This window comes from Limosilactobacillus pontis (assembly GCF_002940945.1).
Lineage (GTDB): Bacteria > Bacillota > Bacilli > Lactobacillales > Lactobacillaceae > Limosilactobacillus > Limosilactobacillus pontis_A.
In genome coordinates, this window is sequence record NZ_PNFV01000005.1 from 1 (window position 1) to 57,671 (window position 57,671).

The window sequence follows — 57,671 nt, forward strand, 5'->3', positions numbered from 1 at the left end:
CTAGAATGACTTAATTCGTTTAATATCGATAGCTTTTCTTCTGTACTATATTTTGAATTCCTATCCACAAAAAATGCCCTCCAAGTATATAAGATGAATTTTCTATTTCATCTGTATACTTAGAGGGCATTATAGCCTACTGCCGAGCTTTGGAGTCATTTTATCTGGATAATAGCTATATTTTATACTTAGATTCTAGGCAGCTTCGTGGGTAACCTTGGAGCGGGCAATCACCTTACGAACGACCAAGTAGCCGAGCAGGATAACAGCAATGGCGATCACCGCACCGATCAGCCGCTTGCTGTCGCCACGGAAGATGGCATCCCCACCAAAGGCGTAGATAAAAGACGTCGGTGCCATCCCAACTGCCACCATCGTCAGGAAACGGCCCCGACTGAGGTTGAGGCGGGCGCCGGCGTAGTTGACCAGGGCACTGGGAATCACCGGAATCATGTAGCCGATTGTCAACCCAATCAGGGGGTGCTTCTGGTGAAGAAGGTAAGTTAGGATCTTAGACTTTTTGGTTCGCTTGGAAATGTCAACCTTGCGAATCAGGCTCATCACCGCACAGTTGCCGAGGATGTTACCAAGCCAGTTGATCAGGAAACCAACCCAGGGCCCGTAACAAAGCCCCGCAAAGATACAAATGACCGAGTTAGACATTCCGGGGATGGCGTTGAAAATCGCAATCAGGAGCAACAGTAATAGCATCGTGGCCAAACCATGGCTACGGATTAAGTGGAGGAGAATGACCTGGTTGTGCGGGGTCAGGTCGAAGAGCAGGTTGATCTCCGGCCGGTAGTCGCGGTAGATCCCGTAGATAACGATCAGGGCGACGATAAAGGCCGCAATGATCAGGACCGTTTTATTAAGGTGTTTTTTCATTGATCAGTCACCTTCCTTTGGTAGTTGAAAACCAGCCGCGGCAAACAGCTGGCAGAGGGTTTGACGCAATAGGGGATCGTGGGCATAGAGGTAGGTACCATAGACGCCACGTTTGAAGAGAACGTTAAGCGAGTTCATGATCATCCGTTTCTCCAACGCGGTGATCTCCTTAGGGTCGGTCAAGTCAGCTCGCTTCTTGAAGGCCTCGGTATCGGTGTAGCGGTCCAAGTTGATCTGGAGACGGTTGGTACCGGGCACCTGACTGATCGGCGGACCAAGGATAATCCCGGTATAATTGAGGTCAAAGCCCTGGCAGGTATAGATCGATCCGACCTCGTCGATCGTCTGCGGCAGCTCTGCCCAGGGAGTTACCGTGTAGTTGTATTGGTCCCAAGGCATCTTGAAGCGGCCCTCCTGGATATAGTGTTTACCACCATCTAAAGTCGACGGGTAGCCCGAAGTTGAGAGAATCCGGGAGAGGCCAACCGCACGATTGCGACGGACGATAGCCTGCCGCATCTGTTCAGCATCATCATAGATCCGGAAGTCATAGTGGTCACGGGCGCTCCTTGGCAGTGGGGCCAGCTGGTAATCGTTAGTGAAAGTGTTGAACCAGTCAACCAGTTCCGGACTGGCATTCATCCGAAACATCTTGGTGAGGTGATACTCCTTGTGCGGGTACTGGTCGGTAATTCGGTGCAAGCGCTCAGGCGTCCAAAGACTCTTCATCCGTAGAACCTGGTACTGGTCGAAGACAATCACCACCACCTTAGCCCGTTTAATGATTTCGACAAGCTGGTTGTCGTGGTAGAAATTATTATAGTGGTCCGGTTTGGATAAGAGGAGGTGTGCCTCGTCGATGATGGCGACATCAATTTTCTCCTGCTTCTTGTCGAGCTGGTTAATCAGGGATGTTGGTCGGGCGAAGTCTTTCTTATATAGTTCCGGCAGGCGTCCTGCGATCTCCCGGTAAACCTTGAGAATCTCCGGGTGGTTAACCAAAAAGTAGTTGTTGGTCTGGTAAAACGGCGAGGATGGATCCTTGCGCGCGGCCTTCTGCAGGCGGTCAAAGAGCTGGGAGAGGACGACACTCTTCCCGGTTCCGGCGTCCCCGACGATAGTATAGGTAGCCGGGGAATCATGTTGCAGATGGTCGGCAGTAAAATGCAGGATGTCTTCGACCAGGTTCTCCTGCTCGCTCGTCAACCGCTTGAAGGGTGAGAGCTTATCGATTGCCGCATTGCTTGTTTTTATCATTGTTTTCTTCGATCCTTTGCGCATAGTCGTCTTAATGTTAGCCTAGAAAACCACCCGTCGTCAATTTGATTACTAATGATTTTCTGATAAGTTCGCAAAGTAGTGTTAAAATAATTATATGATAACGGATTTTAAGTTATGGATATACTATGTCTAAAGGAGTGGGTATTAGATGAATCTGCATCCTGATTACCTGTTAAACGATGTGAATGAACCTAGTGATATCAAGCAGATGTCGCTAAGTGAATTGAAAGAATTGGCCAAGGAAATGCGTCAGCTGGTCCTCGAACGTGACGCTGCAATCGGTGGCCACGTTGGTCCCAACCTCGGGGTCATGGAGCTGACCATCGCCTACCACTATGTCTTTAATTCACCACACGATAAGGTGGTTTGGGATGTTTCCCACCAGTCTTACGCGCATAAGATGCTGACGGGGCGTAAGCTGGGCTTTTTAGATCCCGACCACTATGAAGACGTCACCGGCTACACCTCGCCCGAGGAGAGTGTCCACGATTTCTTCGAGATTGGTCACACCTCGACTTCAATTTCGCTGGCAGTTGGTTTGGCTCAGGCACGGGACATGCTACGACCGGAGAAGCATAATAATGTCGTGGCCGTCATCGGTGATGGCTCGCTCAGTGGCGGGCTGGCTTTTGAGGGTCTCAATAACGCCGCCAAGCTGCATTCCAATTTGATCATCGTGGTCAACGATAACCAGATGGCCATTGACAAGGATCAGGGCGGCCTCTACAAGGGCCTCAAGGAGCTGCGTGACACCGACGGCAAGTCACCGAATAATATCTTTAAGTTCATGGGGCTGGATTACCGCTACGTCGCTGATGGTAATGACCTGCAGACGATGATCGACGTCTTCCGCGACGTCAAAGACATCGACCACCCGATTGTCCTTCACGTCAATACCCAAAAGGGGAAGGGCTATGCTCCTGCCGAGGAACACAAGATGGAATACCACTGGCGTGATCCGTTTGACCTTAAGACTGGTGCTGACAAACAGCCAGTAGAGAATGGCTACAACGCCGCTGTAATGGCGGAGCTGGACCGCCAGGTTAATGCTGGGGCTCCGGTAGTTGCTATCAACGCCGCTATTCCGGGAGTCTTTGGTCTGAAGGACTTCCAGGCCAAGCATCCAGATCGTTACTTTGACGTTGGCATTGCCGAACAGGACTCGATCACGACGGCAGTGGCCATGGCCTCAGCCGGGGCTCGGCCGGTTGTCTTCCAGAATAGTACTTTCTTGCAGCGGGCCTATGACCAGCTGATTCACGACATGGCCTTGAACGATTCACCGGTGGTCATGATCGTACGTGGTGGAACAATCGCCAGCGGCTCAGCTACCCACCAAGGATCCTTTGATATCTCGATGATCAGCGACCTGCCAAACATCGAATACCTGGCGCCAACTAATGTCGAGGAAATGATCTCAATGCTGCGGTGGGCAATCAAACAGACCGATCAGCCGGTTGTTATCCGCCAGCCGGAAAAGGCATTGCTCCACGGTCACCCGAGTCAGGATGATTACAGTACTATTAACTACGACGTGGCCCACCATGGCAGTGAGGTTGCCATCATGGCCGTTGGTGATTTCTGGCAGCTTGGCGAAGAGGTCTGCGAGCAACTGAAAAAGAAGCTTAACATCGACGCTACCCTAATCAATCCGAAGTCGGTCACGGGAATTGACCAACATATTCTCCATCATTTAGCCGAAAACCATGACGTTGTTGTCACATTGGAAGACGGCAACCTAAGTGGGGGCTTTGGTGAGACGATCGCCCGCTACTACGGGCCGACCGACATGAAGGTCCTTAACTTCGGATCTCCACGAGAGTTTGCTGACAACGTACCACTTGAGGTCATGGAAGAGTGGTACCACCTCACGCCAAAGCAGATCGTCGATGACATCGAAAAGGTTATTCATTCACTGTAAGCATTAAAAATACTGATTGACGGTTTCACCCGCCAATCAGTATTTTTTGTTATCAGATTAATTTCACGCATTTTTCACTACTGGCCGTATATATCTAGTGAAGGCCAAAATAAAGGAGTATGAAAAATGCATAAAGAATTATCACGCCGTATCTACCGCTCGTCACTGATTGGGCTAGCTTCGACCTCAATTCTGCTAACCCTGGCGGCCGGTAATGCCATGGCTGACACCAACAACAGTCAGCCAACCACACTGCTCGCCACCCTCATAGGGAGAAATGAACCACTCGCCACTAGGGAAGTAGTTCGGACCATTACCTACGTAAACCCATTGACTAAGGAAAAGCACAGCATTCGCCAGGTGGCTACCTATCAGTTTGACCGCAACGGTAAGGTCGTCAAGAGCACCAACCCGATCTGGTCGGCCTATTTTGCGCCGTACTTTGATGGCTATGCCCCGCTCTGGGTGGAGATCGGTGCCAAGGCAACCGGCCCTGATTCAGCCGACGAGAAGGAGGAGATCACATACCGCAAGGTCGCGGGATCCGGGGAAGTCTTGGCAGTTCATATTTTCTTTACTGGGATCGATGGAAAGCCGTTATTGGACCTGACTCGGACCATTCAGAATCCAAATGAGGAACCGGTGACCGACTTTGCACTTCCGGCACCACCGGATGGGTGGGAGTACGCTGACCTTGAACACCTGCCAAAAACCATCAAGGTTGCTCCAGGTGCGAGTGGCCGGTATACCTTCATGATTCGTCCCGTAAAAACCCTGGATCACCATGAGGAACATCGTCAGGAGAATAAGGTGCTGTGGCGAAAAATTATTCTTCACCTTCCAACCGGTGACCAGACCATCATGCAGCAGGCCACAGCGACTCGCGAGGTTACTGTAAAGGATGGCAAGGCCACCAATGGTGAATGGCAAATCAGTCCATTTGCCGAGCTGCGACTACCCCCAATGACTGGCTATCAGACCTCCATCGACCGGATTGCCGCCCGGCAGCTGACGGCTGACCAGCTCGACCAGGCACCACTCACTGTCGAGGTAAACTACCAAAAGATGGGCGGCCCCGCCACAAAGGATGAAACGACCCAAACTGCTTCTCAGCCAGCCGTCGACACGGGCAGTCAAACAGATCAACCGATGGTGAGCGATGGGGGCACTCAGACAAATACACCAGCTGGTAGCGAGGACCCGCAAACTGATCAGTCGGTGACGAACGATCAAGGTACGCAGACGGATGAAACTACCGCCAAAGATGCGGGAACCCAGACCGACCCTAACAATCCACCAAGTAAGGACACTGGTGCCCAGACAGATCAACCAACAGGTACAGATGAGGGAACGCAAACCAATCAGCCGACAAATACAGATGCAGGTAGTCAAACTACTGATCCCCTAACCACTGATACCGGGAGTGGGGAGGATACCGTCGACATCACCGATCACGATACTCAGACTGACAGCCCAGCAACAACTGATACGGGTAGTGGGGACAATGTCGCCGATAGTCGAGATCAGAGTTCCCAGACGGATCAATCAACAAATACAAGTGAAGGGACGCAAACCGATCAGTCGGTAAGCACAGATGCAGGCAGCCAAACTGTCGATCACCCAACAATCGATACTGGAGTTGGAAATGATACCGTCGACAATATTGACCACGGTACCCAAACGGATAAGTTAACAGCTATCGATGAGGAAACACAAACCAATCAACCGACAAGTATAGACGCAGACAGTCAAACTGCCGATTACCCATCAGTTGATACTGGGGTTGGAAATGATATGGTTGACGATAACGACCAAGGCACCCAAACGGATCAATCAACGGGTATCAATGAGGGAACGCAAACCGATCAACCAGCAACTACAGACGCAGTTAGTCAGACCACTGATCACGGTACCCAAACAGATGGATCAACTACCGCAAAGACCCGGGCTGACAATGACGCAATTGATCTCATCAACCACGATACCCAGACGGCAATTGAACAGGGCACCAAAGAACACGTCGGTCAAGACGAGGAAACCAGACCGGACCAGCTAACAACTGATCCCCAACCAGTTACCGATCAGATTGCACCAGCACCACAACTAACTGCCTTATCAGGCAAAGACAGCAGTAACCAGCCGGCGGCAGTTGACCCGATAGCATTCCACAATGAATTGGATCGCTTGCAGCGACCGTTGCGGGAACTAGCGGCCGACCCCCAGCAAAAGACGGCAGCCACCCTGCCACAGACGGGAAACCAGGCGGCAGGAACCAAGGCAGCCGTGGTGGCAGCCCTAACCACCTTGACTGCGGCGGGGGCGGCCATGTTCACCCTGCGAAAGCGCCGCTAAAGAAAAATTTAAACTTTTCCTTGCATTCTTAATTTTCTAATAGTATTCTAATAGCAACGAAAGAAAAGGGAATTGGAGGAAAATAACATGCGATTACAGTTTAAAGCGATTATTCATCAACTAACCTCCACCTCAACCACAACAACAAGAACCGTGGTTGAGCACCTTTAATATACGTAAACAAGATATGCTTCGAAGCTATCCAAAGCGACTCAACCACTAAACTGATTTTGGTTTCACTGGTTGCTGGTCGCATTGGGTAGCTTTTTTGGTATCAAGAAATGGGGTTATGAAGATGGATAATCAAAAGAAAGTTAAGTTAAATCGGACGATGACGCCTGGACAGATGGAAATGATTGCCATTGGCGGAACCATCGGGAGTGGGCTCTTCATGGGGGCTACTTCTACTATCAAGTGGACCGGACCGTCGGTGTTATTGGCCTATGCCTTCGTCGGCTTAGTCCTATACGGTGTCATGCGGGCTCTGGGAGAGCTGATTTACATCAGCCCCGGAACAGGTTCATTTGCGGATTATGGATCTAAGTACATTCATCCCCTGGCCGGCTATCTGACCAAGTGGAGCAATGTCTTTCAGTTCATCATCGTCGGGATTTCGGACATCATCGCAATGAGCGAGTATCTGAACTATTGGTGGCCGAACCTGCCGGACTGGATTTCGGGTCTGGTCATGATCACGATCCTGACCCTGGCCAATCTGGCCTCGGCCAAGGCCTATGGCCGATTGGAGTTTTGGTTTGCGATGATTAAGGTTGTTACGATCATCGCCATGATTATCCTGGGACTGCTGGTGATTGTTCTTGGTCTGGGCAACAACTGGCATCCAGTGGGGATCTCAAACCTCTGGACGCATGGTGGCTTCTTCACTGGCGGCTTCATGGGCTTCATGTTCTCCCTATCGGTGATCGCCGGTTCCTACCAAGGGATCGAACTTCTTGGAATCACGGCAGGGGAGGCTGCATCACCAAGGCATGCTATTGTCAAGTCGGTGAAATCCGTTATCTGGCGGATCCTGATCTTCTACATCGGCGCCATCTTTGTGATCGTTTCGATCTACCCATGGGACGAACTCAAGGCCGTTGGTTCACCATTCGTTGAAACCTTTACCAAGGTCGGCATCACCGGGGCGGCCGGGATCATTAATTTCGTCGTCCTGACGGCGGCTCTGTCCGGGGCCAACTCCGGAATCTACAGTGCCAGCCGGATGCTCTTCAAGCTCTCCGTCGATGGGGAGGTGCCAAAGGTCTTCAGTAAGCTCTCCAAGCGGGTGGTTCCAAACGTTGCCATTCTGACAATTGCCTTCTGGATTTTCCTGGGATTTGCAGTCAACATGCTGCTGTCGATGTTCAGCGCCAGCGCCGAGAACATCTTCGTAATTGTCTACAGTTCTAGTGTTCTGCCAGGGATGGTACCGTGGTTCATCATCCTGCTATCCGAGCTGAATTTCCGCAGGAACAACCCAGACCAGCTGGTCAACCACCCGTTCAAGATGCCATTCTACCCGGCATACAACTACTTCAGCCTGATTGCCTTGACGGTCATCCTGATCTTCATGTTCTTCAACCCTGACACCCGGGTTTCAGTTTCTGTTGGTGTGATCTTCCTGGTCATCATGAGTTTGATTTACAAGTTTCACACTGTACCCAAGCTAGAAAAGTAACCGTAAAAGCAGGCAATTTCGCCTGCTTTTTTATTTTTTCTGACCATTTGTTCCCCTAAATATTGTACAATGGAAGAAAAGATTTCAAAGAGGGACAATTCTATGTACCGCATAAAGAAAAAAATTTGGCACATTGTCTTCGGGATTGTGGCCCTGCTCGTTGTCGGTGGCGTAATCCAAAAGCCGACCGAGGGGGATGCCTCCCTGGGACAGGGAATCCAACGTTTCATGACGTGGGGAAAGAACAATTCGGCCCGGTCCGGTCACTACGGCCACCAGCAGCAGGAACCGCCAACCGAGCAGCAGGCAGCGGTGGTTCTGACCCCAGCCGTGCGGCAGCAGTTGGGCAACAGTATTGTCTGGAATGGTCACGGGGCCTTCATCATCAATCACAACCAGGCCGACCTGAACACCAACATTAGCAGCGCACCCTACGCGGTCAACCAGTTGGACAGTCAGGGACGAGCTTGGCGGGGGGACGCCTGGCTGAATAAGACAACCCGTCAGTACCAGAACCGGGCCGCAACCGGAAACGGGGCAACCGACTGGAAACCCGCTGGCTTCTTGCAGGCCCATAACCTGACCGGGGGTTATAACCACGCCTATGACCGTGGCCACCTGCTCGGTTACGCGTTGGTCGGCGGGATCCGGGGCTTCGATGCCTCTGAGTCCAACCCCAAGAACATCGCCACCCAGACCGCTTGGGCTAACGAGGCACGAAGCAGTACTTCGACCGGACAGAATTACTACGAGGGGATCGTTCGCAAGGCCCTTGACCAGGGCAAGCAGGTTCGTTATCGGGTCACCGATATTTATAGCGGTGATAGTATTGTACCGGCCGGCGCCCACATTCAGGCCCAGTCTAAGGACGGTAGTGTGAACTTTAACGTATTCGTGCCAAACGTGCAGAAAAACATCGATATAAACTACGCTAATGGGGCAGTTAAACAACGGTGATGTAAGTGCTGATGTGACGGCATTTATACCGCCTTTTTATTTGGGGCGAAATCACAGCTATTACGTGCGACTGTGATGTAACTCGTGACCTGTACACAAAAAATGTCATCTCCTTAATTATAATAAGCGAGGTTGACACTATATCTCTTAACTATTAAATTAATAAGTAAAATAGTTAAATTTTTGAGAGAAGGTTTATTGTGATTAAACAAGACGAAAACAAGCAACGTTTATTTACTATGTTAGCCAATATGAATAAGGGGCTCTCAAGCGATAAAAGACTAGAAATACTGTATTTGCTTATGCAGGCACCCAAAACTGTCGAAATGATTGCTCAAGAAATTAATGCAAGTACGGCAAATACCTCACGACATCTGCAGGTACTTAGGCAGAGCCACTTTGTTAAAACCACCAAGAGGGGAAATCATATCATATATAGTTTGGCGGATAATGACATTGCAACTCTAATTAATCTATTAATTCATATTGGTGAGAATAATTTAGCAGAGTTTAGAAGCCTTCAAGAACAAGCAAACAATGATCATAACGTTGAAATGATTTCCCTGGTTCAGGCTAAAAAGCATGCTGGTAATTACTTGATTTTAGACGTTAGACCCCAAGACGAATATAGTTTTGGTCACGTCGATGGTGCTATGAATATTCCATATAATATTTTGAATAAAAATCTATCTAAGCTCCCTAAAGATAGACCAATTATTGTTTACTGCCGCGGGAAAATGTGTGGTATAACCAACCAGGCAACACAGTTTCTAAACCAAAACGGCTTTAATGCAGTAAGTCTCAATAATACATGGCAGGAATGGAAAGAATAAGAGAGCATTTATGATTTTGTCCTCATGCCCCCGCTAAGCATAAATGGCCTCCAGCGTTCAACGCTGGAGGCCATTTGTGTACTGCACTGTTTGTACTTAATCAAGGTAACAGTAATTATATTAGGGTGTTTTTAGTTGACTTTACCGCAAAACTACATTACTATTTAATCAATTAATTAAATAGTAATGTAGTTTTAAAGGAGGTGATCACGTAATTAACTAAAGGATTTTGCTAATAATACAAAATCTAGTTAATAAGGAGGGCTTTAGGATGGAAAAAAGAAAATTACCAAATTTATCACATTTGACTCCCAAACAATATGCTGTAACACAAAAAGCCGCTACTGAACGGCCCTTTTCAGGTAAATATGATAATTTTTATGAAAAGGGCATATACGTAGATGTTGTTTCTGGTGAACCGCTCTTCTCTAGCGAAGACAAGTATGACGCTGGCTGTGGTTAGCCGTCCTTTACGAAACCAATTAAACAATTATCATATCGAACTGACCATACTTGGATTATGGAACGGACTGAAGTACGAAGCCCAGAAGCGGATTCCCATCTAGGTCATGTCTTTAACGATGGTCCCGTTGCCCAGGGCGGTTTAAGATTTTGTATCAATTCTGCTGCATTGAGTTTTATTTCCTATGATCAATTAGAAAAGAAAGGTTATGGCGAATATAAAACTCTTTTTAAATAGAGGTGACAGATGTATGAGCGCAAAAGTATCTACTGCTATTTTTGCAGGCGGTTGTTTCTGGTGCATGGTTAAACCCTTTGATACTCTTCCAGGAATTAAAAGTGTTATTAGTGGTTATACCGGTGGCCATATTAAAAATCCAACCTATGAACAGGTTTGTTCTGGAACGACGGGCCATACAGAAGCAGTTGAAATAACCTATGATCCATCGGAAATGCCTTATCACGAACTACTGAAATATTATTGGCAGGTTACAGATCCTACCGATGCGATGGGGCAATTTCAAGATCGTGGCGATCAGTACCGACCAGTAATTTACTACAATTCACCAGAGCAAAAAGCGGAAGCAGAACGTTCAAAAAAAGAATTGGCATCAAGTGGACGGTTTACAGACCCAATCGTAACAACGATTGAACCCGCACAACCATTCTATCCGGCTGAAGAATATCACCAAGATTTTTATAAAAAGAATCCTTTCCGCTATATGATTGAAGAAATCGGCGGAAGAGCTGAATTTATAAAAAAACATTGGAAATAGCTTGAATTCATAATGGAGGAATTGATCATGACTGACTTAACTACAAAATTATTTTTAGATGTAAAGAAGTTTGAAACATACCAAAATCTATTAAAGAAGAATGTTCATCTTCAATCACAAAGCATTATCTCCTCACCTGATTTTCCAAATAAACATATCTACAATAAGCTGTTAAGAACTCTTGATAAAAATAGCAACGAGGTTACCAGTGCCGACTTGCTAAATAAGTACAATTTCCGAATGAGTGAAATTCAAGATGGTATCAAGGCTCTCTTGTCAGCAAATCTCATTTCAAAAGAAGACCTTTCTAATACCGAATGCAAAATTATCCTTACTAAGGAAGGAATAGCAGCAGCTAACCAACTAGCCAAACGAAGTGAGAAAATTGCCGAGGAAGCTTATGGTATTCTTAGCCAAGAAGAACAGCAGCAACTGGATAACTTGATTTTAAAGCTTACTGAAGATTACAAGCACCGTTCAGTTAACTACAGTGCTCTGGCTGACTTAAATAACTAGTATTCTTGTAAATAACTGCCTAATATCTCACACTGTCACTATAACTGATCGATGTTAGTTAATTTTGCTAAAGAGTCCAACGTTTTGCTGGGCTCTTTTTTGAGGTGAGACACCTAATCCGGCCCCTTCGAAAGGAGAAATCGTTACATTAAGTAACTTGCAAAATCCGGTAAAATCAACGAAAATAGGCTATAAGTATACTAGAATTTTTGTAAAGGATAACGTTTATGGTTAATGATCCAAGCTTAAATAAGATTCATATTGTATTCAACGGCCAGGAGACACCGCCAATGAAGGTTAGTCAGCTATTTGATGCCCACCGGTTCAACCAGCTGACGGCGATCACGAGCGGCGTTACCGCTGACTTCTTCAACCAGTACCTTAGTAATTTCATCAAGGTGGAGATCGCCCTGCGGACACCCGTGGTCAGTGATGCTAAGACAGCCGACGAGGTGATTACCAAGGAGGCCCTGGCCAATGCCTTGCTTGCCGTCGCCAACAAGCGGCCGGCCAAGCTCTTTGAAGGCCTGACCAGCAGCAACCAGGCCAACGTACTTAACGGCCTATTTACGGTTGAACTGTCGCCCGTTCAGGCCTTGCACTCGCGCTTCTACCTGCTGAGCAACCATGAAACCCACGATACCCGAGTCATTCTCGGTAGTTTCGATCTGACTGCTGATGCCTTTGACAAGGACCGTAACCAGTTCGAGGAGGTACTCGTTTTTGATAATGATATTCGCCTCTTCCAGAACCTCAGTGAACACTTCAAGAAGGACATTAAGCCAATCCTGCGGCCATACTTTACCGATAACCTGCTGAAGGCAGCCCAGACCCAATTGGATGAGGGGGCCAAGGACCAGAGTGATAGTCAGGTGGTGATCCTGGATAACGACACCACCGATCAGATTGCGGCGGCCGACATGACCGATATCATCAGCCACGATGTTCAAAAGCAGATGGATGCTAAGGTCATCCCGACAACGACTACCAATGCCATGCGTGAGGTAACGACGAATCGATCCCAGACCAAGGAGGCAATTGCCCGCGACGTCAAGCAGCATGACACTATCTACAACCTACAGAAGACCGCCGTTTCACCCCGGGCAGCCAAGCCGAAGATCAAGAGCCGTGAGAAGATCTACCAGCAGGTTCAACAGGCCTTGATCAGCGGGATGACGCCTCAGCAGCGCCAGGCCGAAAAGAAATACACGACCTTCCTTTACGATCGACCAATGGAGCGGAACCTGGTCCGCAACAACAGTGGTCTCTACGTACCAAACGACGCCGGAACGCACCCGATCCCGTTTGGCAAACTCGCAACGACTAGTCAAATCCGCGACAGTCTGCGGAGCATCGACGCGGTGATGAAGGGTTACCAGAAGTTCGTCGTCGACTACACCGACGATTACGGCAAGCGTTTCTACGAGGCGATCCTTTACAGCTTTACCGCGCCATTCCTATGGGAGATTCGGCAGAAGGCCAGCTTGAACCCCGAAGACGGTAATGACGTGCCGAACTTCCTGGTATTGGGGGCAACGGCCGGCTCCGGGAAGTCGACCCTCCTGCGGATCATCAACCAATTGACTTGGAACACTGACCGGTCCTTGATTGACTTTGGAACGATCTACCCGACCGAAACCGCCCAGAAGAAGGCGAAGACGGTCGAGGCGATCGAGCATTACATGAAGCAGGGGAGTTCTTATCCGATCCTGCTTGATGAGATCGAACCTTACTTCTTCCAGCAAGACCAGTACAGTCGGCACCTGGTCGTCGACACGATGAACGAGCTGGTCAATGATCCGCACGCTATTGCTCCGCTGATCGGGACGACCAACTACGATTCCGGCTTTACCATGCTGCGGGAGACCGCTCGGCGGACTTACTACCTGCAGATTGACAAGGTCATCGATGCACAGCTTAAGGGTGAAGCCAATAAGTACATCTACAACGTTCGTCAAACATTGAATAACACCTTATTCAAGGACTTTGTAATGCGGATGGCCAACCTGCTGGAAGACGATGAGACGCCGTGGCGTGACTTCAATACCACCAATGGCCGGCTCGATTTTCTGTCCAACACTCGAAAGATCTTCCGCGATTACTACCAGATGGCCGGGATCGAGATACCACCGTACTTTGCTGACCAAATCTGCGACGACTTTCAGGAGAGCTCCCGGAATAGTTGGGCCAAGCTCTACATCACCCAAATGGATGACTTCAAATACCGTCAGGCTGACAACAGCCTGCTCTTTGATATTTCAAAGCTTAACACCTTCAACGGCTTTACTGCCGACAGCATTGAAAAATACCGTAACGCCCTGCCGATTGAACTCTGTGTCGACGGGATCAATGGTAAGCGGGGGAAGTTTGTTGAGATCAAGGCTCCGGACTTCTTCAAGTGGATCGGGGAGCGTAACCCATACGCCACACCAGAATCGACACACAGTGAATCGTCCCATTCGATCGACAATTCCAAGCTGCCACCTTCGGCAATCACCACTGAAAAGCCGAAGAAAAAGGGCTTCTGGGCTCGACTATTCGGCTAGTACTAAAAACTCCCTAATATCAGCGTAGTACACGAAGGGTCTCCAGTGTTCAGAATAATCCGAACGCTGGAGGCCCTTTCGTGCTTATATGGGGGTGAAACCAAACTAGCAAGCTAATCCTTACGCCCTTTTAATATGTTTTTCCGTAGATCAGCAGGTCATGAAACTTGCCATTCAGGTTAGCAACCTGGTGGAGTCGCCCCCAATGAGTAAAGCCGGCGGTAGCAAAGAGGTGCTGGCTAGCCTGGTTACCCTGATAGATATAAGCAACGATAGTCCTGATCGGTAACCGGGCCTGAACTTGCTGGTCAACCAGACTCAGGAAGCGGCGGCCAATCCCCTGGCCCTGAGCAGGTCGACCGACATAGATAGAAATCTCGGCAGTAAAACGGTAGGCGGGGTGCGGATAGAAGGGCTCTAAACCGCACCATGCCACTACTCGCTTGTCTTGTTCAGCTACCCAGAGCGGAAAGTCGTCGTTGAAAGCGGCCAACCACTCCCGTCGGCTGGCCGGAGTGACTAGTTCGACCTCGTCGTTAATTGGCAGGTCGACCGACTCGTTGAAGATCGCCACGATAGCATGAAGGTCATCAGGTCGGGCCCGACGAAAGTTAATAGCCATTTTTACCACTCCTCAAAAAATTTCTTCAGTCAATCTAAACAAAATGCGCGATAATGAAAGTAGTAGTAACTTGATGGGTTGGGGATGATTGTTTGCAACGGTTAAAGAAAATCGCTAAGGTATTAGGATTTAGCCTGGGGGGACTTTGTCTTCTTCTCCTGCTTACCCAGGCGTTTCTGCTCCGGGGAACGCGGGGAAAGTCGATCAACCAGGCAAACGGGCCAAGGACGATCCGTTACTCGGAGATCCCAACCATTCTGATCCCGGGCTGGGGCGGCAATACCGTCACTTATAACCACATGATTAACCATTATCAGGACAAAAGTATCGCCCAAAAGGTGATGACCGTCTGGGTTTCACCCCGCAACCATATCCGGGTGAGCGGGAACTGGCATGGGCAGAAGAACGCCTTAATTCAAGTTCTCTTTGACTGGAACTATGATGCCTCCTTCCATCCCCAGGTCAGCCAGCTGCGTCATGTTCTCATCTATCTTAACCAACACTACGGGATTAAGCAAACTAACATCATCGCCCACTCGTGGGGCGGGACCGAATTCATGCACGCCTACATGGGGTCTAAGCGTCTTCAACGGTATCTGCGGCTCAACAAGCTGATTTTCCTCGGCGTGCCGGTAGAAGAGAGCTTGAGTGATCGTCTGCCATATCACTACCTGCTCATTCACCACTCCAAGGATAAGAACTTCCACCAGCTCCGCGTTCAGATGAAGGATTGGCAGCTGAACTACCCGATTACCATCTACAACCTGATGGGGTCCAAGGAGGGAAGCAGGCTAACTGATGGTGAAGTACCACATATCCAGTCTGAGATGCTGAAGGCCCTCATCCAGTCCCAGTCGATGATCAAGTACCACCAGAAAATCTATGCCAACACGACCCACAGCCAGCTGCACAGCCGACCGATGATCCTGAAGGAGATTGAACAGATCCTGTGGGGAAAGGAGAACTAATGATGAAAAAAGAACATGGCCAGGTTACTGGCATCATCTGGCGGGGCCCCGCGGACCTCGCCGCCTATCAGCAACTTCGCGCTTACGCCGAACAACGCCAGCTGACAGTTTCGGCAGCGGCTAAAGAACTGGTCATTAAGGCCCTGAATAATGCAAAATCCTAATGCTCATCGATTAAAATTAATTATTTTACATTGGAAATCATTCTTACTAAAATATAGTTATCAGCAATCAATGAAAGAGGGACGTATTTAATGAAAGAGATTATCGACCAGTACTTTGATGGTGAACGGCCGCTATTCGGCGAACATGACGCCAGGATTATCCGGACCACCTTTGGCAAGGGAGAATCACCACTGAAGAACGCCCGTGACCTTGAGCTGAACAAGGTAATCTTCCAGTGGAAGTACCCGCTCTGGTATGACCAGCACGTCAAAGTCGACGATTCCATCTGGGAGACAATGTCACGATCGGGAATCTGGTATACCAAGGACATCGAGATCAACAACAGTGCTATTCAAGCGCCCAAGCAGTTCCGCCGTTGTGATGATATCCGGCTCAATAACGTCCACTTTGGGGATGCTGAGGAGACGATGTGGTCCTGTCGCAACATCAAGATGAACAACGTCCAGGTCAACGGTGACTACTTCGGGATGAATAGCGAAAATATCTACGCCGATCATCTCAACATCATCGGCAACTATGCCTTCGATGGGGCCAAGAACGTCGAGGTCCATAACTCGACAATGGTCACCAAGGACAACTTCTGGAACTGTGAGAACGTGGTGGTCTATGACTCCTTCCTGAATGGGGAATATCTGGCCTGGAACACCAACCATATTACCCTGATCAACTGTACAATTGAGAGTGATCAGGGGCTCTGCTATACCAAGAATCTAACGATGAAGAACTGTCGGCTCCTGCATACTGACCTGGCCTTCGAGTACTGTGAAAACATCGATGCTGAGATCAACTCTGACATCGAAAGCATCAAGAACCCAATCAGCGGGCAGATCAAGGCCCACCACATCGATGAGATTATCATGGACCCACACGAGGTTGATCCTCATAAGACGACCATCATCACTGATGACGACTCTGCACAGCACATTAAGCAGCACTAGGGAGGATAACTAATAATGCAATATGACTTTGATACAATCCTAGACCGAAAACACACCAACTCAGAAAAATGGGCGGTGCATGACGGTGAGTTGCCGATGACAATTGCCGATATGGACTTCAAGACAGCTCCGGAGATCATGGACGCAATGAAGAAGAAGATCGACCAGGGGGCTTTTGGCTATGAGTACCCGACACCGGAGTACTTCCAAGCCGTGGCTGCCTGGTACGCTACGGAACATCATGCTGCAGTAGAAACGGACTGGATGCGTTTTGCCACCGGGGTCATCCCAGCCATCACAGCAAGTGTCCATCATTTCAGCCATGAGGGGGACAATGTCCTGCTGATGGAACCGGTCTACAATACTTTTTACAACTCTATTATCAATAGCGGCCGGCACGTGATTGCCAGCCAGCAGCTTTATGACCATGACCAGCATACCTACCACGTTGACTGGTATGACCTGGAAGACAAGCTGGCCAACCCGCTGACCACGCTGATGATCCTCTGCAATCCGCATAACCCGACTGGCTACGTCTGGACGAAGGATGAGCTGACTCACATCCTGTCCATAGCCAAGCGGCACGGGGTAATCGTCATCAGTGACGAGATTCATGGTGACCTGGTGCTGGACGGTCCAGACTACACGCCAGCCTTCTCACTGCCAACGGAAATTACCACCAACCTGATCGCCCTGGTTTCGACCAGCAAGACCTTCAACCTTGCAGCCCTTCACTCTGCCACTGGAATCGTGCCAAACCCGATCTTGCGCGAACGTTTCGACCGGGCCATTAACAAGTATGAAGTGGCAGAACCGAACCTGCTGGCCATCCCAGGGGCGATTGCGGCCTACCGGCACGGTGGCGACTGGCTCCATCAGCTGAAGAAGTATGTCCTTGCCAACCGGCACTATATTGCTGACTTTATCCGACAGAACCTGCCGGAGCTACACCTGGTCCCGGGAACGGCAACCTACTTAATCTGGATCGACACGAGTGCCATCAGTGATGATAGTAAGCAATTAGCCCAGTTTATTCGAAAGGATACCGGTCTGATCATCAACCCAGGGACTTACTATCATGGCAACGGAGCCGGCTTTATTCGGATCAATACTGCCTACCCCCGCAAGCAGATTACGGATGCCATGCAGCGTTTGCAAAAGGCCATCAATGATTTCACAAAGTAGATAATAAAAGGCAACCTACTAAAAAGGTTGCCTTTTATTATCAGAGCCTAGTTTACATAATATCTTTAGTGAGGAATTGCTTACAGCAGTCAACAATCCGTTCAGCGGCGTGCCCATCCCCATATGGATTCTGGGCCGCGGCCATCCGTTGATATTGCTGATCATCGGTTAACAGGGCCTGCATTGCCTGACGAACTTGTTCACGATCAGTTCCCACCAGCTTAAGGGTACCGGCCGTAACCCCCTCGGGGCGTTCCGTTGTATCGCGCAGGACCAAAACCGGCTTATTCAGGGACGGGGCCTCCTCCTGAACGCCCCCGGAGTCGGTCATGATAAAGTGGCTGCGCGCCGCCAGATTATGGAAGTCAACTACATCCAGCGGGGCAATCAAGTGAACATTGGCAATCCCGGCAAAGGCCTGGTGGGCTTGTTCTTGAACACGGGGACTCAGGTGGACGGGGTAGACAATATCCAGGCGCGGGTCAGCCAATGCAACGTCACGGACAGCCTGGAAGACGTTATTCATCGGTGTTCCCTGGTTCTCACGGCGGTGCATGGTCAGCAGGATAATTCGGTGGTCATCGGGAATCTGGCTGAGAACATCATGGTGGTAATCATGATTGACGGTGTACTGAAGGGCATCAATCGCCGTGTTTCCCGTCACAATAATCCGGTCAGCTGGGTGGTGTTCTTTAAGGAGGTTCTGCTTGCTGAGATCAGTCGGGGCAAAGTAAAGACTGGCCAGGTCATCCGTTAACTGACGGTTGGCTTCCTCGGGAAAAGGCGAGGCCATGTCCCAGGTCCGCAAGCCAGCCTCAACGTGCCCGACCGGGACGTGGTGGTAGAAACTGGCGAGGCTCGCCGCCATCGTGGTAGTGGTATCACCGTGGACCAGGACCATATCGGGTTGTTCCTGATCCAGGATCGGGGCCAATCCGAGGAGAACGCGGCTGGTGATCTGGTCTAAGCTCTGGTTTTTCTTCATGATCGCCAGGTCGTAATCAGGGTGGATCTGAAAGAAATCCAGCACCTGCTTAAGCATTTCACGGTGCTGGCCGGTGACAACAACGATGGGCTTGGTCTGTTCATCGGCCACCAACTGCTTGACAACCGGTGCCATCTTGATGGCCTCGGGACGAGTCCCGAAGATAGTCATTATCTTCTGCATTTAATTCATTCCTTTCATCGCGGCAATGGTCGTCAGGGTGGCGTCATAGTAGTTGTTCTTAGGCAAGGGCTTACTGAAGATGAACTTCTGACTGTCGAACAGATTGTCATAGCCATTATTACGATTGAGACTTACCGCATAAAAAATCGGTGCACTGAAGCTACTAGATTGATGATGGTTCAGTTGCTTACCAGCCAGGGTGTAGCCCGCAGTGACATAATAACGGTGGCTGAAGAACTTCATCATCCGGTTAAGGGTTTTCTGTGCTTGGGGATCCTTGCTAGCCGCCAGCATCATCGGAACCCGGCAGGCGTTGTATGAGTAGTTGCCATCATTTTTGCCGGCCACTGTCCAGGGTTTGACCGGCTTGGCACCGGTGGCGGTGACCCAGGCAAAGTCGGGCACGAGACCGGTGCGGTGCTGTTGGCTAAGGTCAGCCAGGTGGGCTAGCATCCCTTTCTTGACGGTTTGCCAGCGCTGGTCATGGCTGAGTTGATAAAACTGGTCAAAGAAGGTTGGGGCAACATCTGAGGTCCGCATCAGGCGATAATACTTGGATTTGCTAGTGGCCCAGTCACCGACCGTCAGGGCCCTGGTCTGGGGATTATACTCGTAGGCTAAAATGTCGTTGGTCAGGTGTCGTTCCAGCTTTCGATAATAGACGGCCCGCTGTGGCCAAACCGTGGCTGCCTGATCGAGGGCCCTAGCAATGAAAAGGTCCCCATCGGTCGCACTGTTAGCATCACTGACCCAGCGGCCATCTTTCTGGTACTGCCGCCACTTCATCAGGTAGGTAGCCGTTTGTTGGTGGGGACCAACGTAATCCCGGTGGGCCAGGTAGTAATTCAACAGTTGGTCAAAGTCGCGGGACTTCGCCCAACCACGTTGTCCAGCTAGGGCGGTAATGTAGAGGCCATAGCCCTGCCCCTCGGAAAGGGCGACTGGGCTGTTTCGCTGGTTGCTGGTGTTAACGAAAGCCCGCTGGGAGGACTGCTTGATGATGTAGGCCGATCGCCAGTGCTGGTAGTACTCAGCCTGAATATGACGTGGATTTTGCACCCGGACGATGATGAGGGTGGTAGTGTAAATGATAGTTACTATGGCCACCAGCAGCCACGTAAGCTTAGTTAATCGCATAGTCGTTTCCTTTCAACTAGTCATTGAACCGTTTGGTCTTCACCCAGACGTTGCCGTTGCGGCCCAGCAGGCCATCCAAGCAAACCGAACAGACGGCATGGATAGAGACAACGATGAAGAGCTGGGAATAGGTGAAGTAGGAGGCCAGGGATAACCAGACCTGCCCGGTTGTTGCCTGGCCGAATTGGGTGGCCATTGCAATCGAAATCTGGAGGGTGTATAAGACGATCATCATCAGCCAGTTCAACAGCAATATCTGCATGATTAGGATGTTACTCTCACCAAAGGTAAATGGGATAGCCAGGGCCGGGTTAAACAGCCGGGCCAACAGGACGCTCACGTTGGCGAGAAAGATGATATCTGACAAGACAATGGCCGCGTTGAACCAGAAGAAGGTGCAGGAGTAGTAGAAGGTTTCCAGCTTGACGCGCCAGTTGCTGTGGTCAAAGAGGTGGCGGAAGTTATGGATAACCACCTGGTAATTTCCCTTTGCCCAACGCAAACGCTGGAAGTAATAGTCGTGGATACGTTCCGGCTCCTGCTGAAAGGCCTCTGAATTGTAAGCCAGGGCAATCAGCTTACCGCTTTGCATGATCTTAAACGAGATATCGGTATCCTCAGTGAGGGCCCCGTTACGCCAGCCACCGATCTCCTGGACAAACTGGCGCTGGATGATGAAGTTCGTGCCGGGGATCCGGCCGATCTTAAAAAGGTGCCAAATTGCACAGTGCTGGATTCGCTGGGTAACGACGATTTCCTGATTAATACACCGGGTCAGGAAGTTCTGCTGAGCGTTGCGGGTCTTGTTACGGCCAAAAACAGCAACGTAGCGCTCCGGATTCTCTAGCGCCTTGCGGACAAGAAAGTAGAGGGCATTGGTCTCTGGCATGGCATCCGCATCGTAGACCCCGATGTAGTCGCCGTGAGCCATCTTGAGAGCATCGTTGAGGACTCCCGCCTTCCCGCCGTCACCGGTCCGTTCAATAATCTTGACGTTTCGGTTGCGATAACGGGGATCATCAAGGGCGCGGCGCATCTCGGCCGCGGTCTGGTCGGCACAGTTATCCGCAAAGAGGAGTAGTTCCACCCGATCAGCTGGGTAGTTCATATCGAGAATGGCCCGGGTTGTTTGAGCGATCACGACCTCCTCGTTGTGGGCGGGGACCACGATGGTGATCATGGGGTAGCGCAACAATGGGGTGGTCGTGACCAGCTTGGTACTGTGCTTGAGCCAGAAATCCGTAGCCCCACCGAGGGTAACGATTGACATGAAAAGGGAGATCTAAATTGAGACCAAGGTAATGATCATTAACGTTTCCTGAACCATCAGTCCTTATCCCCCTTTGAGTAGAACTGCTGATCGTAGTGCAGCATTGTCCGTTCCACCCGATAGTAAATTATCCACTGACAGACGAACAGAACCATGATGAGGACAAAGAAACTGAAGGTGATGACCATCGCCAGCCAAAAGAACCAACTAACCAATTACGTCATCCCCCTTCATATACTCCACGATTAGGTCAGTCTCCATATCCCGGTCGATGTGTCGCATAACATCTGTCAGCTCTTGATAGCTATCAGCATTTTCAGAACTGATCTTCTTATCGCCCCATTTGAACTGAGGTGTAGCGTGACCGATTCGTAGCTGATCCAAATGCTGTTGAGTCAGGCGGTTACGATAGTTATAGGTCCGCTGATGCAGATTAAATGAAATGATCAAAAAAGTTCCATGTCCCAAATAGTAGAGTGACTCGGACGGCAAGCGATCCTCCTTCAGAATTTTAGCTATTGCCCGAAGCACTTTATTGTACTCATGTTTATGAAACTGTTGGATCTGCCTGTTATGCGACCAATGAATCGCCGTTGTGTTAAGCCATTGGGCGTCATGCTGGTCTTCTTGAATGAATTGCCGCGCCTTCCGGTAGATTTTTTCGGCATTATACCTGGTCTGTAGTTTAGTTATCTGGTCATAGTGGGCTGCATAACTATTGATGTCAGCCCGGTTACGGTCGATCCATCCCCAGCCGGAAAGAATGTAGCGGCTGAGTGCACTGAAGCTGGCACAGATCGGAAAGGCCAGCAGCAAGCCCAGTTTGAGGGGCGTTGTCATCACGATGTATCCCATCAGCAAAATTGTACTCCCGATGGTGGTCAGCCCAATAATCAGCCAGGTTATGAGAATACTGGGGATGAAGGTTCCCGCAGCCATTCCCAAGAGGATCAGGATCATCATCGCGGTACTTACGGTGATCGAGTATTGTCCTGCCCACCACATCAGAAATGCAATCAGGACCCCCATCATGAAGAGGACGGTCAACCCAATTTCAACTATATGTCGCCGTATCAATTTATATTGTCTCCTTTTTTAATTTGCGCTGAACAATTTTAGCAAATTTGTTTTATGTTGAAAAGATGCATGACAACGGCCACAATCTTATTTATGTTATCAGCCTTACTAAATGTAAGCTTTTCCATAATTATTAACTGTTAATATTTTATTGCGAAGCGGGATAACCTTTTGCTAAGATAGGGGTACCATAGTAAGAATTTTGATGGAGGGAATTATTTTGAAAAACAAGACCGTTTACTTCTGCGCTGGCTGGTTTACCGACAAGCAAAACAAGGCCTATCAACAGGCAATGCAAGCAATCAAGGAAAATCCAACCATCGATGTTGAGAATTCATACATCCCACTTCAGCATCAATACAAGGGACTGCGGGTTGATGAACACCCAGAATTATTAGAGGATCGTGAATGGGCCACCGCAACCTACAACGGTGACCGGGTCGGGGTATCCACCTCAGATATGCTTCTAGCAGTTTATATTCCTGAGGAAGAAGATGTTGGAATGGGCGTTGAGCTGGGGATGGCCCGGGCCCTCGGCAAGTACATCATGGTGGTAATCCCGGATGAAGATTACGGGAAACCGATCAACCTGATGAGTTGGGGAATCGCGGATAACTTCATCAAGTTATCCGACCTGGCTAGTCATGATTTCAACAAACCAAGTTTCAACTTTTACGATGGCTCAGTTTATTAATAAGATGAAAAGCGGAAGAGTTCCACAAAAATGGTACTCTTCCGCTTTTGATATCCGGATACTATTTAGGCAATGATAGATCAAACAACTCTGCAATTTCCTTCAAAAGTCCATTATGATTATTATCGCTGTGGGTGACGCGGTCGGCCACCGCTAGCAGGTCAGCAGTGGCGTTTTTCATTGCGTAGCCACATCCTGCTCGTTGGATCATTGCCAAGTCGTTGCTAGTATCACCAAAGGCTACCAGTTCGTCCATCTTACCACCCAACTGGTTAACTAGTTGGGTCAGACCAATTGCCTTGTCGACTCCGGCAGGAAGAACATCGATCCCATAAGCACCGCTATAGGTCGCATGGACCTGGGGGAACCGTTGGTTGAGCTGGTGAACCTGACTCATAATCCAGTCAATCGCCGGTCGACGTTTAAACCAGTTAAGGTTTAGGTTGAAGATTGGCTCGTTGACTTCCGCCAGATTTATAAAGTAACAATGATGAGGATAGTAGGGAACCGCAACATCTTTAAACTGATCGCTGATAAAGGTCTGGTTAGCACCCGATAGTGAAAGCAGGTCTGGCTGTAGCTGAAGTGTTTGCTCCCACGCGAGTAGCTGGGCAATTATCGCACGATCATGTGGTTTGCTAAATTGTTCATAACCATTGCTGATTATTCTACCGCCATTCTCAGCAACAAAGTTCTTTACCAGCGGACTGTCGGCAAAAATTGTTTGAAGGGCATCGAGACTATTGCCGCTTGCGACAATCAGGTCAACTCCCTGTTGGGCAAGTTGACGCACCACCGCATTAAAGCAAGCTATATCATAATGGTCATTATCATCGAGTAGGGTACCGTCAACATCGACAGCAACAAATCGCCATTTTTTCATTTGCTAATACCTCTTTACATATAAATAGGAAGAAACTATTTTAGATTTGATGTTTTTATTACCATTTTATCAGGGATGCGCTATAATAAATACCAGATAAGGCGCCCTTAGTGTAAAGGATAGCACATGAGATTTCGGTCCTCATGATCCGGGTTCGATTCCCGGGGGGCGCATTTTTTAAGAATACAAGAGGAACACGAAAAGCCTACAATCGTTGTTAAATAAGCGTTTGTAGGCTTTCACGTATTTTTAAGAGAGAAAAAGTACGATGTCTGCACACATTAGGAAATAAAAGGGAGCCATATTTTGCCGGCAAAGAAGAAATTTACACCAGAGGAGGCACGGCAGCGGCAAATTAACCGGGTGAATGCGTATAACCGTATACATAAGCTTACCGGAACCAAAAGAAGTCACGGGCATGGGGGGGACGAACGACGCTACCCGGGAAGAGCCGGAAGAATTGCGCAGGTTGATTGATGAGAGATTAAAAGAACTTTCGAAAAATTAGAAACGTCGGGCGCTTTGCCTGATATAATCCATATATAGTGATTAACGAGGGCAAAATAAATGACAGTAAGCAAAGCGAATATTTTTGAAAAGAACCGCTGTCAGCTATATCCATAAGGAGTTAACACTTACCGACTTTTAAAGTACTTAAAATAAATAATTTCTTCTATTATATAACTTGTTTTACTGCATACAAATAGGATATAGTGTAAGCGTGGTTGAGATGAGGAGTCGCGACCTTGTTAAAGCCACGGCGTTCCGGAAGTGATTCCCTGAATCCGGAAAGGGGGATGATCTAATGGAAACAAATGTCACCCAGAAAGAGAGGGAGCCTTGTTATCGCACTGACGATCTTGGTATTGTCGGTAGCTGCGATTAACTTCGCTAAAGCTTACGCGATAATAAAAAAAGCTAATCGCAAGTAGCGACTAGCTGGTAAACTTAATTTCCGGAACGCAAAGGGACGAGAGCTGGTACCTCTTGTCCTTTTGCATATTCAGTATACCATACTAATGTTAGAAGGTCGATGCTTATTGCTGAAGCCGAAAGCATGTTAAAAGAAATAAACGAATTTGCAAGAAAATAGATTTATTCAAAGATGACGATAGCAGAGCAGCTACCGTTTTTTTATTTTACACTTATATATTTTCAACAGTACTGTAGCTTTTCACGCAAGATATTATGTAAACCAGGATTTGCTAATGACTAAACATAGTTGGGCAAATTAGTTAGTAAGATTATATTGATAATAATTAAATACAGAAGATTTAAAGTTTAATTATCAGGAATATTAAAGAGCATTCTAGTAATAACATATCACAATTAGCAAAAACAACTAACAATGCAATATAGCGGATTTGCTCTCAGACGATCTGAAATTTATTTAGATGGGTAGTTGATCGTCTCAATGTGTCTCAGAGCAAATAATAATTTTGCCCCTTTTTTTGGCTGATTTCTCGCTCATTTCAGGTGTTATTTCTTACAAATAACACTTGTAAAACGCCGCTAATATAGGAAATCACGATAAACAATTTTAATGAAATGTTATTTATCTGATATATAGCATAATAACATTTCATATTTTAGCCCGCTTTTACAGCCTAAAAATCGCCAAAAAGCAATAGATCGGCCATTAATTGTCGTTTAAGATATTATGTCAACTAAACCCCATTAAAAAACGTCACGCAATTATCGTGACGTCATTGATTAACCCGATAGTAATGACGAGGTTCTGTTGCAAATGGAGTGGGGTAATGACCGACCACCCGCAAGTCACCATTCCCAGCCGATTGGACATCACTGTCGTCCTCATTCATATTGATTGGAACGTATACCCGCATCTGCTGGTTGACCTGGCTGGCCCCAGTCTGATAATTCAGTGTTACTCCTGGCTCAACATTAAATAGGTAGACATTAAAATTCAATGTTCCATCAGTTGAAAGGGCCTGAAGATTGATTCCCCGGGCCATCATCTCATCTCCACGGAAAATCGGCGTGGCCTGGTAGATCACGTGCTTGCCGCGTTCAATAGCGTGGCGCACCTGAGCCTCATAATAAGTCTGTAGAACTTCGTTGGTGAAGTCTGTCTCTGTAAACAGGTTCCGAGGATTATCCTGATCGCCAAGTGCGCCAGCGTGAAACTGACCAGTCCGCGGGTCGATCCCGCCAGTCAGGGAGTATGCGATCAAGTGGCCCCGATTATAGACGAGGTTTCCGTCGCTATTGTTGTGCCAGCCGGTGGGTTGGATATCCTGTGATGTCCTCAGACTGGTGTTTGCGTGATTGCGGCTGTTTAGGAAGGCAGTATTACTACTAGCGGTACGCCGGGATCCGTCAAGCTGCTGATAGATAACCTGGTCGCGCCGCCAAGCCTTAGGATTAAGGGTTGACTGGCCATGATTGACTAGGATGACGGGATTATTCCCTGAATGGTAATCCAGTTGGGCCAGTTTACGATACTGGGACGCCGTGATCCCACCGGCCTGACTAGCTGGTCGCCGGTCGTGACCAGCAAATTCCAGCCGAACCTGCTGATCATGGCGAAAGTCATGGTAGGCAGCTAACCCGCTACCAAGAACCAGGCCGACCGCCAGCAGGGTAATTGTTCGATTGATATTACTAATCTTGGACAGGAGTGTCACCTCATTAAAACTCAATGTAACCATTTTAACAACAAATCATCGACGGTCAAGCTTAACCGCTTTTAAATGTGTTATCATAAATTAAATAACACCTAAGGAAGCAATATAACCGTGAGACAAATTGTATTACCAATTAAGGATTCAAATATTCTGACTGAGGTTCAGGATACCCTCCTGCATAACTTCAAAGCAGGGCGGCGCAACTACACAATCTTTCAAGTCGGCAAGGCTACCCTGCTACGGGTCAGTGATGTCCTCCGCCTCAAGCAGACTGATGTCTTCGATGACTACGGTGCCATTCGCCAGCACGCCTTTATCAAAGACAAGAAAACTGGCAAACCCAATACTCTCTACCTGCGACCAGTGACAAACGACCTGGCCATCTATCAGCAGTGGCTGAAGCGCAATCACTATGAGGGGTGGACGGAATGGCTCTTTCCATCGACCACCCGACCAGACAAGCATATCGATGAGCGCCAGTTCTACAATGTCATGCATCGGGTAGGTGACCTGCTAGACATCAATTACCTGGGTACGCATACGATGCGCAAAACCGGGGCCTACCGGGTCTACGTTCAGAGTAATTACAACATCGGTCTGGTGATGCGTTTGCTCAATCACTCCAGTGAGGCAATGACCCTGGCATATCTGGGGCTAGACCAAGTGAGTCGGGAGCAGATGTTGGATAAGATTGATTTTGGCTAGAATTGTGAGGGTTGTGTAAACCCCCACAATTTTTAAATATTTTGTGTCAACCGGTTGACACATGGCGCAAAAACAAGTATTATTAAAGATGTTGAAAGAGAAATACTTCACAAACTTGTTTAAGGAGATGGCTTTCAATGGCATTTAACAAGAGCTTGGCTGGATATTTCGATGATCTGGCTCACGTTGGGATTCCAACTGATGATATGAACAAGACGATTGCTTTCTGGGAAAAACTTGGTTTCAAGAAGCAGGGTCAATTTGACACTGACGATGCTGGTCACCAGGTTACCTTCATGAAGGCGGGGCACTTGATGCTGGAAATTTGGGACAGTGATGGTGCCGTTCACCAAACCGGTGCGATCAACCATATTTCATTAAACGTTGAAGATGCTGATAACGCCTTTAAGGCAGCTAAGGCAGAAGGCTTTGATGTCAAGGAAGATGAGGTTCAACACCTCGACTTCTGGAAGCATGGGATCAAGTTCTTCAACATTACCGGTCCCAACGATGAAACCATCGAATTTTGTGAGATTGTTAAAGATTGATTAGGAGGATTTTCTAATGAAAGCATTAGTTTTAACTGGATTAAAGCAGCTTGAAGTTCAAGACTACGATAAGCCTGAAGTTAAGCCCAATGAAGTGCTGATCCATACCGCTTGGGCTGGTATCTGTGGTACTGATAAGGCCCTCTATGGTGGTCTGCCGGGTTCTGCCGACGCCGTTCCACCAATCGTTTTAGGTCACGAAAACTCTGGTGTGATTGCTGCAGTTGGTTCCGCAGTTGAAAACTTCAAGGTGGGCGACCGGGTAAGTGTTGACCCAAACATTTACTGCCACAAGTGCCAATACTGCCGTTCATCCCGTCCAGAACTGTGTGAACACCTCGATGCTGTCGGTGTTACCCGTGATGGTGGTTTTGAAGAATACTTTACCGCTCCTGAAGAAGTTGTTTACCACATCCCAGACAACGTTTCCCTGGAAGCGGCTGCCGTAATCGAACCAATCTCCTGTGCTGAACACGGGGTTGACCTGCTCGAAACTCACCCATACCAAAATGCTGTTGTCATTGGAGATGGCTTCGAAGGTCAATTAATTGCCCAAATTCTGAAGTCCCGTGGTGTTCACGAGGTTACACTTGCTGGTTCTAATGAAGCCAAGTTGGAAAACAACCGGAAGCACTTTGGCTTCAAGACGATCAACAACCGTGAACATCCTGAAGAAGTTCAAAAGGACCACTACGACATCGTTGTCGAAGCCGTTGGTTTGCCACAAACTCAGGAACAAGCTGTTGAAGCTGCTGCCCGTGGTGGCCAAGTGCTGATGTTCGGTGTTGGTAACCCTGACTCCACCTTCAAGGTCAACACCTACAAGGTCTTCCAGAAGCAGTTGAAGATTCAAGGGACCTTCATCAATCCTTACACCTTTGAAGACTCCATCGCCCTGTTGCAATCTGGTGCCGTTGACCCACTGCCACTGATTTCTCACGTCTTAGACTTTGACCACGTTGAAGACTTCGTCAGCGGTAAGCTGAAGGGTGTTTCTAAGGCAATCGTTAAGGTAGCCGGTGAAGAAGCCTAACTAGTATCTTCCTAATTATTAGCCAAATTTAATTAACCAAAACCTGTCTCGCTTCGGTGGGGCAGGTTTTTTATTTGACGCATAAATAGCGCTATAATCATGAGTAGAGCTGGGTGGCTTTCTCAAAAATAAGCAGATATTAACCAAGAAACTGCATATGCATATCGCCAGGGTCAAAAACTAGTGAGTTAAGAAAGGACGTCTTTTTGAATGAAAGGTCACATGCGCAAAGCACATCACTTGAACCATCGTCAGAGCTTGATCTATGGAGCCACCCTCCTGCCGGTCAATACCTTCTTTAAGCTCTATCTTCGCGATCAAGAACGGAACGCACAAGAGCAGAAGAAGACTGAGCAGAGGGAAAGGCCTGATAGACACCCGTAGAACTACTAAATTATCTGACTCATGAAGAAAATTCAGGTTTTCTCTCAAATTTCCTTGCCATTTGAGACAATCCTTGATAATATAGTTTTTGTTGTCGTGTGACAATCATTCATGGAGGATTAGCTCAGTTGGGAGAGCGTCTGCCTTACAAGCAGAGGGTCACAGGTTCGAGCCCTGTATCCTCCATTGCGGCCCAGCCGCATAACTAAATATTGGGCTATAGCCAAGCGGTAAGGCAACGGTTTTTGGTACCGTCATGCGCTGGTTCGAATCCAGCTAGCCCAATATTTGGTCCGTTGGTCTAGTTGGTTTAGGACGCATCCCTGTCACGGATGAGATCACGAGTTCGAGTCTCGTACGGACCGTTTGCTTAAAGTCTTGCTTATCGCAAGGCTTTTTTGTTTTTAAACAATTTACTGTACAATGTAGATAAGCAAATAATGTAGTGGAAAGAGGGCCTTCACGATGTCTTATCAACTAGTCTACCTGCCTCAGAGTGGCAATAAGAATTATTGGACCATCAACAATAGCTTTACCCATAAGGATGACCAGCACCGCTTCTGGGCCCAGCTAGCACAATTATGTGCCGATTTTCCCGGGCTCAAGGAAAAGTTCCCGACCAGGTTTGCCAACAAGCGTGACGACCGTTTCTACATCTATACCGACGACGGGCAGGAGGTAGCGCTACTTACCTCCCAACTCAAGAATACTGAGACGGCGACGTCCCAGTCAACTACAACTCCACAACCACCAACTCAACTAGCGGTGCCACCGAAGGGTTACTATGCTATCGCTGCCCGGGTCGGTGGGATCCTGTATTACTATAGCAGTAAAACCGGAACTAACGGGGCGATGATCGGGGCACAAGACGGGATAATCCGTTTTTGGAAACAACACGAACTCAACAAGGCAATAGCGACCGTCCGAAACCTTTGCCAAAATGACAAGTTTCTTCGGAGGCTTCCAGGCCTGCGTCCAGAAATGCTAACGGTCATTAACGCACGGACTGGTACTTCCGTATGGCCGTTAAACAATGTTGATCAGGAGGCAGCAACTCCCGTGGAGGCGGAGTCTGCCAACCAAAACGCCGCGCTACTGACGGAAGTTAAACAGCTGCTTAGCAACCACTTCGACCCCGCTAAACATGAGGGAATCCATAATGACCAGGGCTTTCGTTTTGATCCGCCAACTGTCGATCTGGATCAATACGATGCCAGCAAGGTCTTCGCAGCCCTGTGCTACCTTATCGAGGCCCTTAATCAGCGGCCGGCAGTTGACGAGCTGTTGAACATTTATGACAAATTGATCCTCCAAGACTACCTACACACAGTTGAGCTGGTTGATAACCAGCAGATCGACGGTGATGCCTTCGTAGCAGCTTTCCACCAAATGCGGCAACAGCGGCGTAAGGTTAAGGACTTGAGCATCCTGTTGGACACCATTGACCAAAACATCAACCAGACGCTGCTACTGAGAGAACTACTCAAACACCAATCCCTGCGCAACCAGTACCATTTCCGTAACCGTGAGCTTGGGGCACGCCTGTTGAGCATGATCGATACTAGAGATGACCAGTAATACTCGTATTTTAAGGAATCGTCACTATAACGGTTTCCAGCGATTAGAATAATTATGATAGTCATTACCCGCATGGTATTAAAGAGGGGAGTGGGAGGGGAGTGACCTCATCCTAAAAAGGCCTCCGCTTCCTGTAATAATCATTATATCCAAATCCATATATTTTATTCCGTGATAAGAAACTCGTCGCATATTAAGACGAGTTTTTTATATTTAAGGGCTTCTAATTGGGTGCTGAAAGCCTTTTAAATTTCGCCAAATATTAATAAAAAATTATACTTTATTTATCGATATGTAATTATTTTAATTTTCAAAATTAACTTAATAAACCCAGAAATATGATTTTTTACTATGAGTTTACTACAAAACTATGCCTTTAAAAGTCTTTCTTTCATAGTGTTAATTTATATGACCAGTTAGTATAAGATGTATTTAAGAACTGCAGTTTCGTGTAAAAATAAGAAAAATTTAATTTTGATATATCAAATTGGTTGTTACACAGGAGGGAGATTTTATGGCTAAGCGGAATAGAGAACTATTACTTCAAAGTGGAACGAATGAAAAGCAACGTTGGGCAATCAGAAAATTATCAATCGGGGTTGTATCAGTATTTATTGGGACGAGTCTATTCTTTCTAATAGATAGCAATACTCGTGTTAATGCTGATAGCATAAGTAACGAATTGTCAGGACAAACGATTATTCAAGATTCTACTTCTAACAGTTTAGATCAACCCGTTAGTGAGCAGGAATCAGCTTCACCTACAACGGGTAACCAAGAGGCAAAGGCTGAAAGCACCAATCATTCAAATAATCAGGAGACTGCTTCCAACAAATCAGCTAGCAATAATAATTCATCTGAGAATTCAGAAGACAACTATGTAGCTGTAGAGACAAAGCAGTTAGCTCAGACAAGTAACCGCGCTGGTGGGGATGGTGAAATTTCAACTGACTCTATCAGTGAGAATAAAACGAAGTTGGCGAAAGCAAATGCAGACACTACGGCCGTTCCTGGCTTTTCAGTAACGGATCCAGAATATCCCAGTGAAATGTATCGCGATCCAAATCCGGAACATTATTCATTCCTCTGGGTTGGCCAGACAGGTAATGGCTACCAAACCGTAATTTCAACTAATAGGAATGGGGATGGCCAAATTCACGTCTTTGAATTGGATCAGAGCAACACCGTCCTCAATTCATTTGATTTGGATAAAAATCAAAGCCGCACGTCCCGACAGACGGGAGTCACATACTTTAACGACGAATACGCCGGACTGGTTAGAGCCGGATCACCAAGAAGATGGACACTAAAATATGAGGTTTCAGGTGGCAAGAGTGATCATCCATACAATGCCATCAGTTTTATTGTGCCGCGGCTGAATACTCAAGTAACCTCATATCACGACGAAGACGGTAACGACATCATTGATAACAACTCGGAAAAGATCGAATCGGTTGTCCAGCGAGGCTTAGACGGTCAAAAGTATACAACTACTGGGACAAAGCTCATCAATGGTTATTATGCTAAAGCGCCGTCTAATGCTCAGGGAACAATGTCACCTTATGGTAAGATTGGCAGCAAGTATGAAAAGAATTGGCACGATGGCTACATTGCTGAATTTACGCAAATCAATAATGCCGGTGATATGTCTGTTCAGATGTATCGTGAAGACCGACAAGGCAACAGAACTCCTGTCAACCGGCCGATGATTATTAAACCTGGAGATATCGACGTATATTCAGGCGTGAACAATATCTACTTGAGAAGTATTTACGTTCCACAGACAATTGATATTAGGTATGTATATAAAAAGTTAGGGAATACTGTCCCTGTTGATGAGGATAATAATCCATTTAAGGGGAACACACCAACCCAATATCCTAACGACCCGAATGACCCGACTAAAGCCGGGAAGGTTGTTATTCCTCAATACGAAGGATATACACCAAAAATTAATGGTGTACCTGTAGGCCCAGATGGCTTCATTCCAACTGATCCAGGTGAAGATACTATGGTTGTCTACACCGCTAACCCTGCTACGGCCTTGGTAAGGTTTGTTGATGATACTGATAGTCGTAACCTCACCAATGTCGAATTGAATGGGAAGACTGAGAAAACGATTGACTTTGGCAAGGCTAATGCGCAGTTGAAGTTCTACCTCGACCGTGGGTACAAGTTAGTTACCAGTGAAATCCCAACGATGGAAACCAAGTTCGACACCAAAGATGACACCGATGGACCAAGTCAGGTCTTTGTTGTCCATTTGGAACACGACACGGTTACCGTGACACCGGACAATCCAGTAGATCCAGGTGACAAGATCAACCCGAATGACCCAGATAGCCCAACTTACACGCCAGATCAGGCTAAGGTCACCGAAGATCATTCCTTGACCGTTCACTATGTCGGCGCCCCAAACAATCCAGCTGATAACCAACAACACTCCCACTGGACCCGGGAAGTAACCATCGATAAGGTTACCGGGAAGACAATCTCCAGTACCGACTGGACAACGACCGATTCCTACGCCGCGGTCAAGTCGCCGGAGATTACTGGCTATACGCCGGATAAAGAAGTCGTCAATGAACCAACTGTTCGGGAAGACCAGGAAGTTACCGTTACCTATACTGCTAACTCCGCCACAGCCCTAGTACGGTTTATTGATGAAACTGAAAACCGTAACCTCTCGAATATCGAATCGAAGGGGAAGACGGGGGAGACCATTGACTTTGACAAGGCTAACGCGCAATTAAAGTTCTACCTTGACCGTGGGTACAAACTGGTCGCTAACGAAATTCCAACGACGGAAACCAAGTTCGACACCAGTGATGATACTGATGGCCCGAGTCAAGTCTTCATTGTTCGGCTGGAGCACGACACGGTTACTGTGACACCGGACAATCCAGTAGATCCGGGCGATAAGATCAACCCGAATGACCCAGATAGTCCTACTTATACGCCTGACCAGGCTAAGGTCACCGAAGATCATTCCTTGACCGTCCACTATGTGGGGGCTCCAAACAATCCAGCTGATAACCAGCAACACTCCCACTGGACTAGGGAAGTAACCATCGACAAGGTTACCGGGAAGACCATCTCCAGTACTGACTGGGTAACAACGGACTCCTATGTCGCTGTCAAGACGCCGGAGATTGCTGGCTACACGCCGGATAAAGAAGTCGTCAACGAGCCAACTGTTCGGGAAAACCGGGAAGTTACTGTTACCTATACTGCTAACTCCGCTACGGCCTTAGTGCGGTTTATTGATAATACCGAGAACCGTAATCTTGCTGACCTTGAGTCGAAGGGGAAGACGGGGGAGACCATTGACTTTGACAAGGCTAACGCGCAATTGAAGTTCTACCTTGACCGTGGGTACAAACTGGTTGCTAACGAAATTCCAACGACGGAAACCAAGTTCGACACCAGTGATGATACTGATGGTCCAAGCCAAATTTTCATTGTTCGACTAGAGCATGATACCATCACTGTGACGCCGGACAATCCAGTAGAACCGGATGATAAGATCAACCCGAACGACCCGGATAGTCCTACTTATACTCCGGATCAAGCCAATGTTGTTGAAGACCACACCTTGACCATTCATTATGTGGGAACTCCGAATAACCCGGCTGATAACCTGCAGCACTCGCGTTGGACCCGAGAAGTAACTATCGACAAGGTTACTGGAAAGACGATCTCCAGCACCGACTGGACAACGACCGATTCCTACGCCGCCGTTAAGTCGCCGGAGATTGCTGGCTACGCACCGTATAAGGAGGTTGTCGATGAGCCAACTGTCCGAGAAGACCGTGTGATTACGGTAACCTATGTAAAGAAGGATCAGGAACTGCCAGTTCCACCTGAAGACGACAAGCCATCTCAGAATAACCAAGAACAACCTAAACCTAATGAAACTACGAATAATCAACCAAAACAGGGAAATAAACTTCCAGATCAGATAGTTAATAGTAAGACTACGGATACTAAGACATTGCCTCAGACTGGTGTGGGCCCAGACAATAACCAGGCACTCTTAGGTAGTCTGTTATTAAGCCTTGCTGTTTTCTTAGGACTTCCATATAAAAAGAAGCAACGAACTAAGTAAGTAATCCCTAGAATTTAAAAATAGACGAAAGGCTAAGCCTATTTATATAAATCCTCTTTGGGATTGACACTTTAATAATTGCAAAGTGTTAAATCTTAAAGGGGATTTTATACTAGTTGGCGTTTTAATACTAAAGAGGTAATTAATAATGGAATCAAAAGTACAAGTAAGTATTGCTTCTAATGTGAAGGAAAATGCCGAAAACATTATTGAAGAAGTCGGTTTAACACCAACGACCGTAATTAACGGGCTATACAGACAGATTATTGCTACCGGAGGAATCCCATTTAGTTTTTCTTTGACACCAAAGCAAATAGCTGCATTAAGATTAAAAGAAATACCAAAAAATACTAATACTAAGGTTCATGAAATAACCTCAGAAAAAGAGTTTGAGAAACTATTCGATGATGACTAGATAGATAATTATAGATTTGTACATAACAAAAGATCGTCTTGTTAACTATGGACAAGACGATCTTTTTATAAAAAAACTATGTTTTCACATTTTGTTGAAAATGAAAGACCGTCCACATAGAACTTTGGCCGGTTCACGGACGATCTTTCATTAATCTAAAGTAGCAAAGCCACCGTTCTGATAATAACGAGATCAGGGTAGAAGTATTCTTTTACATCAACCTGTCATTAAAATTATAGTTTTAATGAAGCCAAGCTGCAAGTCTCCCTATCTTCACAACTATTTATTTCCCTGTCGTCGCAATGCACTTGGTAAAATACCAAACATCTCCTTAAAGGTCTTACGTGCTGTACGTTCATTATTAAGACCATTTTCTTGCATTAATTTTTTGATTGGTCGATCAGTTTTCAAAATATCTTGATAAAAGCGGTTGATTCTCACACCATAAATATACTTAAGCAGAGAAATCCCTGTTTGTTCCTTAAAAATTCTTGAAAGATAGCTGGGATTATAACCAAAACGACGAGCAAGTAAGTTAACAGTTAACTGTTCTTGATAATTCTGATTAATATAAATGATTACATTCTTAAGTTGATTGTTGCTGGCTACAAATGACCTTTGTCGAGCAAACTTAGTAAAGATTATTTTTAATATCTTAAGAAGGATAATCTCACTATCAAATTTATATCCGTCAGTTTGAGCAATATCAACCTCTCCAAAGTGTTTAATAAGTTTCACAATTGTTTTATATTCTGGTAAATCTACTTGTCCATTTTTAAAATCAACCTTTTCGGGGTAATCAAGATAGCGTTCAAGTGTCGAAATTGGAATCTGAAAAACCATTGCCCTGTTAGGTGTATTTGCAACTGAATGAACAGCACCTGAAGGAACTATGATAAATTGTCCTGATTTTAATATAAATAGCTGTCCTTCAATATTAAAGTCAAGACGACCGTCAAAAACACAAACAATTTCAATACTACTATGCCAATGAAAAGGAACATAGCCGCTTGTCCCTGTAGATGACCGCCAAAAACGAATGCCAATGTTGGTATTAACAACAACATTTTCATGATGATTTTGTACCATTCTCTCACCTTAACCTGTAATTTCTTACTTAAAAATATTTAATAATCTACGGAAAGCTCAAATCATCTTGTCATGTATCCGCTTCCAATATATTATTTTACTGAAGTTGATTTGAAGAATCAACTAACTTCAAAAGTTCATTTTATTACACTAGGAGGAAATTTCCGTGAGTACAATTACAAACCCTATTATTCCCGGAATGGCACCAGATCCATCAATCTTACGGGTCGATAATGATTATTATATTGCAACATCAACATTCCACTGGCAACCGGCTATCCAAATTTTTCATTCAACAGACTTGGTTAACTGGCAACTTATTGACTATGCCTTAAAAGACACTGATCTTAACCTGCAAGGAACTAATACGCCAGCTGGTATTTGGGCACCCCATCTTTCCTACGATACTGAAAGCAAAAAATTTTGGCTTGCATATTGTCATGTTCAGAATATGGCTGGACGTGAGTTTAATGCTGAATCGTACGCCATTTGCTCTGACTCGATTACAGGTCCATGGTCAAAACCACTGTACCTAACGTCTATTGGCTTTGATCCCTCACTCTTTCATGATGAAAATGGGAAACATTATATAGCTGTACTCGAATGGGAAACACGAGAGGGCTATCAGGCACCCGGCCACATTGTGATTAGTGAAGTTGACTTAACAAATGGCAAAATTAAGGGCTGGCATCGAGTTACCACCGGTTTTACAAGCCGTGGCTGTGTCGAAGCCCCACAAATTTACAAGCATAATGGCTACTACTATCTTTTGCTAGCTTCTGGCGGAACAGGTTATGCCCACGGTGTTGAGTTAGGACGTGCCAAACAGATCTTCGGACCATACGAAGCCAACCCAACCCACGAACCGATTATTACTTCATCCCCACACCATCTTTTCTCGCTTGGAGACCCTGATGCCGGTCACTTTGAAATGTACAATCCAAACTCAACAATTCAAAAATCTGGTCATGGTTCATTAGTTAAAACTTCTGACAACAAATGGTATATTGCTCACCTAATGTCTCGACCACTTGCCGGAACTAAACTTAATCCCCTTGGTCGAGAAACCGGTCTGCAGCAAATGCATTGGACTGATGACGGATGGCTAGAAATGGCAGACGGTAGTAATTTTGCTAAGCAAACTGTCCAGGTTTCCAACACTGATGTTCAACAGGATGCCCATATTTTCGATATTGATGATCACTTCAATAATGGCCAATACGACAAGCGCTTCATGACTCCTTATCACAAACAGGATCAAAGTTGGGTTAAAGTCGTTAATGGCAAGCTTTCAATTAGCGGTCGAAATTCATTCTTCTCTCAGGTTAGTCCATCGATTATGGGAACACGAGCAACCTCACTAAATTACTATGTTCAAACTAAGCTTGAATTTCATCCAACACACTATTCAGAAACTGCTGGCCTTGGTTTATATTATGATGCTAACAATTGGTTTTACGTTCGACTTTGTCAAGCCAACAATGAAAAAGGCCTTGTATTGCGGGCTCTACAAGCCAAGCTTGGCCAACGAATAGATTTTATGTTTGATGAAGTAAGGGTTCCTAATAATACTGCAGAAATTAGGATTAATTACCATAATGGTATTGCTACCGTTAATTATCGCTTCACCGATTGTAAATGGACCCAATTAGGTCATCAATTTGATCTCTCCTACCTCTCTGATGAAGGAGTCAATGGTGAACCAGGTGAAATTGGCGGTTTTACCGGACTCTTTAATTTCATTGGTGCTGTGGATGCATATGAGCATCAATCGCATGGTGACTTCGAATATTACCAAGTTAAAACTGAAATTCTTAGAAAGGATTGAAAAACATGAAAAAAGTAACAATAAATCTTAAACGGTTATTACCAGCCCTCGTGATTGGACCAGCAAGTTGGTTAGGTCCGTACGTTGTTATGAATAGCCTCTTTCTACCGGCACTGATCCAAAAAATCGATGCCCCGAATAAAGTTCAGTTGGTTGCCCTCTTCTCAACAATGGGAATGATATTTGCAGCTATTTCTAATATGATTGCCGGAGCACTTTCCGATCGAACTCATTCTCGATTCGGGAAACGGGCACCTTGGATTGTTGGTGGTGGTTTCTGTTTCATGCTAGCCATGATTGGAGCCTCATTATGCTATAACATTCCAGCATTGCTGATCGCTTGGATGATTGGACAAGTGGCCTTAAACTTTATTGTTGCCCCAATGGTTGCTTGGATTGATTTTGCTCCTGAAGGTGGCCGTGCCACAGCTTCCTCTGCTTATGGTGGTTTAGGGATGGCTTTGGGTAACAATGGATTCAATGTTATTGGAGCAATGTTTCTTAGTCAATTCCGGCTTGGCTTTGTTATTTTTGGTATTTTTGCCTTTATTGGTACCCTTATTGCCGTCTTAATTATTCATGAACCATCAAATCTTAATGAGAAAAACCCTGAACCAGCAAAGAAGCAAAAAGAAAAGTACCACCTTAGCTGGCACTACATCACTTCGATATTCCCACGCTGGTCAATTGGTCGCGACTACTATTTAGCATTAATCGGTAAACTTTTTCAAGGTGTTGGTAACTTTGCCATTACCGGATATATCCTTTATATTATGACTGACTTCTTGCATCGAGGCAGTCAAACACAGTCATCAATTCAACTGATTAACGGAATCATGTTAGCATTTGGAATCTTGATGGGGTTTGTTGCCGGTCCGATCGCTGATAAGTTGAAAATACTTAAATTCCCGGTTGGCTTCTCAACAATCTTCTTAGCAATTGCTGCTCTTGCTCTCTTCTTTATGCGAAATACGACTGGAATCATCATCTATGCTCTATTTGCCGGTCTTGGAATGGGCCTATGGAACGCTCTCGATAATCTTTTGAACCTCGAAGTTATTCCAGATAAAAACCGTGTTGCCTTCTTCTTGGGAGTTTATAACCTCGGAAATACAATCACTCAGGCAATTGCACCTGTAATTGCGGGAACCGTTATCTCAATTTGGGGATATTCTGCTGTCTTCGGTGTATCATTCATTTTTGCCCTTGTTGGTGGTATTTGCATGCTTACAATCAAGAGCGTTAAATACTAATTTCATTTTTATATAATTTTAGACGAATAGGAAACGAACCATGATTTTGAAAAGTCAAAATTACGGTTCGTTTTTGTAAATACCTAAATAATTATTAATAACCATCCTATACTGACAAAAGGGTATGATAACAATCTCTAATAGCCGTTGTGAGTAAAACAAAAGCCGCGCAACGATCATCTCGTTGGCGCGGCTTCCATACTTCTATTCATCGATCTGCTTAAGTGCTGTTCGACAATAGTAGCAATTGATGTGACCATACTTCTTCAGCATGCTTTTAACTTGACTATGGCTGAATTCGTAGTGCTCGTGGCAATTTGGACACACAAAATATTCTTTTTTAGATAATAATTTCAATAGCGTCCCCATTGTTTTTCAAACTCCCCTAATTTATATCACGCTTACCTAGTCAACTATACACTAGTCGGATAGATCAGACAAGGCACCGCGCATTTTGTCATTGAGAATTAATATTTGTAATCTTTTTATCCTCAAAGGCAATTCTTGCAAGCGCTTTGCTAGCCTATGATAAAATAAACATAAATAATCTTTAAGGAGGAATAGCAATGCAAACAGTTAAGATTGGGGCAACGTCTCTACCCGCTGTCGGGATTGGTACCTGGCATACCGGAGATGATCCTCAGAAACGTCCTGCGGAGGTCCAGGCAATCCGAATCAGCCTCGATCACGGTGTCCGGGTAATTGACACGGCCGAAATGTACGGAATGGGCCGCGCCGAGGAAGTCGTCAAAGAGGCAATTCAGGGATATGCACGTGACCAAATCTACATTATTGACAAAGTCTTACCAGAAAACGCCAGCCACCGCCAGCTGGAACGCAGCCTTGACCAAAGTCTCCGCCGGGTAGGCACCGATTACTTTGACCTCTACCTATTGCATTGGCGGGGATCGGTGCCACTATCTGAGACCGTCGATGAGCTGGAGCGGATGGTTACCAAGGGCAAGATTCGTCACTGGGGAGTTTCTAATTTTGATGTTGCCGACTTGCAGGAACTTTGGCAACTCCCTGCCGGCCAGTACTGTGTTGCTAATGAAGACCTCTATAATCTTGATGAGCGGGGAATTGAGTTTGGCCTTCTTCCCCTAATGAAAAAGCATAACCTACCGCTGATCGCATATTCGCCGCTGGCCCAGGCTGATACCATTTCCGGACAGCTCACCACCGATCCGCTCCTGGGCGAGCTGGCGGCCAACCACCAGGCCAGCGTCTATCAGATTATGCTTGCCTGGACCTTGCGCTACGGAAATGTCCTATCCATCCCCAAGGCCGGTTCTCCAGAACATGCTCTGGCTAACATCCAAGCGGCCGCAATCACCTTTACAGATGACGAGCTAACCGCCCTGGCCAAACGCTTTCCAGCGCCAACCAGTAAGCAGCCGTTAGCTACCATTTAAAACAACACAAAACCACCTGCCCAGCGGTATTACTGCCTGGATCGGTGGTTTTACTATCTAGTTTTGTTTGGCCAGTATTACATTCCCGTTGGCGGGATTTCCATATACAATGTACTTACCGCTAAGCTTAACAACCGGGGTGGCGGCACCGAGCTTCAACCCCCGAATGGAGTACTCGCCATCAAACTCGCCGACCTTCTCAAACAAGGCGGGGATGGTTGCCTGGTCAGTAATAATAACCTCGAATTCGCCATCGACACCGCCGTTGCTAAACTGAATACTGGTTCCGTCAGCCCGGGTTAACGTCACCTGACCGGTGGTCGTTGATTGCCTTATTTCTTGCTGCACTGTCTAATCCTCCCTCTTATCGTGGTCACGCTTAAGCTGCGCGAGGAGTTTCCGGTCACGGTTAGCGATAACCTCTTTACCAGCATCTCCCTGCCAGTCATAGAATCCCTGACCGGATTTTAGCCCCAGTTTACCATGGTCAACCAGCTTTGCAAGGGTTGAGTCAGTCCCAGTATCATTGGCCAAGTCTGCATACAAGTAGGAACTGATATTCTTGAAGACATCCAGCCCGCCCAAATCAGCACTGGCAATGGGCCCAACCAGGTTCCAACGGCGACCAAGGCTGTACTTAACAATATCATCAACGGCCTCTGGACTGGCAATTCCTTCATCGACAATGTGGAAGGCTTCCCGGAGGACAGCTAACTGGATTCGATTTCCGACAAAACCGAGTGCGGCCTTCTTAAGTGGAACAGCATGCTTACCGATCTTGTTCATCAAGGCCACCGTTAAATCAACCGTCTCCTGACTAGTTGCATTGCCAGGGACAACTTCCACCAATGGCATCAGTTGGGCCGGGTTCCAAAAGTGGGCAACCACGAACCGCGCCGGATACTTGAGGACACTTTGCAGAGCAGTCGGACTCAGCCCCGACGTATTGGTAGCCAGAACCGCCGTCGAACTGACCTCCTGTTCGATCGCCTGCCAAACCTGCTGTTTGACTTGCTGGTCTTCAACGACCGACTCAATTACGAAATCAGCATCTCGACAGGCTGCTGCCAGATCGGTGGTCGGCGTTATCCGTGCCAAGATGGCACCCGGATCCTCATTTAGCAACCCGGCTTTTTGGAAAGTTGCCAGGTCGCTAGTGATTGCCGCCTGACCGTGCTGAAGCCCATCTTCCTTATGATCATACAGGCGGACCGGATAGCCAGCCAAGGCAAACTGGAGAGCTATCGCGTGCCCCATTGTCCCGGCACCGACGTTCGTGATCGTCTTAATATCGGTTAATTTCATCTCATAACCTCCTTTGTTCATCTTATAACTTAATTATATCATTTCACGATCCCCAACCAGGTGGTACGATAAAGAGAAGGTGATTAAATGGCAGATAACAAGCTAAAATACCTCAGCAAGAAGATGTCCTACGCCCTACGCCACAATCCGGATAAGTATGGGATCAAGCTTAATGACTATGGATACACTGACCTTAGCTGCTTCATTGATGCCCTCAACCGGGTCCACCACCTGACTCTGACCAGGGATGATATTACGGCCGTGATCGCCCACAGTACTAAGCAGCGTTTTGAAATCAAGGGCGATCGAATCTGTGCCCTGTACGGCCACTCGCTCCCAGGCATTATCCACCATCGGGTTGCTACCCCACCGGCGATCCTCTATCACGGGACCGCCCGCCGGTTTCTCCCAAGTATCAGAGAACTAGGCTTGTTGCCAATGCAGCGACAATTCGTTCACCTCTCAACAGATATCCAAACGGCGCAGGCGGTTGGACGCCGGCACGACAGCCAGCCCGTGGTCCTTGAAGTTGACACCCATGCAGCTCAGGCGGCCGGGATTCAGCTCTATGTTGGAAACGATCAAGTCTGGCTGGCAGACGAGATTCCGGCACGTTTTCTCTACGGTTGGCCAGAAAATTTGATAAATTCTTAGAAAAAGGCTTTACGAATCCTTCTTTTCTTGCTATTATAATATTCGTTCGTTGCGAACGGATATGATTTCGGAAAATAGCTCAGCTTGGTAGAGCACCTGGTTTGGGACCAGGGGGTCGCAGGTTCGAATCCTGTTTTTCCGATTTTTTATTTTTAAACAAAAAAGCGTCTGACCGTGAAAGCAGTCAGGCGCTTATTTATTATTGCATTCGTTTACGTAAGTGCGGAACCAGCCAAAGAGCCAGTGCACCACCAATAATCCCCTGTAGGAGGTTTCCGCCAATACTTAAGATACCAACCATCCAAGTATGATACATGAAAGAATCACTGAAGAAGTAGCAGAGGGTCATCACTACCACTCCACAGACCAAAGCCAGGCACTGATAGCCGCGCCGGTTACCGGCCCGCTGACCAAGATAACCGGTCGTCAATCCCTCTAATCCGTGGGCAACTAAGGAAAACAGGGCATACTGGGGATAGCCAGATAGCAGGTCCAAAAACATCCCCCCGAAGCCCCCGACGGCCGTTCCGTAAGCGGGGCCAAGCAGCAACGCCGCAATCAGAATCCCGGCATCACAGAGGTTGATGTAGCCGTGGGTCCAAGGGATGGGGATGACAAAGAAGCGGCCCAACACTACTGCCAGGGCCAGCAGCAACGCCGCCAGGGTCAATCGCCGTAAGCGCTGGTTGTTTTTCATCGGCCGCCCTCCTCGTGCTGGTTGAAGGGATCCCAGGTATATTTGGCTCGGGGACCACCGATGTACTTGGGACGCGAGGATAAGTAGGTCGTGTGGGCCGCACCAATCGTCTTCACCGATGTCCGGACCGGGACCTGGACGAACTTAACCTGCATCCCGATTGCCGTATCCCCGATGTCCATTCCGGCATCGGCCTGAATATGCTCGACCTCAATTGGTTCTTTGAAATTTTCAAAGGCCGCAATCTGCCCTGCTCCACCGGCATGAATCTGCGGATAGACCATAACCTGCTCGAGGTCATGGTCCTTGGCAACCGCCCGTTCAACCACCAGGGCCCGATTGATGTGCTGGCATCCCTGAACGGCCAGGTGAATGCCCAGGGGACGCAGGGTATCAAGGATCGTCTTTATAATGGTCCGGCCAATTTCAATGCTCGAATCATCGCCGATCCTTTTTCCCCGCACCTCACTCGTGCTCAGGCCGAGAACAAAGATGTCACCGGCTTTCAGCTGGGCCTGATTCAGCAGTTCTGTGAGTCCTTGCCGGGTCTGCTGCTTAACCTGCTTCAAATCTACCATTTGATCAATCACACTTTCTCTCATGTTTTTCTCATTGATTGTTAATTATTTTAACACAGCTAAAGAAAGCCGTCACCTCGCTTACGAAATGACGGCTTATTCGTTGTTTATCGTGGGTCTGGATCTGCCCGCTTGACCAGCTGCATGATCAGGTAGTCCCGGGCATCTTGTTCTGACATCTGAACCCCGTTGATCGTCAATGGACCATCGTTCAGCTCCGTAGCATCCCCTTTGCCCTTCAAGATCCGGTCTACTAGTTCTGGATTGTCATAGTATCGATCCAATAGTTCTGCTGTTGACAGCTGCCGAAGGACCTCAGCGTAGGCCCTGTTCTTCTCCATCCGCATTGCTAAAGCTTCCTCTCGTTTAATTACTTACTTTTTATTATAGCACTTTCGTAGCGTAAGACGTGAAGGACTCTTCTACCATCAGAGATAAGGTATAATAGGGTTATCAAGGATAATGGAGTGAAAAGATTGGAAGCAGATAAGTACCTCAAACTAATCAATGTGGAATTGGCTAAACTCCCCGACTATGTCAACGAATACTACCTCGGAACCAGCCATGCCGTCACCACCACCTACCAGTACCTGACCGAGATCCGCCGCTTCTTCGACTGGCTACGAGTCAGCGGTCTGGTCAAGGCAGACGATAACCAGAGCATTCCCGTCGACGCCTTGGCCAAGCTGCGCCGCAATGATATCATGCTCTATATCGACCAGCTTGAGCACAGCACCAACGCCCAGGGACACCTGAACTCACCGACTTCGATCAACCGGTCTATCAACGCCCTGCGTTCCCTCTTCAAGTTTTTGACGGTCACCGCTGATGTTAAGGATGGCGAGCCCTACTTCTACCGTAACGTTATGCTGAAGATTGACTCGCTCAATGACACCAAGACCCTGAATTACCGGGCCCACACCCTAGCTTCACACATGTACCGGGGACAGATGAAGTTTGACTTCATCCACTTCATTGAAAACGAGTACCCGAAGCGATGCGATAAACGCGCCCGGCAACCATTTCAGCACAACCGGGAGCGCGACATCGCCATCATCACCCTGATCCTGGGTACCGGAGTCCGGGTCTCAGAGGCCGCCAACGTGAACCTAGGCGACCTCAACCTCAAACAGCTTCTGCTCGACGTCACCCGGAAAGGTGGTCAACGAGATTCCGTGCCAATTGCCCCCTGGGCCGTCCCCTACCTGAAGCGCTACCTGGCGATTCGAGCCCAGCGTTATCATGCCGTTAAAAAGGACGTTGCCTGCTTTTTGACCGTCTACCATGGTGAAACCCGACGGATGACCGCCAACTCAATTGAGCGAATGGTCAAGAAGTACTCAACCGCCTTCGGACATCCCCTGACCCCGCACAAACTTCGCCATACTCTTGCCTCAGAGCTCTACGACGTCACCAAGGACCAGGTCCTGGTGGCCCAGCAGTTGGGACAGAAGGGGACCTCAGCGACTGACCTTTATACCCACGTGGACCAGAAGCAGCAACGCCAGGCTCTCCAGGAGATTAGCGACCACCCTGACCAACACTAAAAAACTGCCGATCAGCTAGTCGGCAGTTTTTATTACTTAACAATCGTTGCGTGCGCATGCTTAATAGCCAGCGCACTTAATTCTTGGCCGATTCCCGGTCGGCTCGGTACCAGATACTGACCATCCCGTGGCTGATAGCGGTAACGGCCCGACTCATAGTTGGCAGCCTTGAGGTTGATCTCATGCTCCTCGTGTATCAAAAAATTGCTGCAAGCTGCCTCAAACTGCAATGCAGCCGCAGTCGCAATTGGGCTGCCACAAACGTGCAGCTGCAGACCGACACCATTTGCTGACGCCAGAGAAGCAATCTTGACAGCAGCAGTAATCCCGCCGCAAGTGCCCAGGTCGGGCTGAACCACCGCTACGTCCCGAATCAGTGACAGGTAGGTCTGCGGTCCAGCGAGGTGTTCGCCTACCGCCAAATCAGCCCCGGTCACCCGGGCAAGCTGGATCGTCTGCGCCGGGTCAATTGTCGGAAGCAGCTCTTCATAGTAGTCAATCTCCAGCGGGGTTAACCGTTGAATCAACTGTTGAGCTGAGCGCCGCGTTAGATTAGCGTGACAATCGATGATAATCCGTACATGAGGACCGACAGCGTGCCGAATTGCTGCGACCCGCTGGTAGTAGCAATCAAGTTGAGCCGGGCTTAGCAGATGCCGGTTGGGGAGCATGGAATGGCCGCGCTCCTGGGTAACAGGATCAACCTTGATGGCCAGGTATCCCGCGTCGACCGCTCGCTTAGCCAAACGAGCAAAATCATGTGGGGTGGTCACGTAGCGGGAAAACGGTCCCCACCCGTATTCAATGTGACTGGCATAGGCCGGCAGCTTTCGGTGCAGGCAGCCGCCCAACAGTTGATAGAGGGGCTGGTTAATACAACGCGCCTTCAAGTCCCAGAGGGCGGTGTCAAGGGCGCTAATGGCCGCGTAAATGCTGGTTCCGGAATTCTTTGCCCAAAAGGTATGCTCATAGAAATCCTGCCAAATAGCGTTGGTATTCCAGGGATCCTGACCAATGATCCGGGGCGCCAACTCTTTGATGGTGGCGGCAACCCCTGTAGCACCGGTGCCATAGGCAAGACCAGCTTCACCCCAGCCGGCCTGTCCCGTCGTCGTTTCAACCTTCACCACCACCGGATGCCAGATAGGCGCTAACTGCCCCCAGTTTAATTGAAATATGGTAACCTGCTTAATCGGCATGATCAGTCACCGCCTTAATAATCTTCGTGGTAATTTCCTGACTAGCACCTGCAACCAACAAGTCATCAAGTTTAGCCTGCTCCAGGGTGTTTTGAATCACCGCCTGCTCCAGCCGACAGCCATCAAGCCGTTTCTCCAGCTGATCAGCTACTGACTGGTCCATCGTAATCAGGTCACCATGAATCTTTACATCCATTAGGCAATTGTTCCGAATATTGAATCCCAGGCCAAAGCTGCCGATCCCGTGGAAGTAGGCATCGATATAGTAGTCCGTCAGCCCGCTACCGTAGATCCATTGGTGGGTGCCCAGCTTTTGTCTTGCTAAACGCTGGATATCTGCCCATTCATCATCAGTCAGTCGTCGCGTCTCAATATTAGGATTTGCCATTCGAACATGCTTAAGAATCAGTGCTTGCAGGTCATTGCGATCAAATCCCGGCTGCTTGATGAAAGGCTTAAGATTGGTAACCCGACTATGTACCGACTTAATCCCCTTATCGGCTAGTTTAGACTTTGATGGTGTCAAGACGGCGTTAGCCATAGCCGTATCAACGTCAAACATCAGGGTGCCGCCATAGAGAACCCGATCCTCTATCTGAGCAAAGGCCATCCCCGAAAACTTTTGGCCCTGATAGGTCAGGTCGTTGCGTCCAGTCTGCTGGGCGTCGATCCCTAGCTCATGCAGGGTATCCAAGATCGGCTGGATGTAGTGGGCAAACTTCGGTGTTTTGACCTTCTGCGCCGTGTCAATGTAAACAAAGGTCAGGTCCCCAGGGTCGACAAAGACCGCTCCACCACTCGGATTCCGTCGTACCAAACCAATCTGATGATCACGCAGGTAGGGAAAGTTTACCTCATGGTAGACATCCTGGTAATGGCCAAGAATCACCACGGGACCCATCGGGTGATAGAAATATAGCAACTCCTGGTCACGAAATTGGGGTGCTTTTTGTAGATAAACCGCTAAGGCCTCCGGAATTACCGGGTCCTTAAAATACTCTTCGTCAGCACTCGTATCAATATAAAGCATCTTATCCACCTCTTAGGTAAATTATAGGACTCTTTGGGTTAAACTGTTCAAAACAAATTAAGGTGTTCAGGCAAGTCAACCTTTATCATGCATGCTTTTATTTATTATCATCTTTTCTTCGGCAGGCTGTAATCAGTTATTACCCGCTAGCGCCCAATTATTGTATAATACTAACTAATACTTTTAAGGGAGCGTCGTTCAAATGTTATATAATGCAGCATTGGTCCTGGAAGGCGGGGCCTTTCGAGGACAGTACACCGCCGGGGTGGTTGATGCCTTCCTGGCCCACCACATTGAGTTTCGCAGTGTGATTGGGGTCTCGGCTGGGTCATTGTGCGGAGTTAACTTCGTTTCTAAGCAGTACGGTCGACCAGCAATGATTAATATCAACCACCGTCACGATCGTGATTACATCTCGATCACCCACCTTCTCCACCGGCAGAGCATCATCAATCTGGACTACCTGTTTGAAGATCACGGCTGGCAATGGTTGAACTTCAACGATGAGGCCTACCAACGGTCCTCCTCCCACTTTACGGCAGTCGCCACCCGTCTAACCGATGGCAAGGCGGTCACCTTCACCGACCCGGTCGGCGACGAGTTGACCCGGGTACTGAAGGCCTCCTCGTCGATGCCGATCATCTCCAAACCCCAGCGTACCAGCCAAGGACTTTGCATGGACGGCGGAGTAGCGGATTCCATCCCCTACGATATCGCCCAGCAGCAGGGCTTTAACAAAATTGTCATCGTCCGAACCCGGGACATCAACTACCGTAAGAAGCCGACCAGCCGCGCCGTGGCCCAGCTCTTGCGGCGCTACTATCCTGATTATCCGACTTTCGTCAAGGAAGCAATCAACCGACCGGCCAGCTATAATAAGCAAGTCGAGGAGATTAACCGTCGTAGTAAGGAAAAACAGTTTTTCACCATTGCCCCTCAGCATCCCGTCAAGGTCAGTCGGATCGAGGGCAACACCAAGAAGCTGTCGAAACTATATGAGACAGGCAAGCAGGAGACTAACCTCCTTTTGCCCCAATTAATTAAGTATCTGGACCGATAAGTGTTATACTTAGGTCAGTAATTGAACAATCGCATTAGGAGTGTCCGTGGACCGGACTGAGATACGCTCAGTAAGCGTGGATCCTAGAACCTGTGAGCCAGTACTCGCGTAGGGAAATGCATTCAGCAAAACCGGCAATCAGGGAATCGTGATTGCCGGTTTTCGTTTTTCAAAGGAAGTGTTTATGAAATGAAGATTACCAACCTGCCCGCTCACTTGATCGACCAGGTGCGGCAGAAAAATCCAGTTGTGCTGACGGTCGCCAACGATGTCACAGCCGGGAAGGTGGCGGATGCCCTGAGTGCCTGTGGAGTCTCACCAATCATGTCAAAGGCGCCGGAAGAGGCCCAGGCGATGGTCAGCTTGGCAGATGCCATCACTATCAACCTTGGCACCATTAACCAGTCCCAGCTCGCCTTGATTCGGGCAATCCTGGATGCCAACGCGGGTCGGCGTCCAGTCGTCCTTGATCCGGTCGCTGTTGGCAGTGCTGACTACCGGCTGACCATTGCTAATCAGCTGCTGAGTGACTACTACTTCAGCGTTATTCGGGGCAACGCCAGTGAGATTGCGGCCCTGGCTGGCTTCGCACCTGCTGGACATGGAATTGACGCCGGGAGTATACAATACGACCCGGTTCTGGTAGCCAAACAGTGTGCCCACCACTATCATACCTGTGTCCTGCTTACCGGGCGTACCGATGTCGTGACGGACGGCCAGGATGTCTTTCTTAACCCTACCGGCTCGTCAATGCTGACGGTCAACGTTGGTAGCGGGGATATGCTCTCCAGTCTCACTGCCGCCTACTTAACTGTCGGTGAAAGTCCCATCACCAGCAGTGCCGTAATAGCCACTGCTTTCAGCATGACTGGGGCAGCGGCGGCTCAGCATACACTCGGGCTCGGTCAGTGGCAGACCCGCTTCTTCGATGAACTCAGTCAGCTGACTAGCGAACGCTTTACCGCCCAGCTAACGCACGGAAAGGATGATAACAATGACCAATGATTTTCCCCAGGCCCTGACAATTGCGGGGACCGATAGTGGTGGTGGTGCCGGAATCGCCGCTGATTTTAAGACAATGCAGATGCGCCATGTTTTCGCAACCATGGTGGTAGTAGCGGTAACCGCCCAGAATACCCTGGGCGTCCAGGATGCCTTCCCGCTGCCAATCAAGATAATTGACGAGCAGTTTGCCTCCCTAGCCAGCGATCTAAAGATTCGGGCATGCAAGACGGGGATGCTAGCGGATGCTGACCATGTTCGAGCGGTGGTCCGGAACCTGAAAAAGTATGACTTTGGTCCGCTGACCGTCGATCCGGTAATGATTGCCAAGGGCGGTGCACCTCTGCTCAGCGAGGATGCCATCAGTGTGGTCCGAAACGAATTAATACCGCTGGCCGACCTAGTAACTCCTAACCTTCCTGAGGCAGAGAAGCTAACCGGAATGACCATCACTACTGAAAACGAGATGATCGCTGCCGGAAAGAAGCTCCAGACCCTAGGCGCCAAAAACGTTATCGTCAAAGGCGGCCACTTCAACAGTGCCGATGCAGCCAACGATTTTGTTCTCCTTGCTGATGGTCACCATTTCTGGATGACGGCATCCCGAGTAGCTACCCACAACACCCACGGGACTGGAGATACTATCTCAGCCTGCATCACGGCAGAACTAGCCAAGGGACATTCCATGGCGGAGGCTATCCGAACCGGCAAAGCCTATGTCGAGGCCACGATCCGCGACGGCATCAACGTCGGCCACGGCCACGGGCCCCTCAACCACTGGGCCCAGATCAAGGGGGATGACTGATGATGAAGTTTAATCCAAAGATTCTCCGCGTTTACCTAGTCGGCGGTACCCAAGACGTTGATAACGATCCCGAGCGCTTCCTGCACGACGTTGAAATTGCCCTGCAAGCCGGGGTCACTGCCTTTCAATACCGGGAAAAGGATGGATCCCAACTCAATCGGGCGGCAACCCTTAAGATGGCCTCCCTGCTACGCGAACTCACCCACCAATACCACGTTCCCTACTTTATCGATGATGACGAGGAACTCGCCCTACAAGTAGGCGCCGATGGGGTCCATGTTGGTCAGAAGGATCAGCGGATCGAAACGGTAATTCAGCGGGCAGGCGGCCAACTGATGATTGGCTATTCCTGCAACACCACGGACGAAATTGCCAAGGCCAATCAGTTGCCGGAGGTGGACTATGTGGGCGTCGGTCCGGTTTTCCCAACAAGTTCCAAAGCCGACGCCGATCCGGCTCTCGGCCTCAGCGAGCTGACCCGTCTAAATACAGTCAGCCATCACCCGGTTGTTGCCATCGGCGGAATCAGCCATGCCAACCTCGCCGCTACCCTCAAAGCAGGAGTAGCCGGAGTCGCTGTTATCTCAATGATTTTAGGCAGCTCAGATATCACTGGTACAGTCAAGAAAATGTGCGCAGCCTACGAAAAAAACTAGGCTGCAGGTCCAGGTTCATTTCTTTTTCCATCATCATAAAGGCAGCTGCCGAAACGGTAGACAAGAAAAATAGAATGCGCTAAATTAGGATGGTAAGGAGGAGAAAATGATGGCAGAAGACCAATATCAATACGATGATAACGGCTTTCGGGAGGATCTGAAGGACCGCGATGATGTCCTCCACCAGCCGGACGCTGACCGTTCGATATGGACGACTCAGGAGTTGGACTATAATCAGACGGTGGCGGTCCTAACCGGCAAGGAAGCCGTTAAACCAGAGATGCAGTTCAAGGACGACGTCTTAGATAAGGTTCGTCAGGAGCTGCCGAAGATTGACGACACGGCCGTTGACAAGGTCATTGAGGATAAGTATCAGCAGATCCTACTGGCCCGCTATAATGTTGACCAGGAGGAGAACGTCACCATCCACGATGACGACCACCAGCAAAAATAAAAATGGTGTCCATCTAATTTGACGGACACCATTTTTATTAAGCAAAAAAGGCCTTAGTCTGCAACCACTTTGACAGGGCAATTGAAATTGCCACTCCCATTGCCAATGGCAGGAAGGCAGAGAAGTTCAAATGACAAACCTCAAACAGCATGAACATCGCCATTAGCGGTGCCTGCTGGGAGGCCGCTAGCAAAAAGGCAGCACCGAGAACCGCTGCCTGAGCCATCGTGACCCCTGGAACAAGGCTGACGTATACCATTCCAGCAAAGGCGCCGATAACCGCCCCAACCGCAATTGATGGCGTCAGAACCCCACCGTAACCACCACACTTCATAACGAACAAGGTCACGAGCACTTTGGCCACCAGACCGAAAAGCAGTACCAAGATGACGGTCCTGCTGTGACCGGTCGTATTCATTGCCATTTGGGCCAGCCCCCGGCCATTTCCCATAATCTGGGGGAAGAAGGCTGCGATTCCACCGGTTACGGCGGCTATCGCTGGCAACTGGGCCAGGATATTAATCTTGGTCGTCCGGTGGGCCTTAGCCAGCCCAATATATTTTTTGAAGAGGGTGCCAAGAAAGCCGCAGACAAGTCCAAGGAAGAGCGCCAGCGGCAGAATCTGTAGTGAAAAGCTCTTGGACCCAACCAGGTAGTATGGCTGATAGCCCTTAACGATCGAACCGATCAGCGTCGCAATCACTGACATGGTCAGGCTGACGGCAATGACCCGAGCGTTGATCTTCTTGTATAAAAGTTCCATACAGAAAACGGCTCCGGTGATCGGTGCAATATAGACACCGGCAAACCCGGCACCAGCCGCAGCAGCAATAATCATTCGTCGGTCCTCAGCATCCAGATCCAAGAACTTGTTATCGCGGAAATGGTCTGCCCACTTTTGCGCCAGGGCTGCCCCAGCCTCACGAGGCGCCAATTCCCGACCAATAGAGTTACCGGTTCCCACAAAGAATATCTGGGTGTAGACGTGGATCATGGTCTTAATTAGTGGCATATGCTGCCCCGCAACAGTTTTGCCCAGCTTGACGGGCTTATAGTGACGCTGGAGGAGATACCAGATAATTGCGGCGATGATTCCCCCAATCAAGACCGAAGTAAATCGCCGCATCCCCCCAGCCGAGATATCGACAGGGATCAGATTGGTCTCCTGAAAGTGCAGGAACAATTTTTCGGTCAGATCCAGGGCCACACTGACCAGCAGAGAACTGAAACCGACGATAATGCCCAGGGCTACCGTTGCAATTGCTAGTGGAATGTTCTTTGTTATCTTTGCCATTTTTCTTCGCTCCAAACATTAGATTGAAAATCGATAATTATTTTAACATGTTTAGCCACAACTTACAGAACTATCCTTGTTTCATGCCCCTGTAAATCGTTATAATAGATGCAGTCTGACAAAATTCTAGGTGAAAATAATTAAAATGAAAAAGTATCGAAAACTGTTTATCGGGATTAGCTGCTGGCTGATCTTTGCCATTTTTCTCTGGGGAGTCTGGCAAAACCTTGGCTGGATCCACCGGCTTGACCAATTCGGTTACCAACTTCTCCAGCCCACAACGCCCCTGCGCACTCGGATATTCACGATGATTACCCACCTTGGTGATCCGCTTCTTCTCCTACCCCTGTCCCTAGTCGTCTTGGTCGGCTGCTGGTGGTGCCACCAGCGTGCTTGGGGGCTTCGGTTTGCCGGTCTCCAGCTCGTCGGTTACTGCCTGGTGATTGCCGTAAAATACAGCATTTTACGTCCCCGCCCTGATCACAAGTTAATTCCAGCAAATGGGTTTAGCTTTCCCAGCGGCCATACCTTCGCCACAACCGTCTTCGTTCTTGCAATCCTGACCCTGGTTTGGCCCCATCTCAGGCGGCACTGGCAACGAATTGCCAGTTCAATTCTGGCAATGGTCTGGATCTTTCTAGTGATGGCTTCCCGAGTTTACCTGCGCAATCACTACACTAGTGATGTCTTGGCCGGACTGTTCCTAGGCACGGGCTGGTGGTTGCTAGCCACCAGTACCCTGGACCGTTTCGTCGTTATCCGTCACCGTCAAATCGGCGGTTGAAAACGTTTGACAAGTCGGTATAATTACTTATGAATGAGAATATAATTGGAGGAACTGGCATGAAGAGCCGATTTAAGATTGGAATACTTTTTACGGTTGGCTTCACCCTGCTGCTTGGTTTACTTTGGACCAGTCTGGTCGCCGCAGATCGGGTGGCAACCGAACCCAGCACCAGCCAGAGCATCAAGAATAATGCTCCAGCAGACGACAGCAGTGCAGCTAGCAGTCAGGATAGCAACACAAGTAAGGCTGTGACGTCAGGAACCGACACCAAACCTGGCAAGGCTACCAAAAATGGTCAAAGCACGGTTGACCGTTCCGAAAATAACCCAAACGCCACCAGTACCAGCACCAAGGCAGACAGCCATTCAAGTTCAAGTAGCGCCGTCTCCGCAAATAGCAACAGTCAGACAACGGCTACGATTACCGTACCGGTCGTCAGCAGTAGTGACCAGCAGACAGCGGACCAGGTAGTCACGAGCGAGTCTGACAACAACATCGATACTAAGCACGTTAAGAAAGTAACCCTAACAACGCCAAGTGACTGTCGGCTGAGTAAGCACCAGGATCTTGACCGACTCGCCTCACTGCCCCAAACTGGAAAGGAGACCCTGCTCTTAACCGGTGGGGTCGTCTCCCTGGTCTTGATGCCAGCAGTCATAATAATTTTTAATACCCTCGTCTAGGGACACTTAAGTTACAACGGTACATTTGGATCATAAAAACGGCCAACAGAAAGCAAATGCTCTCTGCTGGCCGTTTCACATAAGTAGGTAGGCAATCACTACCTACTTTGTATTTTAACAATCATTTTATATTTATACAATAGTAACTATGTATATTAAGACAGGTAGGCTATTTTGTTGCTTTGGCCACTGCCTGCTGACCAAGGAGGTTAATGAAGTTAAATGGCCGGTCAAAGTTTGGCTGGAAGAGCATATCAACCATTGCCATGAAATCAATCGTATTCCGGTTCTGAATCATTACCGAAACTGCATTGGCGTACATGGAAATGTCATAGCTGCTCATGAACTGGGCCCCGAGGATCTGGTTATTACTCCGGTCCCAGACTACCGTTCCGATAACCTCAGCATTGGTCGGCATGAACTCCGGACGATAGTTATCCGTAAACGTAACGGCATCGGCATCGAAACCGGCTACCTTAGCGCTGGCTAGGGTCATTCCCGTCGAGGCCATCGCGTGATCGTAGAGCTGGAGGCCAGACGTCGATTGGGTCCCCATGTAGGTCATCGTATTGCCGAAAAGGTTTGTCCCAGCGATGACTCCCTGCCGAACCGCATTAGTGGCCAACGGGACGTAGGCCTCCTGATTAGTTGGGTTGTAATGTACTGCCACCGCATCACCGGCCCCGTATACGTCAGGATCCGAAGTCTGCATGTAGGCATTGGTCTTGATAGAGCCATCCTGGTTGAACTCTAGCTGACCCTTGAAGAGTCCGGTATTAGGCCGGAAACCAATACAGAGAATGGCCATGTCGGCGGGGTAACTCCCCTTATTGGTGTTGACCGTAACTCCATGACCATTAGCTTCAAATCCAGCTACCATCTCGTCAAAGGCTAGTTTAACGTTATGGTCTTCAAAATCCTTGGTAACGATGTCTGTGTATTTGGCATCATAGTACTTGCTAAGCAGACGGTCGTTACCATCAATCAGGGTCACGTTCTTGCCCTGTTTGCTGTAGGCCTCAACCAGTTCAACACCGATGTAGCCACCACCGATAACCACAATGTTCTTAGCATCCTGGGCAACCTCAAACAATTTCTTGGCGTGGTTATAGTTCTTGCAGAGGTAAACGTTAGGGTTATCAATCCCTGGTAAGCCAGGGATGATCGGCCAAGATCCCGTAGTAACCATCAGTTTATCGTAATGGTCCTCACTGGTAGCTCCGGTATTAAGATCCTTGACCGTCAGCGACTTATTCTTCAGGTCAACATGAGTCACCTCATGCTCCAGTTTAACGTTGGCTCCCAGCTTAGTCAGAATCTCCGGGCTGGAATAGAACATATCGTCAATGTTCTTAGTAACCCCACCGAGATAGGTTGCAATCCCACACGACAGGAACGAAACATTGTCGTTCTTTTCGTAAATAGTTACCTCAGCATCAGGATGATTGCTTAACACTTGATTAGCAGTGATAGTACCGGCATGTGTACAACCAACGATAATGATCTTCATTTGCAAAGCCTCCTAAACTTAAGCAGATACGGACTGTCTGTCCATGATTGCGTTACCATGTTCATTATAACAAAGCAGTCTATAAAATGGTACTATTTGCTTTCGATTTTCTACTATCATCCGATAATCACTTGTTAAATGATTGATGTTGCCAAGCAGGCAAAAGACCAGTAAAGTAGAATATGATCATTATTGAAGGAGTACTAATTATGGAACAATTTTTTCTGATTACCCTTACTGCAATCTTTATCATTGAGAGTTTCGTTGAAATCCGCTACTTTGCTCAGATCCGGAATATCTTTGTCCAATCTGGCCGGGTAACCCCTACTAAACGAGTCCAACGCATCATCAAGATCGAGAGTATGTGGTCTTGGATCTCGTGGATCTTTCTTTTTCTCCTCTTTGTTCTTCCCGATTTCTACACGATGTTGGTAATCTGCGTGATCACCCTGATCGAAACCTGGGTTGTCTATGAACTTTATAACGCGCGTAACTACATCCAAAAGATCAACAATAAGTAATCAAAAAAGATCAGTCAAAAAATAGCTGATCTTTTTTATTACTTAGACTGATTATTTGGCTTCTGCCGGACGGTAGGTGTGCAGGCGTTGAGAACCGACATTGATCTTGCTTGGGTCGCCTTCCCGGCCCGGCTTCATCTCAACAATCCCTAGCTTGATGGCACCAACTGGGCAAACCAACGCACATAATTGGCAACCAACACACTTGTCCTTATCGAAGACTGGCAGACGCTTATCGCCGTCCCAACTCAGTGCCTGGTGGGCGCCGTCTTGACAGGAAATGACACAACGACCACAGCCGATACACTTATCCCAGTCAATCTTTGGGTAAACCTTGTAGTTACGGTTCAATTGGTTGGTAGGAAGGATGTTCTTATTAGCCAGACCAACCAGTTCACTCAGGTGGTCAACACCCTGTTCTTCCATGTAGTGCATCAGACCGTTCTTCATATCCTCAACGACCCGATAACCGTACTGCATGACGGCAGTGGTTACTTGGAGGGTTGTAGCCCCCATCAGAATAAACTCAGCAGCGTCTTCCCAGGTTTCA

The 57,671-nt window shown here is 48.0% G+C and carries 54 protein-coding genes, 5 tRNA genes, 1 pseudogene and 1 riboswitch (1 of these 61 running past the window's edge); of the genes and pseudogenes, 39 read left to right on the forward strand and 21 right to left on the reverse strand.

The annotated features are described in order from the left end of the window. Window positions 1–195: 195 nt before the first annotated feature. Window positions 196–885, reverse strand: a complete 690-nt coding sequence (locus CK797_RS05015; protein ID WP_104688671.1) for a TVP38/TMEM64 family protein — start codon at window positions 883–885, stop codon at window positions 196–198. A gap of 3 nt (window positions 886–888) precedes the next feature. Then, window positions 889–2,142, reverse strand: coding sequence for a DUF2075 domain-containing protein (locus CK797_RS05020; RefSeq protein ID WP_104688672.1), 1,254 nt, complete (start codon window positions 2,140–2,142; stop codon window positions 889–891). Window positions 2,143–2,314: 172 nt separating this feature from the next. Here CK797_RS05020 and CK797_RS05025 point away from each other — a divergent pair, with 172 nt between their 5' ends. From CK797_RS05025 to CK797_RS05065, 9 genes and pseudogenes are all read left to right on the forward strand, one after another. After that, window positions 2,315–4,087 (forward strand): 1-deoxy-D-xylulose-5-phosphate synthase, encoded by a 1,773-nt coding sequence (locus CK797_RS05025; RefSeq protein ID WP_104688673.1) that lies wholly within the window; start codon window positions 2,315–2,317, stop codon window positions 4,085–4,087. 126 nt (window positions 4,088–4,213) lie between these two features. After that, entirely contained in the window at window positions 4,214–6,439 is a 2,226-nt protein-coding gene (locus tag CK797_RS05030; protein WP_104688674.1) for an MSCRAMM family adhesin, read from the forward strand. Window positions 6,440–6,734: 295 nt separating this feature from the next. After that, window positions 6,735–8,117 carry an amino acid permease gene (locus CK797_RS05035; RefSeq protein WP_104688831.1) on the forward strand — a complete coding sequence of 461 codons (1,383 nt, stop codon included), beginning with the start codon at window positions 6,735–6,737 and terminating at the stop codon, window positions 8,115–8,117. 102 nt (window positions 8,118–8,219) lie between these two features. Continuing rightward, a complete protein-coding gene (locus CK797_RS05040) occupies window positions 8,220–9,074 on the forward strand; it encodes a DNA/RNA non-specific endonuclease (RefSeq protein ID WP_104688675.1) in 855 nt (284 codons plus the stop codon). A 200-nt stretch (window positions 9,075–9,274) separates the two neighbouring features. Then, complete coding sequence (locus tag CK797_RS05045) at window positions 9,275–9,907, forward strand: ArsR/SmtB family transcription factor (RefSeq protein WP_146085278.1); 633 nt, start codon at window positions 9,275–9,277, stop codon at window positions 9,905–9,907. A 271-nt stretch (window positions 9,908–10,178) separates the two neighbouring features. After that, window positions 10,179–10,607, forward strand: a pseudogene (gene msrB, locus CK797_RS05050) (peptide-methionine (R)-S-oxide reductase MsrB). 13 nt (window positions 10,608–10,620) lie between these two features. Next, window positions 10,621–11,145, forward strand: coding sequence for a peptide-methionine (S)-S-oxide reductase MsrA (gene msrA, locus CK797_RS05055; RefSeq protein ID WP_104688676.1), 525 nt, complete (start codon window positions 10,621–10,623; stop codon window positions 11,143–11,145). 27 nt (window positions 11,146–11,172) lie between these two features. Next, complete coding sequence (locus CK797_RS05060; RefSeq protein ID WP_104688677.1) at window positions 11,173–11,661, forward strand: hypothetical protein; 489 nt, start codon at window positions 11,173–11,175, stop codon at window positions 11,659–11,661. 227 nt (window positions 11,662–11,888) lie between these two features. Further along, a complete protein-coding gene (locus CK797_RS05065; RefSeq protein ID WP_104688678.1) occupies window positions 11,889–14,207 on the forward strand; it encodes a hypothetical protein in 2,319 nt (772 codons plus the stop codon). Window positions 14,208–14,337: 130 nt separating this feature from the next. On the opposite strand, the gene CK797_RS05070 is transcribed toward CK797_RS05065, so the two are convergent. Further along, window positions 14,338–14,829, reverse strand: coding sequence for a GNAT family N-acetyltransferase (locus CK797_RS05070; RefSeq protein WP_104688679.1), 492 nt, complete (start codon window positions 14,827–14,829; stop codon window positions 14,338–14,340). 92 nt (window positions 14,830–14,921) lie between these two features. On the opposite strand from CK797_RS05070, the gene CK797_RS05075 reads away from it, so the two are divergent. The 4 genes from CK797_RS05075 to CK797_RS05085 all read left to right on the forward strand — a co-directional run bounded on the left by CK797_RS05075 (window position 14,922) and on the right by CK797_RS05085 (window position 18,106). After that, window positions 14,922–15,797, forward strand: a complete 876-nt coding sequence (locus CK797_RS05075) for an alpha/beta hydrolase (RefSeq protein WP_104688680.1) — start codon at window positions 14,922–14,924, stop codon at window positions 15,795–15,797. Window positions 15,798–15,799: 2 nt separating this feature from the next. After that, a complete protein-coding gene (locus CK797_RS09080) occupies window positions 15,800–15,961 on the forward strand; it encodes a hypothetical protein (RefSeq protein ID WP_181049524.1) in 162 nt (53 codons plus the stop codon). Between the two features lie 90 nt (window positions 15,962–16,051). Beyond that, window positions 16,052–16,921, forward strand: a complete 870-nt coding sequence (locus tag CK797_RS05080; protein ID WP_104688681.1) for a DUF3737 family protein — start codon at window positions 16,052–16,054, stop codon at window positions 16,919–16,921. Window positions 16,922–16,936: 15 nt separating this feature from the next. After that, complete coding sequence (locus CK797_RS05085) at window positions 16,937–18,106, forward strand: MalY/PatB family protein (RefSeq protein ID WP_104688682.1); 1,170 nt, start codon at window positions 16,937–16,939, stop codon at window positions 18,104–18,106. Between the two features lie 52 nt (window positions 18,107–18,158). Here CK797_RS05085 and wecB read toward each other — a convergent pair whose 3' ends face one another. The 5 genes from wecB to CK797_RS05105 are packed head-to-tail and all read right to left on the reverse strand — an operon-like array spanning window position 18,159 to window position 22,758. Next, window positions 18,159–19,274 (reverse strand): non-hydrolyzing UDP-N-acetylglucosamine 2-epimerase, encoded by a 1,116-nt coding sequence (wecB, locus tag CK797_RS05090; protein ID WP_104688683.1) that lies wholly within the window; start codon window positions 19,272–19,274, stop codon window positions 18,159–18,161. Continuing rightward, entirely contained in the window at window positions 19,275–20,411 is a 1,137-nt protein-coding gene (locus CK797_RS05095; RefSeq protein ID WP_104688684.1) for a glycosyl hydrolase family 8, read from the reverse strand. It lies immediately after the preceding gene. 16 nt (window positions 20,412–20,427) lie between these two features. Next, a complete protein-coding gene (locus tag CK797_RS05100) occupies window positions 20,428–21,681 on the reverse strand; it encodes a glycosyltransferase family 2 protein (protein WP_104688685.1) in 1,254 nt (417 codons plus the stop codon). Window positions 21,682–21,737: 56 nt separating this feature from the next. Next, window positions 21,738–21,896, reverse strand: a complete 159-nt coding sequence (locus CK797_RS09085; RefSeq protein ID WP_181049525.1) for a hypothetical protein — start codon at window positions 21,894–21,896, stop codon at window positions 21,738–21,740. Continuing rightward, window positions 21,889–22,758, reverse strand: coding sequence for a magnesium transporter (locus tag CK797_RS05105; RefSeq protein WP_104688686.1), 870 nt, complete (start codon window positions 22,756–22,758; stop codon window positions 21,889–21,891). Before CK797_RS05105 ends, CK797_RS09085 begins: the two co-directional genes overlap by 8 nt. 217 nt (window positions 22,759–22,975) lie before the next feature. Here CK797_RS05105 and CK797_RS05110 point away from each other — a divergent pair, with 217 nt between their 5' ends. Continuing rightward, window positions 22,976–23,452, forward strand: coding sequence for a nucleoside 2-deoxyribosyltransferase (locus tag CK797_RS05110; protein WP_104688833.1), 477 nt, complete (start codon window positions 22,976–22,978; stop codon window positions 23,450–23,452). A 61-nt stretch (window positions 23,453–23,513) separates the two neighbouring features. Here CK797_RS05110 and CK797_RS05115 read toward each other — a convergent pair whose 3' ends face one another. Beyond that, entirely contained in the window at window positions 23,514–24,335 is an 822-nt protein-coding gene (locus CK797_RS05115; protein ID WP_104688687.1) for an HAD-IIB family hydrolase, read from the reverse strand. Between the two features lie 101 nt (window positions 24,336–24,436). Here CK797_RS05115 and CK797_RS05120 point away from each other — a divergent pair. Continuing rightward, window positions 24,437–24,508, forward strand: a tRNA-Arg gene (locus CK797_RS05120). 1,533 nt (window positions 24,509–26,041) lie between these two features. Here the strand turns inward: CK797_RS05120 and CK797_RS05125 are convergent. Then, window positions 26,042–27,007, reverse strand: coding sequence for a DNA/RNA non-specific endonuclease (locus CK797_RS05125; protein WP_104688688.1), 966 nt, complete (start codon window positions 27,005–27,007; stop codon window positions 26,042–26,044). 87 nt (window positions 27,008–27,094) lie between these two features. Between CK797_RS05125 and CK797_RS05130 the strand changes: the two genes are divergently transcribed. From CK797_RS05130 to CK797_RS05170, 10 genes are all read left to right on the forward strand, one after another. Then, on the forward strand, window positions 27,095–27,688 hold the full coding sequence (locus CK797_RS05130) for a site-specific integrase (RefSeq protein WP_104688689.1): 594 nt from the start codon (window positions 27,095–27,097) through the stop codon (window positions 27,686–27,688). Window positions 27,689–27,825: 137 nt separating this feature from the next. Then, the gene (locus CK797_RS05135; protein ID WP_104688690.1) at window positions 27,826–28,236 is read left to right on the forward strand and encodes a VOC family protein; all 411 of its coding nucleotides are present in this window, start codon (window positions 27,826–27,828) and stop codon (window positions 28,234–28,236) included. A 16-nt stretch (window positions 28,237–28,252) separates the two neighbouring features. Then, window positions 28,253–29,269, forward strand: a complete 1,017-nt coding sequence (locus CK797_RS05140) for a zinc-dependent alcohol dehydrogenase family protein (protein ID WP_104688691.1) — start codon at window positions 28,253–28,255, stop codon at window positions 29,267–29,269. Between the two features lie 222 nt (window positions 29,270–29,491). Continuing rightward, a complete protein-coding gene (locus CK797_RS09090) occupies window positions 29,492–29,653 on the forward strand; it encodes a hypothetical protein (protein WP_181049536.1) in 162 nt (53 codons plus the stop codon). A gap of 113 nt (window positions 29,654–29,766) precedes the next feature. Continuing rightward, window positions 29,767–29,839 (forward strand) — tRNA-Val (locus CK797_RS05145). Between the two features lie 27 nt (window positions 29,840–29,866). Continuing rightward, window positions 29,867–29,938: transfer RNA gene (locus CK797_RS05150), tRNA-Gln, on the forward strand. A gap of 5 nt (window positions 29,939–29,943) precedes the next feature. After that, window positions 29,944–30,018: transfer RNA gene (locus CK797_RS05155), tRNA-Asp, on the forward strand. A 100-nt stretch (window positions 30,019–30,118) separates the two neighbouring features. Then, complete coding sequence (locus CK797_RS05160) at window positions 30,119–31,231, forward strand: hypothetical protein (protein ID WP_104688692.1); 1,113 nt, start codon at window positions 30,119–30,121, stop codon at window positions 31,229–31,231. A gap of 514 nt (window positions 31,232–31,745) precedes the next feature. Continuing rightward, window positions 31,746–35,339: a mucin-binding protein gene (locus CK797_RS05165; RefSeq protein ID WP_104688693.1), complete on the forward strand. Its 3,594-nt coding sequence runs from the start codon at window positions 31,746–31,748 to the stop codon at window positions 35,337–35,339. Between the two features lie 148 nt (window positions 35,340–35,487). Then, window positions 35,488–35,754, forward strand: a complete 267-nt coding sequence (locus CK797_RS05170) for a type II toxin-antitoxin system RelB/DinJ family antitoxin (protein WP_104688694.1) — start codon at window positions 35,488–35,490, stop codon at window positions 35,752–35,754. A gap of 279 nt (window positions 35,755–36,033) precedes the next feature. Here CK797_RS05170 and CK797_RS05175 read toward each other — a convergent pair whose 3' ends face one another. Then, entirely contained in the window at window positions 36,034–36,843 is an 810-nt protein-coding gene (locus CK797_RS05175) for an AraC family transcriptional regulator (RefSeq protein WP_104688695.1), read from the reverse strand. A gap of 166 nt (window positions 36,844–37,009) precedes the next feature. Here CK797_RS05175 and CK797_RS05180 point away from each other — a divergent pair, with 166 nt between their 5' ends. The 3 genes from CK797_RS05180 (at window position 37,010) to CK797_RS05190 (ending at window position 41,339) form a co-directional block, all read left to right on the forward strand. Next, a complete protein-coding gene (locus CK797_RS05180; RefSeq protein WP_104688696.1) occupies window positions 37,010–38,671 on the forward strand; it encodes a family 43 glycosylhydrolase in 1,662 nt (553 codons plus the stop codon). A gap of 5 nt (window positions 38,672–38,676) precedes the next feature. Beyond that, window positions 38,677–39,924 (forward strand): MFS transporter, encoded by a 1,248-nt coding sequence (locus tag CK797_RS05185; RefSeq protein WP_104688697.1) that lies wholly within the window; start codon window positions 38,677–38,679, stop codon window positions 39,922–39,924. A gap of 566 nt (window positions 39,925–40,490) precedes the next feature. Beyond that, window positions 40,491–41,339 carry an aldo/keto reductase gene (locus tag CK797_RS05190; RefSeq protein ID WP_104688698.1) on the forward strand — a complete coding sequence of 283 codons (849 nt, stop codon included), beginning with the start codon at window positions 40,491–40,493 and terminating at the stop codon, window positions 41,337–41,339. Between the two features lie 57 nt (window positions 41,340–41,396). Here the strand turns inward: CK797_RS05190 and CK797_RS05195 are convergent, their stop codons facing one another. Both CK797_RS05195 and CK797_RS05200 read right to left on the reverse strand, forming a co-directional pair. Next, a complete protein-coding gene (locus tag CK797_RS05195) occupies window positions 41,397–41,687 on the reverse strand; it encodes a hypothetical protein (RefSeq protein ID WP_104688699.1) in 291 nt (96 codons plus the stop codon). Between the two features lie 3 nt (window positions 41,688–41,690). Continuing rightward, entirely contained in the window at window positions 41,691–42,644 is a 954-nt protein-coding gene (locus CK797_RS05200; RefSeq protein ID WP_104688700.1) for a 3-hydroxyacyl-CoA dehydrogenase family protein, read from the reverse strand. An 87-nt stretch (window positions 42,645–42,731) separates the two neighbouring features. Between CK797_RS05200 and CK797_RS05205 the strand changes: the two genes are divergently transcribed. Both CK797_RS05205 and CK797_RS05210 read left to right on the forward strand, forming a co-directional pair. Next, window positions 42,732–43,298: an RNA 2'-phosphotransferase gene (locus CK797_RS05205; RefSeq protein ID WP_104688701.1), complete on the forward strand. Its 567-nt coding sequence runs from the start codon at window positions 42,732–42,734 to the stop codon at window positions 43,296–43,298. Window positions 43,299–43,366: 68 nt separating this feature from the next. Further along, a tRNA-Pro gene (locus tag CK797_RS05210) sits at window positions 43,367–43,440 on the forward strand. A 57-nt stretch (window positions 43,441–43,497) separates the two neighbouring features. Here the strand turns inward: CK797_RS05210 and CK797_RS05215 are convergent. From CK797_RS05215 to CK797_RS05225, 3 genes are all read right to left on the reverse strand, one after another. Beyond that, window positions 43,498–43,995 (reverse strand): ECF transporter S component, encoded by a 498-nt coding sequence (locus CK797_RS05215; RefSeq protein ID WP_104688702.1) that lies wholly within the window; start codon window positions 43,993–43,995, stop codon window positions 43,498–43,500. After that, window positions 43,992–44,573: a TIGR01440 family protein gene (locus tag CK797_RS05220; RefSeq protein ID WP_104688834.1), complete on the reverse strand. Its 582-nt coding sequence runs from the start codon at window positions 44,571–44,573 to the stop codon at window positions 43,992–43,994. Before CK797_RS05220 ends, CK797_RS05215 begins: the two co-directional genes overlap by 4 nt. Before the next feature lie 107 nt (window positions 44,574–44,680). After that, complete coding sequence (locus CK797_RS05225; RefSeq protein ID WP_104688703.1) at window positions 44,681–44,920, reverse strand: hypothetical protein; 240 nt, start codon at window positions 44,918–44,920, stop codon at window positions 44,681–44,683. Between the two features lie 129 nt (window positions 44,921–45,049). Between CK797_RS05225 and xerS the strand changes: the two genes are divergently transcribed. Further along, on the forward strand, window positions 45,050–46,120 hold the full coding sequence (xerS, locus tag CK797_RS05230) for a tyrosine recombinase XerS (protein WP_104688704.1): 1,071 nt from the start codon (window positions 45,050–45,052) through the stop codon (window positions 46,118–46,120). A 32-nt stretch (window positions 46,121–46,152) separates the two neighbouring features. On the opposite strand, the gene CK797_RS05235 is transcribed toward xerS, so the two are convergent. Together CK797_RS05235 and CK797_RS05240 are read right to left on the reverse strand one after the other, a co-directional pair. After that, window positions 46,153–47,319, reverse strand: a complete 1,167-nt coding sequence (locus CK797_RS05235) for a mandelate racemase/muconate lactonizing enzyme family protein (protein WP_104688705.1) — start codon at window positions 47,317–47,319, stop codon at window positions 46,153–46,155. Further along, complete coding sequence (locus CK797_RS05240; RefSeq protein WP_104688706.1) at window positions 47,309–48,349, reverse strand: lipoate--protein ligase; 1,041 nt, start codon at window positions 48,347–48,349, stop codon at window positions 47,309–47,311. The genes CK797_RS05235 and CK797_RS05240 overlap by 11 nt, the downstream gene beginning before the upstream one ends. A 202-nt stretch (window positions 48,350–48,551) precedes the next feature. On the opposite strand from CK797_RS05240, the gene CK797_RS05245 reads away from it, so the two are divergent. The 5 genes from CK797_RS05245 (at window position 48,552) to CK797_RS05265 (ending at window position 52,326) form a co-directional block, all read left to right on the forward strand. Next, entirely contained in the window at window positions 48,552–49,409 is an 858-nt protein-coding gene (locus CK797_RS05245; RefSeq protein ID WP_104688707.1) for a patatin family protein, read from the forward strand. Between the two features lie 26 nt (window positions 49,410–49,435). Then, a riboswitch (TPP riboswitch) is annotated at window positions 49,436–49,541 on the forward strand. A gap of 57 nt (window positions 49,542–49,598) precedes the next feature. Next, window positions 49,599–50,414, forward strand: coding sequence for a hydroxyethylthiazole kinase (gene thiM, locus CK797_RS05250; RefSeq protein WP_104688708.1), 816 nt, complete (start codon window positions 49,599–49,601; stop codon window positions 50,412–50,414). Continuing rightward, entirely contained in the window at window positions 50,404–51,216 is an 813-nt protein-coding gene (gene thiD / locus CK797_RS05255) for a bifunctional hydroxymethylpyrimidine kinase/phosphomethylpyrimidine kinase (protein WP_104688709.1), read from the forward strand. The genes thiM and thiD overlap by 11 nt, the downstream gene beginning before the upstream one ends. Before the next feature lie 2 nt (window positions 51,217–51,218). Next, complete coding sequence (thiE, locus tag CK797_RS05260) at window positions 51,219–51,872, forward strand: thiamine phosphate synthase (protein ID WP_104688835.1); 654 nt, start codon at window positions 51,219–51,221, stop codon at window positions 51,870–51,872. A gap of 109 nt (window positions 51,873–51,981) precedes the next feature. After that, a complete protein-coding gene (locus CK797_RS05265) occupies window positions 51,982–52,326 on the forward strand; it encodes a hypothetical protein (RefSeq protein ID WP_181049526.1) in 345 nt (114 codons plus the stop codon). Window positions 52,327–52,363: 37 nt separating this feature from the next. Here the strand turns inward: CK797_RS05265 and CK797_RS05270 are convergent, their stop codons facing one another. Further along, on the reverse strand, window positions 52,364–53,620 hold the full coding sequence (locus tag CK797_RS05270; protein WP_104688710.1) for a chloride channel protein: 1,257 nt from the start codon (window positions 53,618–53,620) through the stop codon (window positions 52,364–52,366). Between the two features lie 145 nt (window positions 53,621–53,765). Between CK797_RS05270 and CK797_RS05275 the strand changes: the two genes are divergently transcribed. Together CK797_RS05275 and CK797_RS05280 are read left to right on the forward strand one after the other, a co-directional pair. Continuing rightward, window positions 53,766–54,404, forward strand: a complete 639-nt coding sequence (locus CK797_RS05275) for a phosphatase PAP2 family protein (RefSeq protein ID WP_104688711.1) — start codon at window positions 53,766–53,768, stop codon at window positions 54,402–54,404. A gap of 59 nt (window positions 54,405–54,463) precedes the next feature. Next, a complete protein-coding gene (locus CK797_RS05280; RefSeq protein WP_104688712.1) occupies window positions 54,464–55,090 on the forward strand; it encodes a hypothetical protein in 627 nt (208 codons plus the stop codon). Window positions 55,091–55,259: 169 nt separating this feature from the next. Here the strand turns inward: CK797_RS05280 and CK797_RS05285 are convergent, their stop codons facing one another. Then, window positions 55,260–56,600 carry an FAD-dependent oxidoreductase gene (locus CK797_RS05285; RefSeq protein WP_104688713.1) on the reverse strand — a complete coding sequence of 447 codons (1,341 nt, stop codon included), beginning with the start codon at window positions 56,598–56,600 and terminating at the stop codon, window positions 55,260–55,262. A gap of 209 nt (window positions 56,601–56,809) precedes the next feature. On the opposite strand from CK797_RS05285, the gene CK797_RS05290 reads away from it, so the two are divergent. Next, complete coding sequence (locus tag CK797_RS05290) at window positions 56,810–57,121, forward strand: hypothetical protein (protein ID WP_104688714.1); 312 nt, start codon at window positions 56,810–56,812, stop codon at window positions 57,119–57,121. Window positions 57,122–57,172: 51 nt separating this feature from the next. Here CK797_RS05290 and preA read toward each other — a convergent pair whose 3' ends face one another. Then, window positions 57,173–57,671: the 3' portion of an NAD-dependent dihydropyrimidine dehydrogenase subunit PreA gene (gene preA / locus CK797_RS05295; protein ID WP_104688715.1), read on the reverse strand. It continues 791 nt past the right edge of the window; 499 of the gene's 1,290 nt are visible here — the last part of the coding sequence; its start codon lies off the right edge, out of view; it ends in the stop codon at window positions 57,173–57,175.

Coding starts and splice junctions, on each gene's coding strand:
- CK797_RS05015 (WP_104688671.1), bottom strand. CDS start 885: ATGAAAAAACACCTTAATAAAACGGTCCTGATCATTGCGGCCTTTATC.
- CK797_RS05020 (WP_104688672.1), bottom strand. CDS start 2,142: ATGATAAAAACAAGCAATGCGGCAATCGATAAGCTCTCACCCTTCAAG.
- CK797_RS05025 (WP_104688673.1), top strand. CDS start 2,315: ATGAATCTGCATCCTGATTACCTGTTAAACGATGTGAATGAACCTAGT.
- CK797_RS05030 (WP_104688674.1), top strand. CDS start 4,214: ATGCATAAAGAATTATCACGCCGTATCTACCGCTCGTCACTGATTGGG.
- CK797_RS05035 (WP_104688831.1), top strand. CDS start 6,735: ATGGATAATCAAAAGAAAGTTAAGTTAAATCGGACGATGACGCCTGGA.
- CK797_RS05040 (WP_104688675.1), top strand. CDS start 8,220: ATGTACCGCATAAAGAAAAAAATTTGGCACATTGTCTTCGGGATTGTG.
- msrA (WP_104688676.1), top strand. CDS start 10,621: ATGAGCGCAAAAGTATCTACTGCTATTTTTGCAGGCGGTTGTTTCTGG.
- CK797_RS05060 (WP_104688677.1), top strand. CDS start 11,173: ATGACTGACTTAACTACAAAATTATTTTTAGATGTAAAGAAGTTTGAA.
- CK797_RS05065 (WP_104688678.1), top strand. CDS start 11,889: ATGGTTAATGATCCAAGCTTAAATAAGATTCATATTGTATTCAACGGC.
- CK797_RS05070 (WP_104688679.1), bottom strand. CDS start 14,829: ATGGCTATTAACTTTCGTCGGGCCCGACCTGATGACCTTCATGCTATC.
- CK797_RS09080 (WP_181049524.1), top strand. CDS start 15,800: ATGAAAAAAGAACATGGCCAGGTTACTGGCATCATCTGGCGGGGCCCC.
- CK797_RS05080 (WP_104688681.1), top strand. CDS start 16,052: ATGAAAGAGATTATCGACCAGTACTTTGATGGTGAACGGCCGCTATTC.
- CK797_RS05085 (WP_104688682.1), top strand. CDS start 16,937: ATGCAATATGACTTTGATACAATCCTAGACCGAAAACACACCAACTCA.
- wecB (WP_104688683.1), bottom strand. CDS start 19,274: ATGCAGAAGATAATGACTATCTTCGGGACTCGTCCCGAGGCCATCAAG.
- CK797_RS05095 (WP_104688684.1), bottom strand. CDS start 20,411: ATGCGATTAACTAAGCTTACGTGGCTGCTGGTGGCCATAGTAACTATC.
- CK797_RS05100 (WP_104688685.1), bottom strand. CDS start 21,681: ATGTCAATCGTTACCCTCGGTGGGGCTACGGATTTCTGGCTCAAGCAC.
- CK797_RS05115 (WP_104688687.1), bottom strand. CDS start 24,335: ATGAAAAAATGGCGATTTGTTGCTGTCGATGTTGACGGTACCCTACTC.
- CK797_RS05125 (WP_104688688.1), bottom strand. CDS start 27,007: ATGGTTACATTGAGTTTTAATGAGGTGACACTCCTGTCCAAGATTAGT.
- CK797_RS05135 (WP_104688690.1), top strand. CDS start 27,826: ATGGCATTTAACAAGAGCTTGGCTGGATATTTCGATGATCTGGCTCAC.
- CK797_RS05140 (WP_104688691.1), top strand. CDS start 28,253: ATGAAAGCATTAGTTTTAACTGGATTAAAGCAGCTTGAAGTTCAAGAC.
- CK797_RS09090 (WP_181049536.1), top strand. CDS start 29,492: ATGCGCAAAGCACATCACTTGAACCATCGTCAGAGCTTGATCTATGGA.
- CK797_RS05160 (WP_104688692.1), top strand. CDS start 30,119: ATGTCTTATCAACTAGTCTACCTGCCTCAGAGTGGCAATAAGAATTAT.
- CK797_RS05165 (WP_104688693.1), top strand. CDS start 31,746: ATGGCTAAGCGGAATAGAGAACTATTACTTCAAAGTGGAACGAATGAA.
- CK797_RS05170 (WP_104688694.1), top strand. CDS start 35,488: ATGGAATCAAAAGTACAAGTAAGTATTGCTTCTAATGTGAAGGAAAAT.
- CK797_RS05175 (WP_104688695.1), bottom strand. CDS start 36,843: ATGGTACAAAATCATCATGAAAATGTTGTTGTTAATACCAACATTGGC.
- CK797_RS05185 (WP_104688697.1), top strand. CDS start 38,677: ATGAAAAAAGTAACAATAAATCTTAAACGGTTATTACCAGCCCTCGTG.
- CK797_RS05190 (WP_104688698.1), top strand. CDS start 40,491: ATGCAAACAGTTAAGATTGGGGCAACGTCTCTACCCGCTGTCGGGATT.
- CK797_RS05200 (WP_104688700.1), bottom strand. CDS start 42,644: ATGAAATTAACCGATATTAAGACGATCACGAACGTCGGTGCCGGGACA.
- CK797_RS05205 (WP_104688701.1), top strand. CDS start 42,732: ATGGCAGATAACAAGCTAAAATACCTCAGCAAGAAGATGTCCTACGCC.
- CK797_RS05215 (WP_104688702.1), bottom strand. CDS start 43,995: ATGAAAAACAACCAGCGCTTACGGCGATTGACCCTGGCGGCGTTGCTG.
- CK797_RS05220 (WP_104688834.1), bottom strand. CDS start 44,573: ATGGTAGATTTGAAGCAGGTTAAGCAGCAGACCCGGCAAGGACTCACA.
- CK797_RS05225 (WP_104688703.1), bottom strand. CDS start 44,920: ATGCGGATGGAGAAGAACAGGGCCTACGCTGAGGTCCTTCGGCAGCTG.
- CK797_RS05235 (WP_104688705.1), bottom strand. CDS start 47,319: ATGCCGATTAAGCAGGTTACCATATTTCAATTAAACTGGGGGCAGTTA.
- CK797_RS05240 (WP_104688706.1), bottom strand. CDS start 48,349: ATGCTTTATATTGATACGAGTGCTGACGAAGAGTATTTTAAGGACCCG.
- CK797_RS05245 (WP_104688707.1), top strand. CDS start 48,552: ATGTTATATAATGCAGCATTGGTCCTGGAAGGCGGGGCCTTTCGAGGA.
- thiM (WP_104688708.1), top strand. CDS start 49,599: ATGAAGATTACCAACCTGCCCGCTCACTTGATCGACCAGGTGCGGCAG.
- thiD (WP_104688709.1), top strand. CDS start 50,404: ATGACCAATGATTTTCCCCAGGCCCTGACAATTGCGGGGACCGATAGT.
- thiE (WP_104688835.1), top strand. CDS start 51,219: ATGAAGTTTAATCCAAAGATTCTCCGCGTTTACCTAGTCGGCGGTACC.
- CK797_RS05265 (WP_181049526.1), top strand. CDS start 51,982: ATGGCAGAAGACCAATATCAATACGATGATAACGGCTTTCGGGAGGAT.
- CK797_RS05270 (WP_104688710.1), bottom strand. CDS start 53,620: ATGGCAAAGATAACAAAGAACATTCCACTAGCAATTGCAACGGTAGCC.
- CK797_RS05275 (WP_104688711.1), top strand. CDS start 53,766: ATGAAAAAGTATCGAAAACTGTTTATCGGGATTAGCTGCTGGCTGATC.
- CK797_RS05280 (WP_104688712.1), top strand. CDS start 54,464: ATGAAGAGCCGATTTAAGATTGGAATACTTTTTACGGTTGGCTTCACC.
- CK797_RS05285 (WP_104688713.1), bottom strand. CDS start 56,600: ATGAAGATCATTATCGTTGGTTGTACACATGCCGGTACTATCACTGCT.
- CK797_RS05290 (WP_104688714.1), top strand. CDS start 56,810: ATGGAACAATTTTTTCTGATTACCCTTACTGCAATCTTTATCATTGAG.